Below are 56,928 nucleotides of genomic sequence, written 5' to 3'. Positions count from 1 at the left end.
TGCCCGCTCGCAACGAGAGCGAGGCCAACGGGCTCACCCTCGTCTCCGAGACGCCTGTCGTCGACCAGTACGACTCGAGCTACTTCTACGGCCTCCCGGTGGACGTCTACGTCACGAAGAGCCACGCGTATGTCGTGTCCCTCGAGAGCTCGTACCAGGGCTGGGGCGGCCTGTCCGTCTATGACGTGAGCGACCCCGCGCACCCGCGGCTCGTCAATCAGATCTCCGCCGAGAACGGCTACTGGAACGGCGTCTGGGCCAAGGGGGACGCGCTGTACGTCGCCAGCGGCAAGCACGGCGTCATCACCTTCGACATCTCCAACCCCGCCAACCCCGTCCTCACCCCCGTGCAGGTCCAGGAGAACGTGGACGCCCACACCGTCTTCGTCGAGGGCAACCAGCTCTACGCCATGGGCGATCCGACGCGCATCTATGACATCTCCAACCCGCGCGCCCCCAGGCTCCTCGGCCGCTACGTGCCGCCCGGCGCCGAGTCCTACCCGTACGCCTACGTGCACGATGCCTTCGTCTACCAGGGCCGCATGTACAGCTACTACTGGTCCTACGGCATGCAGATCAGCGACGTCTCCCGGCTGAGCGACACGCAGGGGCCCACGCCGCTCGGCGCCTACCGCTACGCCGTCAACGCCGATGGCAGCCCGATGCTCAGCCATGCCAGCAGCCACGCGGGCGCCGTGGGCACCTACGTGGACCGGCTCATCGCCTTCGAGGGCGGCGAGGGCTGGGGCGCCCACCTGCGCGTGCTCGATGTCACCGACCCCACCCAGGTGAAGCTGATCTCCCGCTACCGGCTGCGCGAGGAGGCCTCCATCCACAACATGATCCTCGATGAGGCCCGCAAGCGGCTCTACATCGCCTACTACCAGGAAGGCGTCCGCGTCCTCGATGTCGCCAACCCCGCCCAGCCCCGGGAGATCGGCTACTTCAACACCTTCCGCTCCGAGGACCCGATGCGCGGCCTGGGCTTCTACGACGGCGCCATCGGCATCCGCGTCCCCAGGACGCCGGATGTCTCCTCCGCCAACGCGGGCCTCCTCTACGTCGTCGATACCTCCCGCGGATTGCTCATCCTGCGCGAGACGAAGTGAGGTCCGTCAGGGGGCCTGGAAGCTCGAGACCCCCTCGATGACGCAGCGGCCGCTCCAGCGCAGCGTCACGCTCTTCCCAGCGGACAACTGCTTCAGCACCTGCGTGGGGATCTCCGTCCGGAAGGCGGGGGCCTCCACGCGTTGCGACCAGGAGCCGTACTCGAGCTCGACGGTCTCGGGCGGACAGTCCCCATGCATCCGGATCCGAAGGACCGGCTGGGCGTCACCCGGTCCTGGCCAATCGGCTTCCGGATGGGACGGGTCGGACTCGTTTTGCCGGGGCTGGTATTCGACGACGACGGGCAGCGGCGACTCGAAGCTGCCCGCCGCACGCACGAAGTTCCGGACCCACGCCTCGGCGTGTGAATACGGGCCACAGTCACAGTCCTCCGAGTCCGCGGAAACCCGCAGGAAGCCCTCGGTCACGCTGCCCTCCGGCCCGGCGTAACGGCCTTCACCCGGTTCGAACCGGAACGTGGCCGCGACCCGCGCGAGCGCTCCATCCGCCGAGCGAGGGCCGAGCTCCACGAGGGGCGGCGCGCCCGAGGGCTGCTCACGAAGGCGCCAGGTCCACGCGTAATGCTTGTCCGCGGACATGAAGCCGATGAACGGTGGACCCACCACCACGCTCAAGATGGAGCGCTGCCCGGGCGTGACGGGAACGATGTGGAGCATCTGGACACTCCAGGGCGAGCCCGAGGGTCCGTACCTGATGTGGTGGGCCACGGCCAGGCGCCCATCACCCGTATGGGAAAAGAGCCTCGTTTCCGAGCCGATGACATTCGCGGACGAGAAGATGGGGACGAAGCGCCCTTCTCCATCCACCAGGGTGAACGGACCCCGCGCAACTCCCGGCCCGCTCTCCGGGAAGACCTCGGCATCCACCGCCCGGAAGACGATGTACATGGGCTCGCCCTCGGCCTGAGGGGCCCGCAGCACGTGGTTGATGCGGCAATCCGGCTCCTCCTGGTAGCGGGGCGTGCCCAGGTAGCGGCCCTGGCTCAGCAGCGCGCAGAACGCCGCTTCACGCCGCTCCAGGTCCAGGAGCTGCTCGCTGAGCGAGAGCGGCCGGGTGGGAACCGGCGGTGGGCGGCAAGCCCCCAGTGCTCCGCACAGCAGGGCACTCAGGAGAACGCGGAACCAGGCCCATCGGCGGGCGCATCGGAACGAAGGCATCGGGTAGCGCATGCGGTGTGGACCCCAGCCTACGCCCTCTCGCGGAGCTGGGGAGCGAGCAGGCGTCGGGCGATTCGATGGGTGCGGCAGAGTTGAATGATTCCGTGCCCGCGGGCTTCCTCCTAGAGTGAAGCCGTTCCCATGAACCTGCTCCTCGTCGCCGTCGGATTGTCCAAGGTGGTCTTCGGTGGGCTGGTCGCCGCGCTCGGCATCTGGCTCGCGTTCCGCGGTCTCAACCGGCTGCTCGGCACGAATCCCACCGTCGACCTGCAACAGGGCAATGTCGCCGCCGGAGTCGTCCACGCCGCCAGCCTGCTCGCGCTCGGGCTGCTGGTGCACAACGCCGTGAACGCCACCTTCGACGCCGTGGACCTCACCTTCCGCGGCCCCTCCATCGAGCCCTCGGCCCTGGTGCGGCTCACCTTCTTCGCCCTCACGCACGTGGGCGTCGCCCTCCTCGTGGGTACGGGCGTGCTCGCCCTCGGCGTGCTCCTCTTCGACAGAATCACCCCCGGCATCGACGAGCTCGCCGAGGTGCGCCGCGGCAACGTGGCGCTCGCGCTCGTCCTGGCCGCCATCCTCATCGTGCTCGCCCTGCTCACCGCGCCGGGCCTCCAGGCCACCCTCAACGGCCTCATCCCCTTCCCCGAGCTCCCTCCCTCCACCTTCCAGTCCCCGTCCTGACTCCGTGGCCGCCCCGCCGTCCAGCCCGCGGAAGACGCTCCTCCAGCTCTTCCTCGTCCTCTTCATCGCCTCGAGCTGCTGCGGCTTCCTCGGGCTGCGCTGGCTCGTCACGCGAGGCGTGCGCTCACACTCCCCGCTCCCGGCCACGGCCCCGCCTCCCGAGCTTCCCGGCGCCCGGGGCACCCACCTCGGCCTGGCCCTCGTCCCCGCCTCCACCCCGCTGGGCCAGGCCCGCACCTATGAGTGGCGCGCCGAGTCGCTCCTCCCTCCCGAGTACCGGCTGGGCTACGGCCTCGGGGAATCCCTCGCGGCCTCGCTGGACCGTGCGCACCGGGCCTACGGCCGGAAGATGCGTTTCCGCTCGCTGGGCCGTGCCCGCTTCACCTACCAGGCGCCGCCCGGATGCCAGCAGGACATGCGCTGCATCTACGCCGAGCTCATGCGCAGCAACGCCGAGCCCGTGCACGTGCTGGGCACCCGCTTCGTCGAGCACATCCGCGAGCGGCGGCTGGACCCATTGGAAGCCGCCGAGCTCATCATCACCTTCGTCCAGCGCATCCACTACGTGGAGCCCGAGGGCCAGCCCTTCGGCGTCCTGCCTCCCGCGCTCGTCGCCGCGCGGGACGAGGGCGACTGCGACTCCAAGGCCGTGCTCGCGGTGATGCTGCTGCGCCAGGCGGGCATCGACGCGGCCATCCTCTACTCGGACCCTCTCGCCCACGCCGCCGTGGGCGTGGCCCTGCCCGTGCGCGGCCCTGCCTTCCGGCTCGGCAACCGCGTGTACCGCTACGCGGAAGCTCACCACCGAGGGCTGGCCCCTCGGGATGATTCCGCCCCAGCACGACAAGCCGCATTTGTGGAAGGTTCTGCCCGTGCCGGAACCACCCGGCGAGACGGGCTCCCCTGTTGAGACGGTGGACACTCCCGTGTCCGGAGACGTGGAGTAGTCGAAGCGGCATCTGGCCCGAAGGGTGGGTTCCCCGATCGCCCGGGGTGACGAAGCTTCACCACCCAACCCCGAGGCGCCCCCCACGCCGAGCTCCTCTTCCACCGCTGTCCTTCTTCCAACGCTCTGGCTCTCTCCTGTGCGCACCCGTCCGACAATCGGGCCGCACCGGAGTGCGTGGGTGGCACCCCCAACCGGAGGTCGCCATGCCGTCCCTCTCCCGCTGGCTCGTCCTACCCTTGCTCGGCTTGTTGACCCTACCCGCCTGCCTCGCCCCACCGGACGAGCAGGACTCCGCGGACGCCGTCGAGGCGCCCGCTCCCGAGGAGCAGCAGTACGTGGGCCAGGCGCTCACGGGCGGCGATGCCCTCGCCACCACGAGCTGCCTCGCCCAGCCGTTGTTGTCCTCCCTCGGCAAGAGCCGCGTGCTCGTCGGTGGGAAGATGAGCGATGACGTCGCGTCGCAGGCGCCGTTCGATGTCCGCTACATGTATCTCGCTGGTGGGCTGTTCGACTCGGCGGAGCCCTGCGGCTCGTGCCTGAGCTGCACCGCCCAGACGCGCTCCTGCTCCAACGCGAGCGGAGGGTGCGGCTGGTGGGGCTGTTGGCAATGGGACCAGCAGGCCCCGGGACAGTACCTGCGCGACTTCCTCCAGGCCGCCGCCGTCCGCAAGCAGATCCCGATGATCACCTACTACGAGCTCCTCCACACCAGCGGCGTGGCCGATGGGACCGCCGAGGTGCTGCGGGTGGTGGATGTCTCCCTCATGCGGCGCTACTTCAATGACTGGCGCTTCGTGCTGAAGCAGATTGGCAATTCCACCGCCCTCCTCCACCTCGAGCCGGACTTCTGGGCCTACGCGCAGTTCCTCGCCTTGGATCCCCGCCTGCTGCCCGCGGCCGTCGCCTCGGCCAATCCCACCGATTGCGCGAATCAGCCGAACTCGGTGGCCGGCATGGGCCGCTGCCTCATCTCCATGGCGCGCAAGTACGCCCCCAACGCCAAGGTGGGCCTGCACGCCTCCGCGTGGGCCACGAAGCTCGATGCCCACCTCAACACCAACCCGCTGTTCGACGTCACCATCGAGGCGCGCAAGGTGGCCGACTTCCTCCGGCTGTGCGGCGCCGCCGACGGGGACTTCGTCGTCGTGGAGACCAGCGACCGCGATGCCCAGTGGTACCAGGTGACGACGGGCTCCTGGCGCTGGTGGGACCGGAACAACTTCAACTACCCCAACTTCCGCCAGGCCTTCACGTGGTCCAAGGCCCTCTCGGAGCGGCTCGGAAAGCCCCACCTCTGGTGGCAGCTCCCCGTGGGCAACATGACCCTGCCCGGCACCTGGGAGAAGTGGCGCGACAACCGGCTGGATTACTTCTTCGACCACCCGGACCAGGTCGCCGCCTCGCATGGGCTCGGCATGGTCTTCGGCGCCGGTGCCGAGGGGCAGACCAATCCCTCCACCGATGGCGGCCACTTCGTGCGCCGCGCGAAGGCGTATTTCTCCACGGGCGGACAGCCCGCGTGCCCCTCTGGGCTGAGCGCGGCACAGTAGGGGGACACGGGTTCAAGTCCCGTACTGCTCGCCAACAAGAAGGGCCCGGAATCGCAAGGTTCCGGGCCCTTCGCCTTTTCTCACCTACCTGTCTTCCCCTGCGTCGCGGAGCCCGTCTCCAGCATGTCTCCAGAAAGCTGGGCGCCCACCGCGTCCAGCAGGCTGATGGCCGCGTCCTTCGCCGCCGGGGTGAGGTGCATGTACCGCTGGGTGGTGGTGAAGCTCTCGTGGCCCGCCAGCTCCTGGATGGCCTTGGCAGGAGCCCCACGCATCGCCAGCCGCGAGCAGAAGGTGTGCCGCATGATGTGCAGAGCCCCAGTGACCGGCAGCCCAGCCCGTGTCTGAGCCTTCTTCATCCAGCGGGAGACGGTGGCCCTGGCCACGGGCTCGCCGTCGTCCCGGTAGAGCACCCGGGCCCCTCGCAGGTGACGGTTGGCCGCCAACAACGCCGCCAGGCGCTTCGTCATCGGCACCCGGCGATCTCGTCCGCCCTTGGGCACGGTGACGTGACCTCGCCACTCTGCGGCCGCGAGGCTCAACTGCTGGCTCGCCGCCACCACATGTACCAGCGCGCTCGCCACCATCATCCCACGCGCTGGCGCGGCAACACCCGCGACTGGACACCGGCCGACCCTGTCCGTCTCAACCCCTCTCCGCATTCCACCCCTGCACTGCCTTCTTTTCGGCTGACTGCCTGAGTCAGCTTCTCGCGACAACTATGTTGACACTCACCGCCTGCGTCCGGAACTGTTGGCCCTGCTCAACTCGGGCGACACCGCTGTGGGCGGAACGAAGTGGTGGGTACGAGGCGTTCGCCGTCTACTCGCCGGGTGGAGTGGTGGCGCGAAGGTATGAGGCTTGTCCGCTAGATGCGCGCTCCCGCTGAGCTACACTGCATGGTGGAGAGCCACCGTTGAAGACACCACGCACCTGGACCATCGAGATCGTCCGCGCCAAGGAGGCTGGCAACGCGTACGCCTTCAACTACGAGCGGCAGGACTATGTGTTCGTCGGCAACCACGCCTATGGGAATGCGGAGTTCCCATGGGATGAAGAGGTAGTGTCAGCACTGGTGCAGCTTCAGCAGCCGCGGGCACAATCCGAGGTGGTACGTCGCCTCGGTAAGAAACTCCTTCGCTTCCTGCAGGATGGCATGCCCACGCCCGAAGGATGGGGCGCTCTTGAAGTAGCCATCCGCCAAGCGAAGGAGGAAGGTCAACCTCTCCATCTCGTCTTTCGATTCGGCGCCGCCGAACTCTATAGCCTGCCATGGGAGTTGGTCGCTCTCCCGTCCACAGGAGAGTACCTGGGTGAGGCGCCTTGGTGCATCATCCACTATGAGTGGCCAGGGGTCTCAGTCGCGCCCGCCGCTACCGTTCCCCGGTCGAAGCCGGGTCGGCTTCTGTTCGGCTGGTCCAACGCGGGTGGTGAGACTCCGACCATCGATCACCTGCACGCGCTCGAAGAAGCGGCGCTCCGCGGCACATTCGAGTTCGATGCGAAGCATGACACCATCCCTCTACTCTCGGCTTCTGCACTGCGAGACGCGCTCCAGCGGGCAGTCGGGGAAGGGCGGCCCTTCACGGCGCTCCACCTCCTGTGCCACGGAGTCCGGGATGCAAGCGGTAACTATGGGTTGGTCTGGGATGAGGCGTCCACGATAAGCGGGGTGGCGCACATCGACTCGGAAAAGTTCAGCAGGTTGCTGCGCCCCTACACGGACTCGATACGGCTGGTGGTTCTGTGCGCCTGCCACAGCGGCCACCCGGGCTCGCCTGGCAACGTTCTCGGAAGCGTGGCGCAAGCAACCCATCGCATCGGCGTGCGAGCAGTTCTTGCCTCCCGCCTGCCACTGTCCGTGAAGGGCTCGATCCAGTTTACCGAGTCCTTCTATAGAGCATGGGACGGTAGTGACTCCGTGCAGCCGGCGCTGGCTGCCGTAAGAAACGCACTGCTCCATATAGGCGAGCATGCTTGGGCCTCACTTCAGCTCTTCGCTGCACAAGTAGAGCCTGACAAAGCAGCACCGGCAGTTGGTGTAACTCTGGAGGTGCCGCACGCTTCGCCCGTTCCGTCAATCCTCCCCGGTGTGTCCCTGCCAAAGCCCGTTCTTGAGGCCTACCGCTCCAACACGCTGGCCCTGTTCATCGGCTCCGGCCTCTCACTGGGCCACGACGTGAAGGGGGGCTTGCCAACGTGGACGCAGATTCCCGAGCGGCTACTCGATGTCTGTGAGCATCTTGGCACTCTCGACGAGCAGACGATCCAGCACTGGCGCAAGCTGTTCAAGAGACGCATGCGGCTCGAACTCATGCTCGCACAGCTCGGCGCCCTGCGTACTGCCCTGGGAAGCGACTACCCGAAGGCCATCGACGCCATTTTCCGTCCCTCGGACATTGCCCCGGGCTCAGCACATCAGGCCGTTACCGGAATGGGCGTCCGCGCAATCCTGACTACGAATTACGACTCCCTCATTGAAGATGCAGGAGGGATACCTCGCAGGTACGTCTATACCTGGAAGGATTCCGACAAGGCGCTCAGGGATCTGGAGTCTAAGCGCAACGTTCTGCTCAAGGTCCACGGAACGGCGGAGCATTACGACAGCGTGGTCATGACCGAACGCGAGTACCACGAAGCCCATTCCAACCCTTCGTACCAGAAGGTGCTGGACCATCTGCTTCAGCGCTACACGTTCCTCTTCATTGGCTATGGGTTGAATGATCCATTGGACCTCGATCTGGCACTCAAGGGGAATGCTGACGCCTTCAAATCCGCATCTCGTCGCCACTATGCGGTGATGAAGGACCCAAGTGACAATGACCAAGACCGTTACGAGCGCGAGTACAATGTCCGAGTCATTCCCTATAGGGACCACGCGCAGATTCCGGTCATCCTGGAGCAACTCCGGCGCACTGCCGGGAGCTGAAGCTCCCGCCAGAACTCGGGTCCTAGGCTCCACCTGGCCTTCCTTGGCCACACCTCGCCAGGGCACACGCTACCGTTGGGCCCCACGAACCTCCCTGGAGCACCATGCACCCCTGGCTCTGTTATGTCTCCAAAACTGGAGGGGACTCGGGGCGACAGGCGGGACTGGCGAGGACTGCCCCGTGGACTCGAAGTGCCCGGATTCACTCACGATTCAGCGAAAGGCGTGTGCCGTCGCAGGTTTGGGGCTCCCCTCGTCCACGGGTTCAAGTCCCGTACTCCTCGCCAATAGAAGAGCCCGGAATCGCAAGGTTCCGGGCCCTTCGCCTTTTCTCACCCACCTGTCTTTCCCTGCGTCGCGGAGCCCGTCTCCAGCATGTCTCCAGAATGCAGGGCGCCCGCCGTGTCCGGCAGGCTGATGGCCGCGTCCTTCGCCGCCGGGGTCAGGTGCATGTACCGCTGCGTGGTGGTGAGGCTCTCGTGGCCCGCCAGCTCCTGGATGGCCTTGGCAGGAGCCCCACGCACCGAGAACGGCGCGTCCTGGGAGTTGTCAGCCCCGTTAGGGTATCTCCTCCGGTTGGCAACCCGTCGGGGGGCCATCACGGGGATTTCCATGAAGCTGGCTGGAGCAGTGATGCTGTGGGTGTTCCTCACCGGATGCGCGACAACGCAGAGAACTGACGGCCCCGGAACGGGAGGCTCTGGTCCTTCACCCTCACCGGGGGCCAAACCCGCAGTGAAGAAGGAACTGCCCTGGTTGAACGTGCCAGGCGGACGGATGAAGACGACCCTCTTCTACGGCCCGTGGCAGTGTCGCCGGGAGTTCATGAACGGGTGCCAGAGGGAGTGCGCCAGCGAGGGCCGCACCCTCAAGGGATGCATGTGGCTGGCCGACTTCAAGTTCGATTGGGAGGGAAGCCTCGTCGTCATCCCCGTTCCCGTGAAGGCCGGAAGCCGCTACGGCATCTATCACTGCTGCTGCAACTACACCGAGCTGTCGAAGGAGGACACACGCGCCGCTCGCAAGAAGTGGGAGGGAAAGAGGGAGTCCTTCCGGCGGGGTTGGAGCGAGAAGTTCGGAACGTGGCCGGAGAAAGGTGACGTGTCCTGGCCAGGGCACCACGTCAGGGATCTCAAGCACGGGGGGAATCCGGTTGACCCCAACAACATCATCCCCGCCGAGCCTGATGTTCACGAGGTACTCAACGAGCAGTACCCCGCTTGCTACGACGGCAAATCCCCCTGGAATACAGTGGGCCCCGACCTGCCCTACACGGACAACTGACGATGGCCACGCCCCTGAACAGCTTGCTCGAAGAGGTCTCCCGCGAGCACTTCCCCCATCCCCCCGCCACACCCGAGGAGATCGAGGAGTTCGAGCAGCGGGTGGGCTGGCGGCTGGACCCGGACCTCCGGGCCTTCTACCTGCACTGCAACGGAGCGGAGCTGATCAAGCGGTTGCCGGATTCCCCCTATCGCATCCTTCCCCTGTCGAAGATCGTCCGGGCGCGAGTCGCCATTTTCGGAAAGAAGAACGATGACGACGCGCACGGCCCCGCCTCGATGTGGGCCATCTGCGACGTGCAGGATGGCAACTACCTGTTGGTGGATGTGGCCCGGCAGGAGAATGGCCGCTATCCCGTCATCGACGGCTGGCACGAGGCGTGGCCGGACCCGAAGTATTGCGATCAGATCGCCACCTCCTTCTCGGACTTCTTGGAGCGGGCGCTGCGTGATGGCCAAGCCTACTGGCTGAACGAATGAGACGATGTCCTCGCCCATGAGCCTCCTGCTCGAAGAGGTCTCCCGCGACCACTTCCCGTATCCACCCGCTACGCCCGAGGAGATCAAAGAGTCCGAGCACCCGGGGGGCTGCCGCCTGACAACCGGGAAACGGTGGCCTGGATGCTCCTACACCGGGGGCAGGCGAACACGTCCAGAGCGAACGCACGGCGCAGCAGCCCCGCTCAGTCCAAGCGGGGCGTGCGCTCCTTCTGCGGGTTCTCCACCGTCGCGGCCACGCGCTCCTCCGGCCCCGGTTCCGCCCCCGCTTGAGGGAGCGAAGCCGAATTCTTGGCCCTCGCGGTACTCGGCGCCCGGGAAGCGCTGGCGTGGTGGAGGCCCACACTGCGAACTCCTACGAGGTGACGGTGGCGTAGGGGCTACTTCGTCCGAGTCTGCCCCGGTGCCCGTGCGTAGTCCTCCTTAGGGATTCGCCGGACGTGAATCCACGTCTTGTCGAGCGGCACCGCCTCGTCGCCACTCTCCTTGTCGGCGGAGCGCATGTAGAGGTGCTCAATGTCAACCACGCGGAATGGCGCCGCCGACCCGAAGTAATACGCCTGCTCTGCGGTGTCTTGCGTTTCCTCCCTCGGCAGAATGATGATGTCACCAATGTTGGGCAGGGGGTCATCAGACGACAGCACTGCAATGCACCCGGGCTTGTAGCTGAAGCCCGGTCTGCCTTGCCCGTCCTCCACTTCGTAAACCTCTACGTCATCCATCACGAAGCCCTCCTCTGGGTATGCCGGATTCTACCGGCTTCACAGCTGCCTCTTTCACAGCGTCCGAGGTTGCGCGACAGGTTCCGTGCCCCGGCTGCTGGCATTCGTCCTACTTGCCGTCTCCGGCGAGCGCTACTTCTGCTCTAAGCAGCGCTCTGCCTAGTTCCTACGAGGTGACCGTAACGAGGCCCTACTGCACCTTCAACGCATCCAGCCGCTGAGAATCAAAGCCAAGGCGTTCCAGGAACTCGCGTGGCGACCATGTGCCGGAGAACCGGCTAATGGAGAGGGACTTCGTGAGCGCATCACTGGAGAGGTACGTCTCAAGCGCATTGCGGATGGCCTTGTCGTTCACGGCGAAGTAAGCCCCTGTGTCGGAGGTCCCGTGTACCGCCCCATGACCAAGCAACTTGATGAAGTCCGGCACCAATTTTCGGGGGACGTGCACGTAGCTCATGGCCGACGCGCTACGTCCCCGGCCTGAAGCCTGTCATCGGGCTCACCATGCGCCCCCCCTCTTGGCCCTGGGGCCTCGTCTCACTCACGACGTCCTCCATTCCATGGCTACTCGTCCGCCTCCGAGGAGAGCTGCTTCCGCTCCCAGCAGCACTCCTTCTAGATCCTACAGGGTTGCGGTGGCGGCCTAACCCCCAGTCGGTCCAGGCGTATCCCGCTCCAGCAGAGTGAACGGCCAACGCTGTCCCTCCACTTCAACCTGGGTCGTCTTCACCAGGGCGTACTCAATCTTGGCCAAGTCTGCATCCCCCGCCGCCCGCCCAGCCGCTTGGCCCAGGATGTCGTAGAGGCGCTCGGAAATCGCTGCCCACGAGGCCACTTCGTCCCTCCTTGCCTCCTGCGTCAGGCGGACGCCAGCGGCGGCAGCGAGGCGCTGCACATCTACGGAGTACTTGGCGTTGACGTACGACACCACGCCCTTTCGCGACCTGATGCCTTCCACAAACAGCTGCGCTTGCAGATTGGCCACTTCCTCGCGCAGGGCTGCATTCTCTGCGGCCAACTCCTCCGCCGACGAGATGACGCCCTCCACCATCATTCGCACGCCGGGGTTGTTCGGCTCCTCACGAAGAAACGGGGCCAGCAGGTCTCGAATCTTCTGCACCTTCTCGCTCACGGTTCCCTCCAGACGCTGGTGTTGGGGCGGTCACCTTGCCGACGGGCAGGTCGCACCCGCCGTCGTTCTCATACGCCTCCGCTGGGCACGACGCATCCTGTTCCAACCCACCGCACCCGGTGCGGAAAGAGCAGCGTCCACTGCCGGTAGGGCATATGCGGCAGCACCCGCTCCACCGGGTGCGCCGCCGTCATCTGCGCCCGCTTCGCGCTACAGAAGGGGCACACTCCTCGCCCCTTGCAAGAAAAGGTGACGAGCAGTTCGCTCTCGCAGCGCACCCGCGCGAACCCGTGCGCCAGCCCCCCGCACTCAAGGTAGCGGGCGAAACCCCGCTCGATGTACCGGGGCACGCCACGTCCCACCTCGCTCACCTTCACCACCAGCAGCGTGGCGAGGTGGTCCCTCACCGCCTCGTACAGCACCGTCCCCTCCGGCTGCCTCCGCCGGTACTCCCACCCGTGCTCCCCCACCTGCCCCTCCCCACAACCACACCTCGCCATGGCACACGCTACCGTTGGGCTCCCACGAACCTCCCTGAAGCACCGTGCGCCCCTGGTTCCGTCTCCAAAATGCCTCCAGGGCTCGGAGGGGACTCCGGGGGACAGGTGGGACAGCCGGGGACTGGCCCATGGACTCGAAGTGCCCGGATTCACTCGCGATTCCGCGAAAGGCGTGTGCCGTCGCGGGTTTAGGGCACCCCTCGTCCACGGGTTCAAGTCCCGTACTCCTCGCAAAGAGAAGCCCAAATTCAGGGGGCCTTCATCCGCTCCCGCACGTAGGCGTCGTACTCCTCCTTCATCGGGAGGGACTCGTCCACGCGCAGCCTCCGGCGCAGGGTGCTCACCTTCTGGCCACTGCGTGGGTCCTCGCCCTCCTTCTCGTACTGCTCCCACGAGATGCCCGAGCCACGCCTCTGCCAGAGCGGCAGCTCGTTGAAGTTGATGCCTCTCTGGAAGAGGAGCTCGTTCTTGAAGCCCACCGGCTTGCCGTGCAGCTCCCGCGAGGCCTGCGCCACGCTCAGGCCTTCCTTGCGCAGCGTCCAATAGCACCAGCCGTGCAACGCGCAGCGGGCCGCGTCCGACTGTCTCCAGCGGAAGTAGTCCACCACCGCGCTCTCGTTCACGCCCATCCACACCCGGCTGTCGAACACCGCCGGCACTCCCGCCACGTGCGTGAAGGCCGCGCTCGCCACACCCGCGGAGATGGACACCAGCTTCTCCACCTCCCGGTCGAAGAGCGACCAGTCCGGCCGGAAGAGCACAGAAATCTCATCGCTCTCCGTGTACGCGTAGATGCCCTGCAGCTCCTCCAGCAGCGCCGAGGCCGTGCGCACCATCTGCTGGTGCAACACCGCATCGAAGGGCTTCTCGTAGCGCGCCTCCGTGAAGCGCGAGAAGCCCCGCCCGTCCACCCGCAGCACGCACCACGCCCCGCTCAGCAGCCGCAGTGAGTGGAAGAACTCGCCCTCCCGCATCCGCGCTTCAAAATCGTTTGGACTCATCTTCCTCCCTCCATTCCCTCACGTCGAAGCCGCCCTCCGGGCCTGCCTGGACGTGGAACAACGCATCGAATCCCTCGGCGGACGAGGGCCACCGCAATTTCCGATACGTGATGTGAATCGCCTTGTCCGGCACCCGCGCCCGTCCCACCCGCCCCGCGTTGCGCGCCAGGCACGTCTCCAGGTCCGACACGAAGACGTAGCCCACCACCCGCGCACCGCGCTCGCGGCCCAGCGCGATGAGCGGCTCCCGGTCCTCCACGAGCGGGTGGGTGTTGTCCACCACCACCGACTCCCCCCGGTCCAGCGCCTCGGCGATAAGCCTCCGCTGCCGGGCCTCCCGCTTGCGCGCGTTGGGCCACAGGTCCTTGCTCACGAGCACGTGCGTGCCCGCGAAGCGCTCCCGGTAGAAGCTGCTCTTTCCCGAGCCCTGCAGGCCAATGAAGAGGACCAGTTCCATGGCGGCGACTCTCAGACGGTGTGCACGCCCCGGCTCTGACGCCGGGGACGGCCCCCGGCCTCACGCCGAGGGAACCATGCTCCTCAATCGCACCGCCTCCTCCAACTCCCCCGCGGCTTCCAGGATGGAAGCGGCGCGCGCGTAGTTCGTGGCCGCTTCCGTCCGGCGCAGGTGGGACTCGTCCACCTGGGCGGCCTCGAGCAGGAAGGGCACCGCGCGCCGGGTCTCCCCCCCCTCCAGCCAGTGCTGGGCGATGACGGCCGGGGCCGCCCGCCTCGACTCCAGCCGCTGGGCCAGGCGCCGGTGCAGCAGTGCTCCCAGCGCGGAGGGAATCGAGCCCATCACCGCCTCGAACACCAGGTCATGCGTGAAGCGCTCGCCCCTGAGGATCTGCGCCGCCTCCAGCTCGCGCAGCGGCCCGGCGAAGGACAGGGGGCTCACCTCCAGCACCTCCCCCGCCAGCTCCAGGCTGAACTCCATGAGGGCCAGCGCCGCCACCTGCGCCAGTTGCAAGGCCAGCGGGGACAGCCGCTCCAGGCGCTGTTGAATGAGCTGGCGCACCCGCCCCGGCGGAGGCAGCCGCTCCGGCCACCCCTGCTCCAGGCTCCCCGACTCCATCAGGTGCTTGAGGGTCTCGGTGATGAAGAGCGGGTTGCCCCCCGTGTAGCGCGTCATCTCCCCGGTGAGGGACCCGGCCCCCGGCAGCGACAGGCTCTCCAACAGCTCGCCCACCGCCTCGGGCCGCAGCGGCTCCAGCTCCAGGAGCATCGCCAGCCCCGCGGCCTCCAGCCGCTTCGTGATGGCGAGCGCCTCGCCTCCGAGATCGCCGCGGCGGCAGCAGTCGATGATGATGGGAAAGGTGCCGGCCGAGTGGAAGCGGGCGTGAGCATAGGCTCCCACCTGCAGGCTGGCGGAGTCGGCGAACTGCAGGTCGTCGGTGATGAAGCTCGCCAGGCCCTCGGTGCAGCGGCGGAGCACCTCGCTGTAGGCGTCCAGGCAGCGCACCCGCTCTCCCTCGTCACGCATGGGGGGAGTCGGCTCCCCGGGCGGAGCGAGCTCCGGCATCACGCGCGCCAGCTCCCGGCGAATCCAGGGCTCCAGGCCCCGCTCGAGCTCGGGCCGCTCGGCGAAGAGCTCCCGGATGTGCCGCACATACAAGGAATAGGGCACCTCCGCGTCCCCGGGCCGGGCGGCGAAGACCACATACCGCCCCTTGGAGGCCGCGAAGTCCTGCGCCAGCCGCGTCTTGCCCACGCCCGGCTCGGCCAGCAGCAGCATGAGCTGCCTCGACTGCCACGCCGCCTCCATCCGCGCCCATTCCGGCGCACGGCCCACCAGCACCGGCGGACGCAGGACGGAGAGCGGCAGCGTCCGCTCCGGCCTCTTCCCAGCCGCACGAGGCCGCACCTGCCCGCGCTCCACGTCCCGCGCCAGTGCCAGCGTGTCCGGGTGCGGCGCCGCGTCGTACTCCTCGAAGAGCATCTTCCGGCAACGGTCGAAGAGGTGGAGCGCCGCCATCCGGTCTCCCAGCAGGTAGTGCAGCCGCATCAACCGCCGGTAGGCCTCCTCCGAGAGAGGATCCAACGCCAGCAGCCGCTCGGCGAAGTGCAGCGCCCCGGCCAGGTCCCCCTGCTGCTCGCGGGCCTCCACCTCGGCGATGGCGGCGCGGCACCGCAGGGCCTCGAGCTGCCCCCGGGCCCGGAGCACCCAGGCCTCGAAGTCCGGGCAGTCATCGAAGTCCAGGGTGCCCAGCAGCGAGCCCGACAGCGACAGCGCTTGCGTGTGCCGGCTGGCGAAGACGTGCGCCTCCAGCTCCACCGCGTCGGTGGTCACCCGCTCGGAGAGGGAGACCACGTCCCCGCCAAGCACCAGGTCCGTCCCGGTGGCCACCCGCAGCCGGCGCAGGAGCTGGCGCATGTTGTTGCGGGCCGTGTCCTCGCCCGAGCCGGGCCACAGCATGCCCGCCAGCCTGTACTTGGGCGTGGGCCCCTCCAGCGCCAGCCACGCCAGCACCGCCGCCACCCGCCGCTGCAACGCCAGGGGCTCGGCCAGCCCCAGGAGCCGCGCACCCCCGAGCACTTCCAACCGCCAGTCCGTCACGTCTTCCCCCCACCGCCACTCCATGGAGCAGCCGAGGGCCCCCGGGCGCCCGCGTGGGAGCGTCCTCAGGTCCAGAATCCCGTCGGCTGCCCGAGGAGGGAGGCTCCGGCCTGGCCAAACCACCCCTCAGCGGCAGCCGCATGCTGCCTGAAGGTGTAGATGTCACGGAAGCGCCTCTGCAACGACGAGCCCTCTTTGAGCGAGTGGGCCCCTCCCGCGCGATAGCAGGTTTCCACTACACCCGAGGCGGTCTCCGTCACCCAGGCCAGGGCGGCCGACAGGCGCGGTGCCAGCAGGACAGCGGAGGCGGGCTCGTTCACGCACGCGGCCCAGAACTCCTCCGCCGTGGCGTACAGGAGCGCCCGGGAAGCCCGCACGCTCGTGTCCACGCGGCCGAGCTCGAGCTGGAAGACGGGAGACTCGATGAGAGGGGCGCGGGCGTACAGGCGCCGCTTGCCCGTGGTGACGAGCTTCACCACGTCATCCACCGCGCCCTGGGCGATGCCCAGCGACACCGCCGCCATGTGCAGCACGAAGTGCAGCAGCGGCGCGACGAAGCCCGGCCCCGGCACGGTGGACGTCCCGGCGAAGAGATCGAAGGTGCTCTCCTCGGGGCAGAAGGCGCCCTCCAGCGCCACGTCATGGCTGCCCGTGCCCTTCAGGCCGAGCGCGTTCCACGTGTCGATGATGCGCACCTCGCGGGCCGGGAAGAGCATGGAGCGCGTCCGGGGTACGCCTGGCATGGGGCCGGGGCGAGGCTGGCCGTCCTGGAGGACGACGCAGTTGGCGAACAGCCAGTCACAATGCTCGCAGCCGCTGGCGAAGCCCCAACGCCCGGTGACGCGGTAGCCGCCCTTCTCCACCGCGGCCTGCCCCTGCGCGTTGAAGGCCCCACCCATGATGACGTCCGGCCCGGCCGAGTAGATGGCGTCGAAGCGCTCGCGCGGCAGGAGCGCGAAGAGGTGCGGGCTCTCCATGCCGATCATCGTCGTCCAGCCGGCCGCCCCATCCGCGCGGGCGAGCGTCTCCAGGATCTCGCAGCCGGTGCGCAGGTCCACCTCGGAGCCGCCGTGACTCCGGGGGACGAAGGCCCGGAAGAACCCCGCCTGCTTGAACTGGCCGAGCAGGTCCACCGGCAACCGCCGTCCCGACTCGATGTCCGCGGCCCGGGCGGCAATCACCGGAGCCAGGTCCCGCGCGGCCTCCACCACCTTCGTCGTCTCAGCGCTCTTCATGCGTCACTCCTCGTCGCGGGCACGGGAGCCCCCCATGCGCCCATTCCGACGTGGAATGACGATTACCTGCGGGGGTGTGACGGAGCCGTGACCGGCTCCACGGGACTCCGTCACACGGGCCTACTCCGCGCGCAGGGAGACGGCCGGATCCACGCGCATGGCCCGCCGCGCCGGCACGAGGCACGCCACCAGCGCCACCCCCAGCAGCAGCACCGCCGCCGCGCCGAAGGCGAGCGGATCATGCGGTGCCACACCATAGAGGATGCTGCCCATGACCTGGGACAGGGCGAGCGCACCGGCCACTCCCAGCGCCACCCCCAGGCCCGCGAGCCGCATCCCGCTGCGCAACACCATGCTCAGCACTTCCGCCGGCCGGGCCCCGAGCGCCAACCGCACGCCGATCTCCCGCTGCCGCTGACCCACCGTGTAGGCCAGCACGCCGTAGATGCCCACCGCGCCGAGCACCAGCGCCAGCACGGCGAAGAGGCCGAGCAGCGACGCGATGAGCCGGGGACGGGCCACGGAGCCGCCCACCACCTCCTCGAGCGTGGTGATGCGGGTGATGGTCTGATCCGGGTTCACCGACCAGATGGCCTGGCGGACCGCGGAGGCGAGCTGCAGGGGAGCGCCCTGGCCACGCACCACCAGGTTCACGCTGCTGCGGGTGTTCTGCAGCACGTGCACGTAGACGAGGGGCGGGGCGGGCTCGGAGAGGCTCTCCTGGCGCACGTCCCCCACCACGCCCACGATGGGGGCCACGACGGCGCCATCCCAGTGGATGCCCTTGCCCACCGCGTCCTCGCCCGGGAAGAAGCGGCGGACGAAGGCCTCGTTGACCATCAACACCGTGGGCGCGTCCCCCGAGTCCTGGGAGGTGAAGGCGCGGCCGCGCAGCAGGGGAATCCCCATGGCGCGGAAGTAGTCGTTGCTCACGTGCAGGTACCGCACGCGAGGGGCGTCCGCGGCGCTCTCCGCGGGCTGGCCCGCCAGGACCAGCGGCGCCGGTTCGCCCGAGCCCTCCAGCGGGAGGTTCTTCGCCGTGCCGGCCACCTGCACCCCGGGGACCTCGCGCACGCGCTCGAGCACCTCGGCCAGGTACTGGGCCTTCGGGCGCGCCCCCGGCGAGGAGGAGAAGCTCACCACCACCGCGCCTTCGGGACGGAAGCCCGGCTCCACCGAGAGCAGCGACATCAGACTGCGGACGGCCAGTCCCGCCCCGGCCATCAGCACCACGGCGAGCGCCACCTCGGCGACCACCAGCGCGCCGCGCAGCCGCGCCCCACCCGTCCCCGTCATGCCCCGGCCCGCCGCCTTGAGCACCGGCGCCAACTGGGGCGAGCGCGCGCGCCACGCCGGCAGCAACCCGAACAGCACCCCGGTGAAGAGCGTGGCGCCCATGGCGAAGGCCATCACCGCTCCGTCCACCCTCACCTCCCGCAGGCGGGGCAACTGCTTCACGGAGAAGGCCACCAGCAGCTCGGTGCCCCACACCGCCAGCAGGACACCGAACACGCCGCCCAGCAGCGCGAGCACGAGGCTCTCGGTGAGGAGCTGCCCCACCAGCCGTCCCGGCCCGGCCCCCAGCGCGGCCCGCACCGCCAGCTCGCGCTCGCGCGCGGTGGCCCGCGTCAGCATCAGGTTGGCCACGTTGACGCACGCGATGAGCAGCAGGAAGCCCACCGCGCCGAACAGCACCATCAACCCCACCCGCACATCCCCGGTGACGGCCTCGTGCAGCGGCAGCACCGTGACGCCGGTGCTCTGCACGTTGGTGGCCGGGTACTCCTCCGCGAGCTGCCGGGCCACGCCATTCATCTCCGAGCGCGCCGTCTCCAGGGACACCCCGGGCTTCAGGCGCGCCACCACGGACTGCCAGCGCACCTGGCGCAGGCGCGGAATGCCGCTCTCGCTGATGCGGGAGTCGGAGAGCCACAGGTCCACGCGTTCGGAGGGGAAGTCGAAGCCCGCGGGCATCACGCCCACCACCGTGGTGGGCACCTCATCGATCGTCAGGGTCCGGCCGAGGATGCCGCGGTCTCCGCCGAAGCGCCGCTGCCACAGGCCATGGCTGATCACCGCCACCGCGTTGTGCCCCGGCTGGTGCTCCCCGGGGAGCAGCGCGCGCCCCAGCAGCGGCGCCACGCCGAGGGTGGAGAAGAAGCCGTCGCTCACGAAGGCCGCCGGCAACCGCTGGGGCTCCCCGTCACCGCTCAGGTTGCTCCCCGACATCCCCTCCACGTACCACCACGTGCCCAGGTCCTCGAAGGAGCGCTGGCGCGCCTTCCAGTCCGCGAAGTCCAGCGGGGACACCTCGCCCCGGGCCTGGTTCTGGGACGGGCTCGCCTGCCACAGGCGCACCAGCCGCTCGGGCGCGGCGAAAGGCAGCGGCCGCAGCAGCACCCCGCGCACCACGCTGAAGATGGAGGTGGTGGCGCCGATGCCCAACGCCAGGGTGAGCACGGCCACCAGCGCGAAGCCGGGCGCCTGCCGCAGCATCCTCAGCGCGTACCGCACGTCCTGCACCAGCGCTTCCCACAGCAGGAACCGCTTCATCTTCCGCTCCCTCTCGTGCCCGATGCGCACGCACTCCTCGCGCACACGGCCCACGTCTCCGAACTCGCGCTCGGCGGCCGCACGCGCCTCGGCGGGGGACAGGCCCTCCCGCTCGTACCGGGCGGTGCGCATCTCCAGGTGGAACCGCAGCTCCTCGTCCACGTCCTGCTCCACCGCGCGAGGCCGCACGGCGAGCTTCAACAACCGCTTGATACCGGGGTAGCGCATGGGGGGCTCAGGCCGCCTCCAGCACCCGGGACACGGCCGCCACGTAGCGCTGCCACGCCTGTGTCTCGGCCCTCAGGTGCGCCCGGCCCGCCGAGGTGAGCCGGTAGAACTTCGCCCGCCGGTTGTTCTCCGACAGGCCCCACTCCGCCTCCAGCAGGCCCCGCTTCTCCAGCCGGTGCAGCGCCGGGTAGAGCGCCCCCTCCTCCACCTTCAACTCCTCCCCGCTCCGCTCCCGCACCAGCTCCGCCACCGCGTACCCGTGCAACGGGCCCCACGACAGGCTCTTGAGAATCAGCACGTCCAGCGTGCCCTGCATCAACTCCAGCGAGTTGCCCGCCATGTCACTCTTCCCCTCAGATGCTCAGGGGAACGACGCGCACGCTCCCCTCAGATGATGAGGGAACTGTCGCCCATGCTCCCCTAAGGCGTCAAGGGGAGCACTCCCGGAGGCGGGGCACTTCACCCGGTGTGCGGTTCCTCCGTGAAAGGCAGCCGCCAGTCCACCCGGTGGAGCGCCAGCGGCGGCATTCCCTGACGGAAGGCCGGGGGCAGCGGCGTCACGGGCCAGGAGCGCTCCCGCCAGCGCTCGAGGGTGGCGTCGGTGAGGAGGATTTCCCCGGGCCTCGCGGTGGAGCACACGCTGCTGGCGTTGATGGCGGCCTCTCCGATGGTGGCGTATTGCAGATACTGCTCGGAGCCGATGTTGCCGGCCGCCACCCGGCCCGTGTCGAGCCCCACGTGGATGCGAATCTCCGTCCAGCCCTTGGCGCGCCAGCGCGCATTCAACCGCTCCAGCGCCTGTTGCATCTCCACCGCGGCGCGCACGGCCCGGTCCACGTCATCCAGGTGCGCGAAGGGCGCGCCCCACACCGCCATCAGCGCGTCGCCGATGTACTTCTCCAGCGTCCCCTCGTGCCGGAAGACGATGTCCGCCATCACCGGGAAGTACTCGTTGAGCAGGTCCACCACCTGCCGGGGCTGGAGCGTGGAGGACAGCTCGGTGAACTGGCTGATGTCCGAGAAGAGGATGGTCACCTCCGTCTCGATGACGCCGAGCTGGGCGCTGCGCGCGAACTGCAGCTTCTTGAGGGTGGCCGGGGGGAAGAAGCGCAGGTACGTGGTGCGCAGCACGGCCTCCTCCTCCAACTGCTGACGCAGCAGCGAGTTGTCGAGCGCGATGGCCGCCTGGTTGGCGAAGGCGGCGAGGAACTCCAGGTCCTCCTGGGTGAAGCCATGGGCCCGCGAGAGGTTGTCCACGTAGAGCACCCCCAGCACGGACTCCCGGGGCATGAGCGGCACACACATGGAGGCGCAGATGGACTGCTGCAACACCGAGTCGGCGGAGCCCAGGCGGGGATCCCTCCGGGCATCGGAGAAGAGCGCCGCCACACTGTGCGTGCGCACGTAGTCGACGATGTGCTGGCTGTAGAAGGGGCCGGCGGGCAGCTCGCCCGAGGCCCGGGCCACCCGGGGACGCAACTGCCCGCTGGTGGGCTCCACCAGCAGGATGGCCGCCCGGTCCACCTCCACTATCTGGAAGACGAGTTGCAGGACGCGATCCAACAACTCGTCGATGGAGCCTGGAGAGGAGAGGAGCTGGCTCACCTTGAGAAGGATTTGCAGCTTGTTGTTCGCCCGCACCTCCCCGCTCACGGGCTTCATCTTCAGGGCGGTGTTCGCCCCGGGCTCGGCATGCGGCCGCAGCAGCTCGCCCATGGTGGTGGGGGAGAACTGGGTCTGCAGCGAGTGCACCTGCGTGGGCAACGGCTCCGCGGACATCAGGCTGGAGGACCTGGCGAGCAGGAAGCGCACCTGGCCGCACAGGAAGGTGTCGCCCTCGCGCAGCTCGCGGCGCTGGATTTGAACCCCGCCGACGAACGTCCCGTTCTTGCTGTCCAGGTCGGTGAGGAAGATGCGCCCGCCCTCATGCTCGAGCCGCGCATGCCGCCGCGACAGGCTCTTGTGCATGACACAGATGGTGCAGTCCTCCGTCCGGCCGATCGTGACGGGGCCCTCGGGCAACGAGAACACCTGCTCATCCAGGGCGCCCGGGTTCATGACGAGCTGCATGGAGCCGGACCTTACCATCCCACGGGTGGACAGTCCGGGTTGTCAGCCCCCCTGCCCCGTGGAAACCTGCTCGCGGGAGCCACGGGAGGTGTGGGCATGGACATCATCACCATCGACAAGCAGGGCGAGAAGGTCAGCCTCGACGGCATCTCCGCATCCCCTCCGAAGAAGACGGACCGGGACGCGGCGAAGCGGGAGCTGGAGGCGCTGGGCGAGGAGCTCTTCGATCTGCAGGATCTCCTGTGGGGCGCGCGGATGAACTCGGTCCTCATCGTCCTCCAGGGCCGGGATACCGCCGGGAAGGATGGGACCATCAAGCACGTGGCGGGCTACCTCAACCCGCGGGGCGTCCACGTCAGCTCCTTCGGCGTCCCCACCGAGGAGGAGCGGGAGCACGACTTCCTCTGGCGCATCCACCGCCACACCCCGCGCAAGGGCGAGCTCGCCATCTTCAACCGCTCGCACTACGAGGACGTGCTCGTCGTGCGTGTGCACGGGTTGGCGCCCGAGTCCCTCTGGAAGGAGCGCTACGGGCACATCCGCGACTTCGAGGAGATGCTCGCCGAGCACGGCACCATCATCCTCAAGTACTTCCTCCACATCAGCCTCGAGGAGCAGGAGCAGCGCCTGGTGGCCCGCGAGCAGGCGCCGCGCAAGGCCTGGAAGATCAACGCCGGAGACTGGGAGGACCGCGAGCACTGGGACGACTACACCCGGGCGTACGAGGAGGCCCTCTCGCGCACCTCGACGAAGAAGGCCCCGTGGACGATCGTCCCCTCGGACTCCAAGTGGTACCGGAACCTCGTGGTGGCGCGCTCCCTCGTCGAGGCGCTGCGGCCCTACCGCCAGGCCTGGCAGGACAGGCTCGACGAGGTGGGCGTGAGCAAGAAGGCGGAGCTCGCGGCCTGGCGCAAGAGCCGGTAGCCCATGCCCGTCCAAGAGCTGTGGATCGAGAACTACCGCTCGGTGCAGGCGCTGCGCTTCCCGCTCGCGCCCGTGACGGTGGTGGTGGGCCCCAACGGGAGCGGCAAGACGAACGTCTACCGCGCCTTGCAATTGCTGCTCGCCGGCGCCGAGGGGACGCTGGCGCGCACGCTCGCCGAAGAAGGGGGAATGCCCTCCGTCCTGTGGGCGGGCCCGAAACCGAAGAGCGCTCCGAAGTCCGCCCCGGTGCGGCTCACCGTGGGCGTGCGGCTGGAAGACCTCGCCTATGAGCTGTGCTGCGGCGTCGTCCCGCCTCCACAGGGTCCCTTCTCGCTGGACCCGGACGTGAAGGAGGAGACGGTCTGGGTGCACGAGGGCAAGCGCCGGCACGTGGTGGCCGAGCGCAAGTCCCTGAGTGTCTTCGCGCGCGACGCGGAAGGACATCGCGCCACCTTCGCGGTCCAGCTTTGGGGCAGCGAGTCCGTGCTGGCGCAGATCTCCGAGCCGCACCGCTTCCCCCTGTTGAGCGCACTGCGCGCGGAGCTGCTCCGCTGGCGCTTCTACCACCACTTCCGGACCGACCCGGACTCGCCCCTCCGCCACGCGCAGGTGGGCGTGCGCACCCCCGCGCTCGCGCACGATGGGAGGGATCTGGCCGCGGCGCTGATGACCATCGACAACATCGGCGATGACCGCGCGCTGCACGCGGCCGTGGACAGCGCCTTTCCCGGCTCACGGCTGGAGCTCGACAGCGAAGACGGGCGATTCTCCTTCCGCATGCGCATGCCCGGGCTGGTGCGCCCGCTGGAGGCCACGGAGCTGTCGGACGGGACGCTGCGCTACCTCTGCCTGCTCGCCGCCCTGCTGTCTCCCCGCCCCCCGCCCTTCCTCGCGCTCAACGAGCCCGAGACGAGCCTGCACCCCTCGCTCCTGGAGCCGCTGGGACGCCTCATCGCCACCGCGAGCCGGCAGGGCCAGGTGTTCGTCACCACGCACGCCCACGAGCTCGCCACCGCGCTGGAGAAGCACGCCGGAGCGTCCATCCTCCCGCTGCGCAAGGACTCGGGCGCCACGGAGCTCGCGGAGTGACGTGAGGAAAAAATTGGCAGGCCGCCGGGGAGTTGAACCCCACACGCCCGGATTTGGAGTTCGGGCTGCTCCCGGGGCCCGGGAATCCTGACGCGGGATTCCCCGGCTTCAGGGGCGGAGGGCCGGCTGTCGCAACGCAGGACAATGCTGTCCGAAATCAGGGCACCCCCTCTGCCAGTGCCATAAGCTATTGAAATCCGGTATTTTTTCTGGTTGCTTGTAAACCCGGGATACACCCGGGAGGGGTCCGAGCGTGACATTCTTGCTCCACAAACCTCTTGCAAGGAGTCGCAACCTTCGGAGTTCCAAGCATTTACGGGGTTGGCGCGTTTCCTGCTCAAGGGAGAGCCGTCCGAGGGCACCCCGCCATCGGTCAGGAGATACCCCCGTGATTCGCACCCGCTTCCTTGCCGCCGCGCTGCTCGCGCTTCCTCTCGCTGCTTGCGAGGTCGACAACTCGCAGCTGCCCGAGGGCGCCCAGAAGTTCGACGAGGCCGCCGACTCGCTCGGTGACGTGCAGGCCGCGCTCGCCGCGCTGCCGTCCGCCCAGGTCGCCGGTTCGCATGATGACGGCGTCCCCTTCATGCTCAAGGGCAGCCTGGACAACGCCAGCGGCCTGCAGGGCATCGCCGCCGCCTTCCGCCTTCAGGCCACCGACCTGGTGATGAAGCGCACCACCGTGGACGAGGAGGGCAACTCCCACATCCGCTACGGCCAGACCAAGAACGGCCTGCCCGTGGTGGGCGGTGAGCTCATCCTCCACAAGGACGCCAGCGGCAAGATCTTCGCGGCCAACGGCTCGGCCCGTGACGGTGAGCTCGTGCCCGCCGTGGCGCGCATCTCCAGCGAGGCCGCCCGCGCCGCCGCCCTGGACAGCACCGTGGGCCGTCACATCGCCTCCGAGGGCGATGCCCGCCTGGTGTACATCCGCTCCGAGAAGGACAACCGTCTGAAGCTGGCCTACCACGTGGTCGTGACGGGTGAGGGCGCGGACATGCCCATCCGTGACAACGTGTACGTCAACGCGCTGAGCGGCGCCATCGAGGCCACGCACTCGGATATCCACTCCGCGCAGAACCGCGCGGTGTACTCGGCCAACAACGGCACCTCGCTGCCCGGCACCCTCAAGCGCTCCGAGACGGGCGCGGCCACCGGTGACTCCCACGTGGACGAGAACCACGCGCACCTGGGCACCACCTACCAGTGCTTCTTCCAGAACTTCGGCCGTGACTCGTACAACGGGGCCGGCGCGCAGATGCGCAGCACGGTGCACTACAGCACCAACTACACCAACGCCTTCTGGAACGGCACCCAGATGGTGTACGGCGACAGCAACGGCACGCAGTCCGCGCCGCTGGGCAAGTCGCTGGACGTGACGGTGCACGAGCTGACGCACGCGGTGACGGATACCGACTCGGACCTCATCTACTCCAACGAGTCCGGCGCGCTCAACGAGGGCCTGAGCGACATCTTCTCGGCCTACTGCGAGTCGTGGAAGCTGGGCTGGACCACGCCCGCCTCGGTGTGGATGATCGGCGACGACGTGTGGACGCCGAACACTGCGGGTGACGCGCTCCGCTACATGGCCAACCCCACGCAGGATGGCTCGTCGACGGACTACTACCCCACGCGCTACACGGGCACCTCCGACAACGGCGGCGTGCACTGGAACTCGGGCATCGCCAACCTGGCGTTCAAGCTGCTGTCCACGGGCGGCACGCACCCGCGCGGCGTGACCACCACCAACGTGGTGGGCATCGGCGTGCAGAAGGCCGGCGCCATCTTCTACCGCGCCAACCGTGACCTCTTCACGGCCTCCACCACCTTCGCCCAGGCGAAGGCGTACACGGAGACGGCCGCCGAGCAGCTCTACGGCGCCGGCGCCGCGGAGAAGACCTCGGTGACGCAGGCCTGGACGGCCGTGGGCGTGGGTGTGGCGACGCCTCCTGCCACCTCCACCGCGCTGAGCAACGGCGTGACGCTCACCGGCATCTCGGGCGCCTCGGCCTCGCTGAAGTACTACCACCTGGACGTGCCGGCCAGCCGCGCGGTGACCTTCACGATGAGCGGCGGCACGGGTGACGCGGACATGTACGTGAAGTTCGGCTCGCAGCCGAGCACCACCTCGTACGACTGCCGTCCGTACAAGGCCGGCAACTCCGAGACGTGCTCCTTCACCGCGAAGACCAGCTCCGGCCGCTACCACGTGATGCTGCGCGGCTACAGCTCGTACTCCGGCACCACGCTCAAGGGTCAGTACTAGTCCCGAGCACACGAAGCTGGACGTGAGCTGAATGGCCCCTGGGAGGCATGCCTCCCGGGGGCCTTCCGCGTTTGGAGGACCCTCGGTGCGGGCTCACTTCACGGGCTTCGGCTCGGGGGTGAGCGAGAGGCTCTCTCCCGCCTTGATGACCACCTCTGCCCGGTAGTCCTTGTAGTTGGGGTTCCCGCGCAACTCGATGACATGCCTGCCCGCGGGCAAGGAGAAGGGCGGAATGGGTGCACGCCCCCTCCGCTTGCCGTCAACGTACACGTCGGCCCAATACTTCACCCGGAGCCTGAGGGTTCCCTCGCCCCCCTCCTTGGACTTCCCCGGCGCGGAGGCTCGCGGCGGCGTGGGCTCGTTCCCGCGCGGCTCCACGGACTCGCGCCCACTCGGCTTCACGGGTGCGGAGTCCTCGGGGCTGTCCGGGTCGACGCGGAGCTCCGTGGTCTCACCCGGGCGGATGACGACCTCGCGCCGGTAGTGTTTGACCTTGGTGTTGCCGAGCAGACTGACGACGTGCCGGCCCGCGGGCAGCGACAGGGCCTTCATGGGTGCACGTCCCATCCGCTTGCCGTCCACGTACACGTCGGCCCAGTAGTTCGTCACGATCTGGAGCGTTCCTCGCCCGCTCCCCTCGGGCTCCCCGGCGTGAGCGTCAGGAAGAGCGGCAAGGAACAACAGGACCAGGACCAGGGGACGCGAGAACATGACGGCGGCACTCCTCTCCAGACGGGCGAAGTGATCGATGGGAACGGTCATTGGGGCGGGGGCTGCCCTCCCTGCCCCGCGCAGAAGGAGCGCTGCGCCTCTCGCCCGTTGATGTCCACGACCACCTCGGCGGAGGGCCTGCAACCCCGGAGCTGCTGGTCGCATTGATAGGGATGAAGGCGCCCACAATCCTCGGACGTCGAACAGGCCGGGATCCAATAGGCCCGCGTGTCCGACGCGGAGCCCCGCAGCAGGACCGAGCCCCGCTGACGGCAGCCGTTCGGCGGAGGCTCCGGAATGAGGCAGGCCCCCCCGTTCCACTCTCCGATGAAGTTGAGGACACACACCCCTCCGCCGCAGTCCGAGTCCCGCTTGCACCCGGCGCCGAGCGGTACCCCGCACTCCCCATCCGCCACGGGAGCGGTGGGGTCAGGGGCGGGCTGAGGTCCCGTGGCGGGAGGACACGCGAGCGGGGTCGAGACGATGTGCCACCCCGCGCTCAAGGGGGTCCCGGTGGGCGAGTCCCTGGCGGACAATGCCTCGGGCGCGCGAAGCACGGCCTGCGGCGAGAAGCCTCCAAACGGCTCCGAGGCATCCCTGCGCCCGTTGCCATTCTCATCCTGGAAGCCCGCGAGCCGTCCGATGGCATACCGTGCGCCGGAGGGCGTGGTGAAGAAGTGCTCGCTCCCGGGCTCGTCGAACAGGTGCAGCACGTAGGAGCGGAAGAACGCCGTGCGGTGCACGGTCCCCGGCTGCTCCACCAGCCTGTCCCCCTTCTCCGCGTCCCCCCGGCTCCACAACAACGCGAGGAACACCTCGGCGTCTTCCTCATCGACGTAATCCGCGGGGGCCACCACCTTGCCCCGCACCGTGAACAGCGGCGTCCCCGAGTACGTCTCGTCGACGAGCGTCTCCCCACATGCGAGTGCCGCGCCCGCGAGCACGCAGACGAGCCCGCCGAGAAGAGGAGAAACGGCCCTGCCCTCGGTGCTCACCGGCGCCATACGAGTCCTCCCGCGCCCCACCAGGTGAGTGGAGTCGCCAGTTCACGGCCTCCCGCATCCACGCCGTTGTTGATCACGGCCCGCTGGAAGAGGCCGGTCACCGGCCCGCCCTCGAGGCGCAGCGCGAGCCCCGCGCCCAGGTGCCGCTCCACCGACAGGATTCCACCGAAGGCCGCGCCCAGGGCCCGCCGGTCCGGAGACACCCGCTCCGTGTCGAAGCGCTGCCGGTGGTACACGCCCTCGGCGAAGAGCCCGAACGCGAGGCTCACGTGCTGGAGGTCGACGAAACGCTGGAGGGTCAGTGCCAGGCCGAGCTCATCGTGGGTGCGAGGCAGCAGCCCATCCCGCCCGGAGCTCTGGCTCCTCATGCCGCGCAGCCGCACGCCGACGGAGCCCCAATCGAAGTCGAGCCCGTAGCCCACGCGGAGCTGCGGCGCGGTGCCGTCTCCCGCGAGCATCTGGCCCTGGGCGCCTCCGAGCACGGTGACATGGTGCGTGTAGCGCTTCTCCCCGCCGCGGCGGCGCACGAGCCGGTCGTAGCGGACGGTCTCGTAGGGCAGCGTGGCCACATCCGCCAGGGAGCCCGCGGCCAGGGTCACCTGGTACTCGCGGTACTCATCGGCGTTGCGCTGCTGCACGAAGTAGTGGCCCGCGGGCAGGGACAGCTCCCGGCGGTTGCCCTGCGGCGACACTTCCGCCACCACGGGCCCACCCCGCCGCCCCTCCAGGATGAGGTAGAGGGACGAGGAGCCGAGCCGCAGCCGCCCCATGCGCCCCTGCGAATCGGCCGAAGTCGACAGCACCAGCTCGCCGCGCCCCTTCACCTCCCAGGAGTAGGTCGGGTGCTGCAGCGCCACCGTCTGGCCGCTCGAGCGCAACGTCTGGGTGTACGCATAGCCATACGCCTCGGTCAGCGTGACCTTGCCGTCGTCGTCATGGTCGGCCGCGCCGCGCAGCGCGTTCACCAGGTGGTGGGTGAAGAACGAGCCGCGAAGCGCATCGGACTCCTGGCTCGACTCGCCCGCGGCGCTCGAGGTGAGGATGGCGAGGCCCTCGGTGGCGATGTTGTCGCGCAGGGTGATGTCGAAGCTCTCGGCGGCGTTGACGCCCTTCACGCGCGTCACCGCTCCGGAGCGGCAGGCATCGAGCACGAGCAGGCGCACGCCCGCGGGAGAGCCCGCCACCAGCGTCTTGAGCTCCTCGAGCGGGAAGCTCGTCCCGCCGAGGTGGAGCGCGGTCGCGTCGGCATGGCCCGAGTAGAAGACCACGAGCCCGGTGGGGTGCCCCGCCCCCGCCTGGGCGCGGATGGCGGCGTTCACGTCCTGGAGCGCCCGCCGCACCGAGGCCGCGTCATCACCGAGCAGCAGCATCGTCCGCCGGGACGAGACGCCCCCGTGCTGGCGCAGCACGTCCGAGAAGGTCCGGGCATCCTGCTCCGCGAAGAGCAGGCCCACTTCATTGCGAGCACCCTGGTTATGACCGATGGCCACCACCCAGGTGTGCTCGGGGAGCGCCCGGGCCGTGAAGGGCGCGAGCGCCGCGAGCACGAGGCCCAGGAGAAGCACGGTGCTCCGGCTCATCCGCCCTTCTCCAGGATGAACGGCGTCATCACGCACCCCTCGGGACACACGGGCTTCTCACCCGCGCCCGCCGAGGTGCACTCCGGCGGGCCCACCTCGAGCGGGCAGTGCACCAGGTGGAGCAGCTCGCGGCCCGGCTGCGCGTCGAGCGACACCGCGCCAGGCAGCTCGATGCCGTTGCCCTCCTCGAACCGCGTCTGGACTCCGGGCTCCAGCGGCCATGCGGTGTAGAGCGTCCCGGATGCCTCGACACCGAGGACCGTCACGTGTCCCTCCGCCGGCACGTCCACCACGAAGCGGAGCCGGTCGCCCGGCGCGAAGGTGTCACCGCTCACCACTTCCTCGGCATGGTCGCCCGTGAGCCGGAACACGTGCAGCGCGAGCGCCCCTTTCATCCGCGTCCCCTGCTGCTGACCGGGGACCACCACCAACAGGACAACGGCCGCGGTGGCCACCATCGCCATCGGGGCGATCAGGCGGCGCATCCAGCCACTCAGCCGCGCCGGGAGCGGAGCCTGGGCGGGTGCGTCGAGACCGGTCCGGATGCGTGCCAGCATCGCGCGCGGGTCCACCCCGTCGATGGCACCGAAGCCGGCCTGGCGCTCGGCCAGACGCGCGCCGCACTCCGCGCAGCCCGCCACATGGCGCTCGGTCTCCCGAGCCTCCGCCGGGGGCTGCGCCCGAGTGGAGGCGATCCAACGTGAAATCGGACGGACACCCGGGCCGCCCCTCGCGCAGGTTGTCGAAATCAGGAGGGCTCATGAGCGCTTCCTTCCGAATCCCAGGAAACCAGACGGCTTGCGTTCCGGCGGCGGGGTGGGGACTTCCGCGCCCCCCGCCGTCCGCGCGTTCGCCCACTCCTGGAACCGCTCCAGGAGGTTGCCCACCGTACGCTTGGACACGCCGAGCACCGAGGCGGCCTCATCGTGCGACATGCCATCGAGGAAGACGTACACGGCGGCGGCGGCCTGGCGCTCATCCGCGTCCGCGAGCAGCCGGCGCAGCAGCACGACATCATCGGGACGCACCTGCTCGGACCGGGAGGCGTCGTCCGCCAGAGGAGCCACGTGCTCGTCGTGCAGCGCGGTGCGGCGCGAGCGGTCACGGATGAGGTTCAGGCAGTAGTTCGTGGCGATCTGATACAGCCACGTCGTCATCTGGCTCTGCTGCCGGAAGCTCCCGGCGGAGCGGAAGGCGCGGATGAAGATCTCCTGCGTCGCCTCCTCCGCGTCAGCGGGATTGCCCAACAACCGCAGAGCCCGGCGGTACACCCGGGGTCCATGCTGGTTGAAGAGCAGGGAGATCTGCTGCGAGTCGGCTCGGCTCAATGAGTCATGAGGGGATGGGGGAGAGCGCACTCTACCAGAGCCGATCACATCGGGCAGGGAGCCGCCGCCTCCGGATTGTAACTGCAATAGGATGGTCATCGTCGGCGGGCCTCCTCGTGAGGCTTCCGAAGGCTTGGACCCGTGAGACGAAAATCCGGGCAACCCCCACGGCGAAAAGCGTCCGGCGGGCTGGCACCCCCCTGATCGCCCGGCCCCTGCGCCCCGAGCTACCAGGGCTCTGGCACCTGCTCGACGCGGATCTCCGGTGGCGTGCCCTGGGCCCCCTGCCGCCCCGGAGGCCCCTTCCGTCCCGGCGGTCCCTCCGCTCCACGCTTGCCCGGCGGCACTCCCGCGTCGCGAACCTCACCACCCGTCCCTCCCTCCCCGCCCGTTCCGCCCTGGCCACCGGCCCCGCCCTGGGTGTCGAAATACAGCAGGGAGTAGTGCTCGACGAACGGCACCGTCTCGGGCGACAGGCGCACCACGATCTGTCCGCCCTCCCCACCGTCGCCTCCGGGCCCGCCGTTGCCGCCCGCGCCCCCCGCGCCAGGAGGCAGCCCCAAACCCCCCGGCAGGCCCGCCCCGCCCTGGCCTCCCTGTCCTCCGCGTCCCCCCGCACCTCCCACGACCCGCACCGCCAACGAGCCGCCTCCCAGCTCCACCAGGGAGCCCTGCGTTCGCGATGAATCCAGGTCACGCACGAGGGCCTTGAACAAGACTCGTCCGTCGGGAGCCGGAAGCACCTGCTTGAAGACCACCTCCACCCGCTTGCCTCGCTGCCCCCTCCCCCCCGCGCCACCGATCCCTCCCGCGCCCCCGGAACGGCCCTGTCCTTCAGGACGGGTGTAGCCTGGAACGAACGGCGCGTTCTCTCCCGGTGTGCCCGCCACTCCGTCGGACCCCGGAGCCCCCGGCTCGCCAGGCTCGCCCCTGAAGTCCGCCTCCTGGCTGCATCGGAAACCGACCGTCAGGGGAACCTCCACGGGAGGAATGTCCGGCCGCTCCTTCAGCGCCACGCTCACCCGGGGCGGCCCCTCCAGGAGCCGCCGCACATCCGCATCGAGCTTGATCCACCCGGGCTTCGCGAGCACCCGGACGGGCCCGGTGGTCCGCAGCTCGACCTTGTCCCAATTCAAGTCCTGGGGCGCCTCGCTGACCACCAGGCGTCTGCCATTCGCGAGGACGACATGCGCCGACACATACGCGCTCTGCCCGGGGCACAGAGGGGGATACAGCAGCTTCACGGAGGCATTGAAGGAACGGATGTCCTCGTATCGGAGGGGGAGAAAGCCCTTCCTGGAGAGGGACGTCTTGACGGCACCGCAGCCCGGGAGCACCAGCAGCACCAGGAGCAGGAGAGGACGCACCCTCCACGACGCAGAACAGCCAGAGACCATGAAGACACGGTAGCCCCCACCGGCACGCCTGTCCGTTCTCGAAAAGGCTCGTCCCAGAAGTGGGAATGCCGCATGCCCCCATCCGAGCGCGGGCCACCTCGCGCTTCCCGCGTGGCGTGTGGGTCCGGGTGCCCCGAAAGGCTGGCCCGGGCCTTGCCTTGACCCCTGCCTCATGGCCTCCACCCCAGCCGCCAACGCCCGTCCCGTTGATGAAGGCGAACGCCTCGTCCTGCTCGACACGCTGCGCGGCTTCGCGCTGTGCGGCGTCTTCATGGCCAACGTCTACCTGTGGTTCAGCGGGCGCATGTTCCTCCCGCGTGCCCAGATGCAGGCGTCCCTCGAGAACGCATCCTGGCTGGACACCGCCGTCAACCAGTCCTTCGGCCCGCTGATCGGCGGCCGGTTCATCACCCTCTTCTCGTTCCTGTTCGGCCTGGGCTTCGCGGTGCAGCTCGGGCGCGCCGAGGGCCGCGGCACCTCCGTCGTCCCCGTCTACGCGCGGCGGCTGCTCGTGATGCTGGGCATCGGCCTCGCGCACCTCTTCCTCCTCTTCCAGGGCGACATCGTCAGCACGTACGCCCTGCTGGGCTTCACGCTCCTGCTGTTCCACCAGCGCGCGGACCGCACCCTCCTCCTCTGGGCCGCCGCGCTCATCTTCCTCGGCCCCGCGCTGTGGAACCTGGGGCTGCGGCTGCCGCAACTGCTCGGCTCACCGGGTGCCGAGGAGGCCGCGAAGGCCGCCCAGGAGCACTCCATGGCCCTCAGGGCCCAGGTGCTGGAGGCCTTCTCTCACGGCTCCTGGCTCGACACGGTGCGAGTGGGCGCGGCGTATTACCTCGGGGACCTGTTCTGGAATCTCAGCAGCTTCCTGCCCGTCATCGTCGGCCGCTTCCTGCTGGGCCTGTGGGCGGGGCGCCGCCGCCTCTTCCACGACGCGCCCCAGCACCTGCGCTTCTTCCGCCGGCTGCTCGGGTGGGGCCTGGTGCTGGGCCTCTTCGCCAGCGGCGTGGGCATCCTCGTCGGGCAGCTCTTCTCCCGGAAGATCATCGTCCCCGGGTCGCTCCCGTGGCTGCCGTATGTCATGGGACCGATGCGCCATCTCGGGGAGCTGGGCATGGCGTCGTTCTACGTGTCGGCCATCACCCTGCTCTTCCAGCGTGACACGTGGCGGCGGTGGCTGGCCGTGCTCGCGCCCGTGGGCCGTATGGGGCTGACGAACTACCTCCTGACGTCGGTGCTGGGCGTGCTCCTCTTCTACGGCTACGGGCTGGGACTCATGGGCAAGACAGGCTCGGCGGTGCAGATCGCGCTGACCCTGGCGCTCTTCGCCCTGCAGATCGTCTTCAGCCATCTCTGGATGGCGCGCTTCCGCTTCGGCCCCGCCGAGTGGCTGACGCGCTCGCTGACGTACGGCAAGGCGCAGCCCATGCGCCGCACCTCCGTGACGCAGGACAAGGAGATGGTGAACGCCTGAACCGGCGCCGCCACCCACCGGAGTGGACACGCTCGGCGTGCAAGCCGGGATAGTCTTCCCGGACTCGCCCCCCCGGAGGTACACCCTGCTCGCCGCGCTGGCCCTGCTCCTCGAAGCCGCCTTCGCTCTCTTCGTCATCGTGGCCGGTGCCGTGATGTTCGGCTTCTCCGGCGAAGGTCATCGCCGCCCGAATGCCTTCGGGACCTTCCTCCAGTTCCTGGCGCTCGCGCTGGCGTTCGTGCCGCTCGGGGTGACCGTCTGGGTCGCCGTGCGGAGGTTCTCCGCGTCACGGCCCTGGCCCAGCGTGCCACTCGGGTTGTGGCTGCCCGCGGTGGCGGGGCTCGCGGGCCTCGTCTCGACCTGGTTCCTCCTCATCCTCTCCGAGCTCTTCTGACGAGAGGACCCGCGAGAGGCTCCGGCTCGCCCGCCTCGTGACGGAGGCGGGCGAGACCTGGAGAGGTGCTGTCAACGCGCGTCCGGAACACGCTCGACCGACAGCTCGTTGAAGTGCACGTCGAGCAGACTCGGTTGGTCGAACGCGAAGCCCTTGAGCTTCCCCTTCGCGTCCAGGGAGAACGTCAGGAAGCCCTTCGGCCAGTTCATGGGATCCCTCCAATGGAGGCGGAAGGTGTCGTACTGCCAGTGCTCCAGGTCCGCCGTGAAGGAGGGGCTGTGGCTGAAGCGCAGCACCAGCTTCCCGTTCTCCTGGGTGATGGAGAGGTCCCCGTACATCCGGTCCCGGTAGCTCCCGGCATAGCGTCCCAGCTCGAGCGCGGGCTTCGTTCCCTGGACACGAGCGGCCACCAACGCGGCCTCGGCGTCCTTCGCCTTCTTCTCGCCCTCCCCACGGAACTTCAGCATGACCCCGGCCCAGTCGGTCGGAGGAGCGCCGAGGTACGCATCGAGCATCCGGAGAGCCAGGGGATGGAAGATGCCGCCATCGTTGTGCGAGAGGACCGTGATGCCGAGCTTCTCTTCCGGCACGAGCACCACCATGGCGGACATCCCATCCATGCCCCCTGTATGGAAGACCAGCTTGCGCCCGCGGTACTCGCGCAGGAACCACCCGAACCCATAGGCGCTGAACCAGGAGTTGAGAGCCTTGAGCTCGGGCCGTGACGAAGGCCGGCTGGGCACGAGCATCTGCGGGGTGAAGAGCTCCTGGGCCACCTTCTCGCCGTAGAACTTCTTGCCATCGAGGCTCCCCTCCGCCAGCAGCAACCGCATGTACCTGGCCATGTCATGGGCGCTGGACACGATGGCTCCGCCGGGGCCGAGCGCATCGGAGTCGCGATACGCGATGGCCACCGGCTTCCCGTCGATGCGGACGTGCGGCAGGGCGAGGTTCTTCGACTTCTTCAGGTCGCGAAAGAGCGAGTTGCTCTCGTTCATCCCGAGCGGAGTGAAGATGCGCTCGCGAGTGAAGTCGTCCCAGGACTTCCCGGTGATGGCGCGAATGACCTCTCCCACCGCCATGTACGTCACGCTCTGATAGGCGAAGGTGCTGCGGAAGCTGGAGACCGGCTTGAGGTAGCGAAGCCGCTTGAGCACTTCCTCGCGGCTGTAATCGGAGCCGTACCAGAGGATGCCGCCGCACACCTCGGGCAGCCCGCTGCGATGGACGAGCAGATCCCGGAGGGTGAGCTCGCGCGTGACGTAGGGGTCATGGAGCTGGAAGTACGGGAGGTACTGGCTGACGGGGTCGTCCCAGGAGACCTTGCCCTCCTCCACCAGCATGCCCAGGCCCATGGCCGCGAAGGACTTCGAGATGGAGCCGATCGAGAACTGGGTGTGCTCGTCGATGGGAGCGGGCTCGCCCACCTTGCGCACGCCATACCCCTTGGAGAACACCACCTTGCCGTCCTTCACGACGGAGACGGACACCCCCGGTACGTTCCAGTCGCGGATGGCGGTGTTGGCGTAGTCGTCGAAGCCCGAGAGGGGAGCTGGCTGCCCGGCGGCGGGGGAACCGCCGAGCACCAGCAAGAGCACGAAGAGAATGGGGAGGACGGCGGCACGTCGAGTCATGGGTGAGACTCCTGGGTGGGGACGAGGCGTCCGCTGAGTATCTGCAAATCGGAGACCGTCTCGCGGTGGACGTGCCGTGACCCTCCGGGCCGCCCCGGGCCAATGCCTGCTCAGGATTGACAATCGGCGCTGATGTCTTAAATATGTTCCCGTCATGAGGCCCGTCTCCACCATCCCGGGTGTGCCGTCCGTGCGCGATTTCGCGCCGATGGCGGACGTGCGTCTCGGCTCCCGCAACAAGGTTTTGCTCGACATTTGATCAGGCGGACCGGGTTCCCTGGTACGCGGGTTGGCTGGTTCCCGTGTGCCGCAGGGGCCTGGTTCCGCCACTGATCATCCCGGGCCTTCGTGTGTCCTCGCGCCGTCCTGAGCGTCCCTGAGGGGCCGCTCCCGGGCATGCGTGTGCGCGCCCGAGGACCCCCGGACGTCATTCCCTCTCAACCAGTGTCTGTCTTCAACCCGCGGGTGCGTGCACCCGGCGGGAACGGGAGTCTTTTATGTCTCGCACCACTCGAATCGAGCGCTACCGCAACATCGGCATCATGGCCCACATCGATGCGGGCAAGACCACGCTCACCGAGCGCATCCTCTTCTTCACCGGCCGCATCCACACCGTGGGCGAGGTGCACGACGGCGCCACCGAGATGGACTGGATGGAGCAGGAGAAGAAGCGCGGCATCACCATCACCTCGGCGGCCACCACCGCCTCCTGGAAGCCCATGCGGGGGCCCTTCGCGGGGCACCCGCACCGCATCAACATCCTGGACACGCCGGGACATGTGGACTTCACCATCGAGGTGGAGCGGTCCCTGCGCGTCCTGGATGGAGCGGTGGCGGTGTTCGATGCCAGCCAGGGCGTGGAGCCGCAGTCCGAGACGGTGTGGCACCAGGCCAACCGGCATGGGGTGCCGCGCATCGCCTTCCTCAACAAGATGGACAAGGTGGGCGCGGACTTCGCCATGTGCGTGCGCTCCATCCGCCAGCGGTTGGAGGCCCATCCGGTGCCGGTGCAGCTCCCCATCGGAGCGGGCCCCGAGTTCACCGGGCTCATCGACCTGCCGCGCATGCGGGCCTTCCTCTTCGACGGGGAGCGCGGCGAGCCCGCCGAGGGACAGGAGATTCCGGCGCACCTGCGCGCGGAAGCGGAAGCGCTGCGCCTGCGGCTCATCGAGGCCTGCGCCGAGGTGGATGGCACCGTCCTCCAGAAGTACGTGGAGGGACGGCTGGCGGACATCACCGCCGAGGAACTGGAGCACGCGCTCCGCACGGGCACCCTCCAGCGGCAACTGGTGCCGGTGCTCTGCGGAGCGGCTTTCAAGAACAAGGGGGTGCGCATGCTGCTGGATGGAATCATCAACTACCTGCCCGCTCCGTCGGACCTCCCGGCGGCCCGGGGCGAGGCTCCCGGAACGGGGGAGCACGTCACCCGTGCGTCCAGCGACGAGGAGCCGCTGAGCGCGCTCGTCTTCAAGCTCATGCACGACAAGGCGGTGGGGAGCATCGTGTTCCTGCGCGTCTACTCGGGCACGCTGCGCACGGGCATGGCCGTGCTCAACACCCGCCAGCAGCGCCGCGAGCGCGTGGGACGGCTCATGTTCATGCATGCCAACAAGCGCGAGGAGGTGGACGAGGTGCATGCCGGCGACATCTGCGCGGCGCTCAACCTGCGCGGCGTGCGCACGGGCGACACGCTGTGCGCTCCGGAGGCTCCCGTGTTGTTGGAGACGCTCCGCTTCCCCGAGCCGGTCGTCCAGCTCGCCATCGAGGCGCGCTCCCGGGCGGAGCAACAGAAGATGGAGGACGGTCTGACGCGGCTCGCCGCCGAGGACCCCTCCTTGCGTGTGGAGGTGGACCCCGAAACCGGTCAGCAACTGCTGTCCGGCATGGGAGAGCTGCACCTGGAGATCGTCGTGGACCGATTGAGGACCGAGTACGGCGTGGAGGCGAGCGTGGGCCAGCCGCGGGTGGCCTACCGCGAGACGCTGCGCCAGAAGGTACGCCAGGAGTACCGGCACGTCCGGCAGACCGGAGGGCCCGGACAGTTCGCCCATGTGGTGCTGGAGGTGGCTCCCGCGCCGCGAGGCACGGGGCTCGTCTTCGTGGACGAGACGCATGGCGGGGTCATCCCGAAGGAGTTCATCCCGGCCATCGAGAAGGGCGTGGCCGGCGCCATGGAGCGGGGCGTGCTCGCGGGCTACCCGCTGGTGGACGTGGAGGTGCATCTGGTGGATGGGAGCACGCACGTGCGGGACTCCACGCCGCAGGCGTTCACGATGGCCGGCTCGCTGGCCTTCCAGGAGGCGGCGCGGAGCGCGGGCGTGCAGTTGCTGGAGCCCATGATGGACGTGGAGGTCACCACGCCGGAGGAGTTCCTGGGCGACGTGCTCGGGGACCTGTCCGCCCGGCGCGGGCGTGTGCGGGGGATGGAGGGCCATGGCGCGGTGCGGAACGTCTCCGCGCTGGTGCCCATGTCCAGCCTCTTCGGCTACGTGAACAGCCTCCGCGGCCGCACGCAGGGACGCGCCACCGCCTCCCTGCGCCTGGCGACGTATGAGCCCGTGCCCGACGCACTCCAGGCGCCGGTGCTCGCGGCTCGCAAGTAGAGGGAGCAGGCAGGAATGACGCGGTGCGAGGACGTCGCGCACCGCGTCACACCGGGGCCCTCGCGGGAAATTCGCGGGGCCGTGGCAGAGCGATGACGTGGCGCGGGTAGACAGTCCGCATGTTCCTCCACGCGCTCGGACACTTCCACCCGGAGAACCTCATCACCAACGCGTTCCTCCAGGACATCGGCCTGGAGACGGACGACACGTGGATCGTCGAGCGGGTGGGCATCCGCACCCGGCACACGGTGCTGCCGCTCGACTACATCCGCGAGACACACAACCGTGACGTGCGTGGCGCCCTGGAGGCCGCGCTGTACTCCAACGCGGAGACGGGCAAGCGCGCGGCGCTGATGGCCCTCCAGCGCGCGGGGCTCGGCGTGAAGGACGTGGGGATGGTGGTGGCCGGTGGCTGCTCGCCCGACGAGTGCATTCCCGCCGAGGCCTGCCGCATCGCCGAGGCGCTGGGCATCGACGCCCCCGCGTTGGACCTCAACGCCGCCTGCTCTTCCTTCTGCGCCCAGCTCCACTTCCTCGCCGGAATGCGGCCGGAGCGCCTGCCGGACTTCATCCTCGTGGTGAACCCGGAGAACTCCACCCGCGTGGTGGACTACTCGGACCGCTCCAGCTGCGTGCTGTGGGGCGATGGCACCAGCGCCGCGCTGCTCAGCCCGCGCATCCCCGGCCCCTGGCGCATCACGCAGACACTGCTCGGCGGGAGTCCCTCGGGCGCGGACAAGGTGAAGGTGCCGCGCGCCGGCCACTTCACCCAACAGGGCGCCGCGGTGCAGACCTTCGCCATCAAGCGCGCCAGCGAGACCTTCCTCGCGCTGCGCACGCACTACCTCGCGGCGGCCCCGGGACGCACCCCGGACGGACTGAGCCTCATCGGGCACCAGGCCAACCTGCGCATGCTGGAGTCGGTGCAACGGCGCACCGAGGTGTCCGGCTCACGCCACTTCCACAACGTGGTGCACCGAGGCAACTGTGGGGCCTCGGGCGCGCCGACCGTGCTGTCGGAGCATTGGGACGACCCTCAGGTGGGGGACGCGGTGGCGCTCGCGGTGGTGGGCAGCGGCCTCACCTGGGCGGGTACCCTGCTGGAGCGCTGCCGCACGTAGAGCCCCGGCGCCCGGAGACGCCGGAGCCCGTTGCTCTCGCGGCGGACTACTGCTGGAGCGTGAACGTGTAGATGGGCCAGGAGCTCGGGTCGTAGGCGACGCAGCTCCCACGGTCCCAGTTCTTGAACCGCATCTCGAGGGTGCGGGCCCCCACCGGCGCCGTGACGGTGACCGGCACCGGCTCGCGCCTGTACGTGTGCTGGGTGGTCACGTAGGCGCTCTGGAAGGCGCCGTAGTCGAAGCGGTACTCGACGGTGATGAACCACGTGTCCATGCTGCTGTACGTCGCGCGGCACGTCTTCAGCCGGTCGAGCGCGTACTGGATGGTGAGGGGCTGGCCGGCGCGCAGCGTGCCGGTGACCGTAGAGGGGCCGCTCACCGGAAAGGAGATGACCGGGGTCTGCGCCGCGGCGGAGGTGGCGATCAGCAGGGGGAGGACGAACGCACAGAGTCTGGACGACAAGACATGCTCCTGGGGGGAAGGACTGCCCGGGCACTATCCAGGATGCAGCGGGGTCATTTCCATGGATTTCATACTTTCTCGTGTTTACCCACTGACATCAGAGATACCCTGTCGAGCGGATGAACGAGCTGAAGTGTGTGAGTGCGGCTCCGAGCGGCTGGGCTTGCAGACTCCCTGGAAGCACTCACTGCCCGTGAGTTTTCCCCGGCTCCGGACGTGTCTATCCTCCGGCGCATGGACTGGCCGTGGAAGAACCTGGAGCGATTGAGCAATACCGTCCCGCCCTCCACGGAGTTCTCCACATGGTGAAGGCGTACGCCCTGGCCCTGTTGCTGCCCACGCTGTTGCTGGGTGCCGTGCCCACCATCACCCGGCCCGTCACCGACCCACGAGGCCTGCTGTCCGCCGTGGACACGGAGCGCGTGTCACAGGAGCTGGTGCGCCTGCGAAACGACACGGGGGTGCAGATGGCGGTGCTGGTGGTGGGCACCACCGGGGGCGAACCCATCGAGGACTACGCCATGCGGGCCGCCCAGGCGTGGAGGGGAGGCCAGGCCGGGGAGGACAACGGCCTGCTCTTCGTGCTCGCGGTGGACGACCGGCGCATGCGCCTGGACGTGGGCTACGGGCTGGAGGAGCACCTGCCGGATGGCGCCGTGCGCCGGCTGCTCGATGCGCAATTGCCGCTCATGCGCCAGCGGGCCTACGCCGGTGCCATCCTCCACATCATCCAGGGCATTCGCGGGCGTCTGCCCGGAGCGGCCTCCGCCGCGCCCCCGTCCGACGTGGCCGCCGCCGAGCAGCCGTCCGGCATGGCCGCCGCCGAGCAGCCGTCCGAAGCGGTCTTCGTCCCTCCGGCCCAGCCCAGGAACGACTATCAGCGGATTCAGGCCTTCTACCTGATGCTGTGGGCGGCAGCCCTCCTGTTCGTATGGGTCTGCGTCGCTCATCATCCCGGCTTGCGCCTCTGGTGGGGGGAGCGGACGCCCCTGGTGCTCTCGCGGGGTGGTGCACTCCTGGCCCTGGGCTACGCCGTCTACGCCGCGTGGGGCATGGGGGAGACGACCGTGGTCCTCCTGTTCTCGTTCTGTCTGGTCTGCGGGTCGCTCATCGCCGGCAGGCACCTGCTCTTCCAGGGAGGATATGCACGCGTGGGCATCGCGTTGATCATCGGTCCTCTCATGGGGAGCAGGTACGCGGCGAGCCAGGGTTACGCGCACGACACGTTCGCGTTCACCGATGCCTTCCTCGCGTCCCTGGCCGCGGGTGGCGTCGTGATGCTCGGCTCTTTCGAGAACTTCTTCAACATGCTCCTCGGATGGGCCGTCTACCTGGTGGGTGGAAGCGCGGCGAGCAAGTCCTTTGGGAGCTCACCCTCTCAACGGTACACGTTCACGTTGCGCGGCTCGTCCTCCACCTTGAGGTCCTCGTCGTCTTCGTCGGGCGGTTCGTCCAGCTCCAGCTCGAGCTGGGGTGGAGGAGGCGGTGGCTTCGGCGGCGGCGGCGCCAGTTCCTCCTGGTAGAGGATTCGTCAAGTTACCTGCTCCGGGGTGACCGCTCCGGTTGAGCAGTCCTTGTCCGCGCAGGCGGGAGCCTCTACGGTGCGAGCCTCTCCCCGGAGGCCCCTTGCGCCCTCGCCCCTGGACCGCTCTGCCCTGGCTCCTTCTCGTCACCACCACCGCCGCGATACCAGCGCGGGCCACCGGGCGCGAGTCGCGGCGCGGCACGGTGCTCGTCGCGGGGCGGCCGGAGGCGCCTCCGGTGCTGTACGTGGACGCGGGCACGGTCACCCGGGTGCGCTTCGTGGACCTCGTGGAGCCACGCGCGCCGCCGGGGCCCGAGTGGCAGGGGCGCGTCGAGGTGGCTCCGTTCGGAGAGCGCTCCCTGGTGGTCTCCCCCGTGAAGGACCTGCCGGAGGGGGAACGCCTGCTGCTGCCGGTGACGGGACACACGGAGGCCGGCGAGCCCGTCACACTGACGCTGGCGCTCGTCACCCGGAAGGAGGTGGTGGACGCGGAAGCGTGGGTGTCCCGTGCGCGCGTGCATCCCGAGCCGGTGGCGGACGGGGACGAGGTGGACGCGGTCGCCCGCAAGCTGCTCGCGAGCCATGCACCGGGAGGCGATAATCCCAGGCTGTCGCTCCGTATTCCGGGCACGGAAGGAGCCACGCTGCAGGCCGGCAACCTCCGGGCCTGGGTTGAGTCCGCCCTCCAGGTAGAGGGGCATCTCTTCGTGACGCTCACCCTCCAGGCCGACCGCCGTCACGCCAGGCCCTGGCGGCTCGTTCGGGTCCGGCTGGAGGCCGGGTGCCCCCAGGGTGAGGGGCTCCCCGTACGCATCACCTCGGGTGCTTTCGGGCGGTATCAGGTCCACACCTTCACTACGCCACTGCCAGAGGGGGCCGGATGCGTGGGGCTGACCCTGGAGGAGGACGGCCCCCGGACGTTGCGCCTCGAGGGTCTGAAGGTGTCTCCATGAAGCGCCCCCTCCACCCGGACCAGCTCCGGCCGGGCCATCGCGTGCGTCACTACCGGGTGGTCCGCCGTCTGGGCTCCGGCGGCTTCTCCACCGTCCTCCTGGTGGAGCACGCAGGCCGCCCCTTCTCGATGAAGCTGGCGGCGCGGCCGCCGAGTGCCGAGGACGAGGCGCGCGTGGACGAGCGGGCCGTCCGCGAAGCGGTGGCGCTGGGACACTTCCAGCATCCCCATCTGCCAAAGGTATACGAGACGGGACGCTGGCCGGACGTGGACTCGGGCTACTTCTTCGTTGTCACCGAGTACATCCCCGGGTGCACCTTCAACCCATGGCGCTGGAAGACACAGGCCCCACTGCGCCGCTTGGCGGAAGAGGCGGCCGAGGCGGCACGGGTGCTCGCGGAGCTGCACGAGCGCGGCGTGGTGCACCGGGACCTCAAGGCAGACAACCTCCTCATCCGGGAGGGGGACGAGAAGCTCTTCCTCACCGACTTCGGCTCGGCCTTCCTACCCGGGGCCTACACGCTGACGCAGGTGTTGCCGCCGACCACGTTCCACAACCTGCCTCCCGAGTGCGCCACCTTTCTCATCAACGGCGAGTGGGAGCAGGGAGTGCGTCTCCCCGCGGCCCCCGCGATGGACCTCTACGGCCTGGGGGCCCTGCTCTACGAGGCACTCACCGACTGTCATCCCTTCAGCCCCCGGCTGCCGCAGGCGCAGCTGCTGCTCGCCATCGAGGAGGTTGTTCCGAAGGAGCCCATTCTGATCGACCCGCGTGTACCGCGAGGTCTCAATGACCTGACGATGCGGCTGCTGGCGAAGAAGCCGGAGCAGCGCCCCGCGAGTGCCTGGGCCGTCCACGAGGAGCTGACGCGGATGCTGGAGGCGGAGGGCGACTCGGAGCACTGGAAGTGCCCGTATGCCTTTGCTGCCCGGGAAGAGGAGCCTCCCGTCCCTTCAGCGGAGGAAGTGGCCCCGGAGGCGTCCTCTCCGCCCCGGCAGGCGGAGGACGCACGGAAGGAGCCGGGGCGCCGGTGGGGGCCGCTCCTGGTGCTCGCCGTCACCGCGGGGGTGCTCGGAGTAGGGTGGAGCCTGGTCCGCGTGGGGTGCATGTCTGCCTTCGAGCTGGCGTGCTCTGGCGCGGGCTCCACCGAGAAAGGAAGCCATCTCTTGTCCCGCCCCAGCAACGCCGACGACACCTCCTCGAAGCCCAACCCCGCAAGCGGCCTGTGCACGTGGCTGGGTGCCTGTGCCGCCGCGAACCTGCTGGCATGCGCGAGCGCGCCCATCCGCCCCGAGATGGAACCCCTCCTCGCGCAGTGCCCGCCCGAGGCCCGCCAGACAGCCAGCCGGCTGGGCCTCAAGTCCATCATGGAAGTCAATCTGGTGAACGTGACGTGCGCGGGGCCAGGGGACTTCTGCAATACGGTCAACGTCAAGAGCGGGCCGGTGGAGGGCGAGCTCATCTTGAACGATGAGGACTTCTTCAAGGTGACGGGTGAGGCGAAGGTTTTCCCGGATCGGGTCTACATCTACTTCGACCGGCTCCATCCCACGCCCGAGGGCCCGCCCGTGCCCTTCTGCGGCGCGGCCCTGAACGACAGCAGGAACCGCTTCGGGGTGTCGACGTGGGCGGCCATTCCGCAAAAGGGCGCCCTGGTGGACCCCGCCAAGGTGGACCGGAGTCCCCATGCCGCCGTGCTCAACTTCCCCATCGTGTTCACCTACATCCAGGGCCCCGACAACAAGTTCCGGCCCCGGGTCATCACCGAGTAGGCGCAGCAGTTCGACGTGCCGCCGTCGGCAAGAGGAGCCAGTGGGGCGCCTTCCGGCCGCGCGTCGTGCCGGCTGGTCCAACAATCGGACCAGTTGCTCTCGATCGCGGCCAGGACCTCCCCCCTTGAGCTGAAGTCAGGTGCTGGCAGGTTCCAGGACGGACTGCCGCGGTTGCCGAGGCTGGAACTATGTCGTGTTGGCTGTGGTGAGCAGAGGCAGCAGGTCGAGCACCATGCGGCAGGGGTACTCGTCGGCCAGGCGCGTGAAGCCGAACTGCTCGTAAAAGCAAGCCGCCTGCTCCTCGGTGGCATCGGTGAAGAAGAGGCGGAACGCAACGGGACCCGATTGTGCGAGCTGGAGGGTCAGGCCCAATGCTTCCTCGAAAAGGAAGCGCCCCAGTCCCTGACCTTGGACCCGTTGATCCACGGCGAGCCGCGCGAGCAGCACCCCGGGAATGGGGAATCCTGCGCCCCGCTCCACGCTCACTGTCGAGAGACTGAAGTAGCCCGCGAGACGCAGCCCCTCCTGGCCCTCATCAATGGCCACATAGGTTCTCGCCAACAGGTCCTTCTCCAGGTGCCGGAGCGCATCGCGCTGCAGGTACTCGACGAGGGAGGCGTGCTGATTCTGGAAGCCCTTGAGCAGCGTGCGGTGCCGGCGCCCGAGAGGCTCGACGCGGAGGCCCATCGGTCACGCCGTCTTCTTCCAACGAAGCTTCGGTGGACGGCGCTTCGGGTTGGCGAGGCGTTGGAGCACGGCTCGCAGTGCGGGCGTCGGCGAGAACCCGCGGTCGAGGAGATGAGCCAGCCGCTCCACTTCGGCGCCGGACAGGGTGAGGTGAGGAACCACCGGCGTCTCATGGCTCGCGCGCAGCCGCTCGATGACGGGATGGGAGAGGATCTCGACCTCGGTGCCTCGCCGGGCCTCCACGCTGCGCCCCGCTTCCGCCTGCCGGACGACCCATGCGGCCAGAGAGGCCACTTCGCGCAGGAGATCCGCCTTCTGGCTCGGAGCGAGCCCAAGCCGCTGCCGGAGTTCTTCGAGTTCCTGATCGAGGACCGAGTTGGTCTGGGCCTGGAAGCGGGACATGGCACACCTTTGTCCAAGTGAGTAGAAATCTACTCACGCTCTGATGTTGTGGACAAGCGGCACTTCCCGTCCGGTGGAGCACGCTTGCCCTGCTGAGCGCCCTGGTTTCGTGGACTCCCATGCAGGCACCCCGCGCGTGGCATAAACCTTCCCCCATGGCTCGCGACGCCTCCTTCTTCGACTCCCTTGGCCGCCTCCTCGCCCTCGAGCGCGAGGCCGAGCGCGCCCGTATGGAAGCCCTCGCCGAGGGCATGTCCCTCCAGCAGCGCGCCGAGCAGGGCCTCTCCTTCCTCGACCTGGAGAGCATCGAGGAAGAGGTCGGCCTCGGTGGCCGCGTCCTCGTCACCCTCGCCCGCAAGGATAGGGCCCGCTTCCCCGCACGCCTCGACAACGGTGACCAGGTCGCCGTCTTCCCCCGCCGCTCCGAAATCAAGGAGCCCGCTCGCGCCCTCGTCTCCCGCGCCACCGCCACCCGCGTCACCCTCGCCTTCGACCGCGAGCCCCCTCCCTTCGTCCACGAGGGCCTCCTCCGCCTCGACCGCGTCCCCAACGACGTCACCTACGAGCGTGTCCGCGCCGGCCTCCAGCGCGTCAAGGCGCTCGACAAGGGCGCCGCCCGCCGCAAGCGCGAGGTGCTCCTGGGCAACGAGCCTCCCCGCTTCGACAACCTCCGCGAATTCACCCCCACCCGCCCCCTCAACCCCGAGCAGCACGAGGCCGTCTCCCGGGCCCTCGCCGCCGAGGACTTCTTCCTCGTCCACGGCCCTCCCGGCACCGGCAAGAGCACCGTGCTCGCCGAGGTCGCCGCCCAGGCCGTCGCCCAGGGCCAACGTCTGCTGTGCACCGCCGCCAGCAACGCCGCCGTCGACCACCTCACCGACCTCTGTCTCGACAAGGGCCTGCGCACCATCCGCGTCGGCCACCCCGCCCGCGTCACGCCCCGCCTCCAGGAGCACACCCTCGACATCGTGGTGGAGGAGCACCCCGACCGCGTCCTCTCCCGCGAGCTCTTCGACGAGGCCTTCTCCCTGCTCGGCTATGCCCGCCGCCAGCGCAATCAGGGCCGCAGCAGCGCGCGCTTCGCCAACGCCCGCGCCTCCACCACCGAGGCCAAGAGCCTCCTCAGCGAGGCCCGCGCCCTCGAGCGCAAGGCCCTGCGCGCCGTCCTCGAGCGTGCCCAGGTCGTCTGCGTCACGCTCGCCAGCCTCGAGTCCGGCATCCTCTCCCACGAGGAGTTCGACCTCGCCCTGCTCGACGAGGCCACCCAGGCCACCGAGCCCCTCACCCTGCTCGGCTTCCTCCGCGCCCCCAAGGTCGTGCTCGCCGGAGACCCCCAGCAGCTCCCGCCCACCGTCCTCTCCCAGGAAGCCGCGAAACAGGGGCTCGCCGTCAGCCTCTTCGAGCGCCTGCTCTCCGACCACGGCGAGGGCGTCAAGCGCATGCTCCGCGAGCAGTACCGGATGAACACCGCCATCATGTCCTTCCCCTCGAAGGAGATGTACGGCGGCGAGCTGCGCGCCCACCCCAGCGTGGCGGACCGCACCCTCGCGGACGTGCTGCCCCCGGAGGCCGGCAACCTGGATGCCCCGCCCGTCCTCTTCCTCGACACCGCCGGCAAGGGCTTCGACGAGGAGCAGGAGAAGGACACCGGCAGCCTCTTCAACCGCGGCGAGGCGGACCTCCTCATCGCCCGCGTGAAGGAGCTGCTCGGCGCCGGCCTGGAGCCCCGCGAGCTCGCCGTCATCACCCCCTACCGCGCCCAGGCCCACGCCCTGCGCGAGCGCGTGGAGCCCCTCTCCCCCGACATCGAGGTGGACACCGTCGACGCCTTCCAGGGCCGCGAGAAGGACGCCATCCTCGTCTCCCTCACCCGCTCCAACTCCGAGGGCCAGCTCGGCTTCCTCACCGATCTGCGCCGCATCAACGTCGCCATCACCCGCGCCCGCAGGCACCTCTTCGTGGTGGGAGATTCGGCCACCCTCAGCGCCCACCCCTTCTACGCCCGCCTCATCGAGTCCACCCAGGAGGGCTCCGGCTACCGCTCCGCCTGGGAGTGGCCAGACCCCGCCGACTCCCTCTGAAAAGTGAGAAAACGAGAACCTCGACAGGCACTCCCGGGCACTACGCAAAAGGTGCAGTCCTACACGCACGTTTTGTCGCAACCCCCCGCAAGATTTGTCACTCCCGTAGGGGCAGGCAGGCGCTAAATCCCCGGATTCCTTGTGGTCCCCCGAAAGCAGGGGGTCGGCATGCCGCATGCTTGGGAAGAGAGCGGGGGAAGGCAGCCCTCAAGGAGGCAGCCATGTCGCAGGTTCGTTCCGTCGTGTCGAAAGAAGCCGATGTCTGGATCCTCCGCCTGGAGAAGGCGAACGGGAAGGTCCAGGAGTACCGCTGCACTTCCGAGGGCCAGGCCAAGCAGCTCGCCCTGCTGCTCGCCGCCTCGGCGCCCATGGAGGCCGTCCAGCTCCAGGCCTGAGCCGTCCTCGCAGTCGCCAACGGCGGCCGGATGCGTCATGCGGCACCGGCCGGAGTAGTCTTCCCGGCCCGCAAGGAGCCGCCGTTGCCTTCATCCTTCGAGTCGTTGACAGCCGATGCCCACGGCCTCGCCCTCCACGCGCGTCAGCGCAATCCCGGGGGCGCTCCCGCAGTGGTGTTCCTCCACGGCTGGCTGGACCATTCCCACAGCTTCGACCTCGTCGCCGAGCACCTGCCGGACTCCTGGCGACTGGTGCTGCTCGACTTCCGCGGCATGGGCCGCAGCGCGCACCAGCCGGGCCACGCCCACTACCAGTTCGCCGAGCACCTGGTGGACGTGGAGGCGGTGCTGCGCGCCACGGGACTGGAATCGGCCCACTTCGTCGGCCACTCGCTCGGCGGCATCGTCGCCACCGCCTACGCCGCCGCCCGCCCCCGGCGCGTCCTCAGCCTCAGCCTGATCGAAAGCCTCGGCCCCACCGGAGGCCCTCCGGAAAACGCGCTCCCCCGGCTGCGCGGCTTCCTCGATGACCTGGAGCGCCCACCCAACCGCAAGCGCTACCCCGGCGTGGAGGCCGCCGCCGCCCGCCTGCGCGAGTACACCCCCTCCCTGCCCGAGAGCGTCGCGCTCCACCTGGCCCGCCATGGCACCACGCCCGTGGACGGCGGCCTCGTCTTCACCTTTGATCCCGCGCACCGCCGCCGCTTCGCCTTCGGCTACGACGATGCCCAGTGGCTCGCCGTCTCCTCCGCCGTCACCTGCCCCGTGCAGTTGATCCTCGGCCGCGAGGGCTTCCTCTTGGAGGAGGAGCGCGCCCTGCCGAGGATGGCCGCCCTGCGGCTGGGGCCCCCGTCCATCATCCCCGGCGGGCACCACGTCCACCTGGAGCAGCCCGCGGCCGTGGCGCGCGCCCTGGTGCAGTTCATCTCCCCCGCCCGCTAGTCCCTCCGGCGCTCCCCGGCAAGCCGGGAAAACTCCTTCCACCCTTCAGGGTAAGCCGCTTCCCTCCGTTCGTATCCCACATCCACACCCCTGGCCAACCCACTGTTTTCACTGGCTTCCCAGTCGACATCGGGTTGGTCGCCCGTTTGCATTGAGGCCCAGCCGGATGGGCGCGAGGCGAGAACAGGCGATGAAGACGGGGCTGAGGGGTGGGCGGATCATCGGGCTGTCGCTGCTGGCGGCGCTTCTGGCCGCATGCCACGAGCCGGGGAACACCCGCTCGGTGCTGGCCACGGCGGCAGTGGACGCGGACGCACTCGACTTCGGCGAGGTGCCGGTCGGGCAATGGCGCGAGAAGGTCGTGCGCCTGCGCAACGTGGGCTACGTGCCCTTCCATGCGTTGGAGGCGCTGGGGCTCGAGAAGAACCCCTCCTACGAGGTCTCCTTCGAGGGCGAGGGCCGGGTCCTGCCCGGCGAGGAGAAGTTGGTGCGGGTGCGCTTCCACCCGCTCGCCGAGGGTCCCGTGGAGGAGCGCGTCCACGTCACCACGGACGCCAACTCGGGCGGTGAGCACACGGTGCGGGTGACGGGCCAGGGCGTGCCCCTGCCCATCGACATCCATCCGCCCGTGCTGGACTTCGAGACGCTGGAGGTGGACAGCGAGCGCACGCTGCGCCTCACCATCACCAACCCGGTGGATCTGCCGCTCACCGTGACGGTGAAGGGCGCGGCGGCCGACGCCTTCCGCACCGACACCATCACCGTGCCGCCCCACAGCACGCACCAGGTGGAGACGCGCTACCTGCCGACGGAGCTCGGGGACATGCGCGCGCTGGTGGAGGTGAAGCCGTGCGCCACCTGTACTCCGTCGACGGCGGAGCTGGCGGGCCGCTCGGTGGCGAGCGCCTTCGTGTTCGATCCCTCGCCGATGCCCTTCGATTTGATTCCCGTGCACGAGCGCACGAAGTCCTTCACGCGGGCGCGCAACATCACCTGGCGGCCGGTCACCCTCCAGGGGCTGACCACCAATGACCGGGCCTTCACGCCGCTGAAGGAAGTGCGCGCCACGGAGGTGAAGCCGGGCGAGGTGGTGGAGCTGCCCATGGAGTTCGCGGCGCGCACCTCCGGGCCCACCAAGGCCATGCTGACGGTGGGCTACGAGTCGGACAAGCCGCGCCAGACGCAGGTGATTCTCGATGCGAACGGCGGCCGGCCCCGGCTGGCGGTGGCCCCGCTGGCGCTGGACTTCGGCGAGCTGCCCGTGGGCGGCAAGGTGGGCAGGACGATCCGCCTGTCCAACGGCGGCACCACCGGCAACCTGTACTTCCGGGGCGTGCGGGGTGCCGGTGCCGCGGAGCACTTCTCGGTGGACGTGCCCCTGCGCGGCAAGGTGCCCCAGCCCTGGATGGCGGGGACGGCCTGGCCGGCGCTGGGCGCGGACAACATCCCCATCGCCCCCGGCGCGGATGGGCTGGACCTGACGGTGTACTTCGAGCCCACGGGCGAGGGGCCCTGGACGGCCACGCTGGTGCTCGTCTCGGATGACCTGTTCAACCCCGAGCGGGAGATCATCCTCACCGGCCGCGCGCGGGCCACGGGCCCCTGCGTCTTCGAGCTGCAGCCCCAGCCGCTGCTGGACTTCGGCAACGTGGAGCCGGGCCGTGGCGCCGTGCTGGGCTTCTACTTCCGCAACCCCGGCCGCGAGGAGTGCGCGGTGAAGGACATCCACCTGTCCAATGACGGCGGAGGCGCCTTCTTCATGCCGGGTGGCAAGCTGGCGGGCGGCGTGGTGCCGTACGACTCGGCCTTCAGCGCGATGATCGCCTTCCGGCCCCAGGCGCCGGGCGAGTTCCAGGGCGAGCTGAAGCTGACGGTGAACAACCCGGCGACGCCCACGGTGACGCTGCCCATCCGCGGCGTGTCGCAGGCGAGCTGCCTGGTGGCCGCGCCGTCCTTCGTGGACTTCGGGCCCATCCGTTACGACTGCCCGGCCATGCCCCGGCGCACGCTCATCTCCAACCAGTGCGCCGCGCCCGTCGTCATGGACGACGCGCGCCTCGGCGCGGGCACCAGCGGCCAGTTCTCCCTGGTGACGCCCCTGGCCCTGCCGCGCATGCTGGCGCCCGGCGAGGGCGTGGAGGTGGAGTTCTCCTACGCGCGCAACGTGCATGGCCAGCACTACACGCCCTTCTTCGCGTCCGCCGAGAACGAGACGGCGCCGCTGCTCGTCCCGCTGCTGGCGGAGACGAACCACGAGGGCCTGCAACTGGACCGCTTCACCCAGGGCACGGACAGCCAACTGGACGTCCTCTTCGTGGTGTCCAACACCACCACCATGGAGACCTTCCAGAATCGGCTGAAGGCGGCCCTGCCCGGGTGGGTGGAGCGCGCGCGCAAGGAGGGAGTGGACCTGCGCCTGGGCGTCACCAGCACGGGCCTGGGTGCCCGGGCCGGGGTGTGCGGCGGCCCGGCGGCGGGCGGTGAGGCCGGACGGCTCGCTCCGGTGGATGGCCGGCGCTCCCGCGCCATCTCCAGCACCGCGGCCACGGCGGCGGCGACGGTGCAGGCCAACATCGACGAGGTGGGGCTGTGCCACAACCTGGTGCAGGGCCTGGAGACGATGCGCCAGGCGCTCTCCTCGCCCCTGGCCACCAGCGCGGATGATCCGCGCACCCCGCTGCCCAACGACGGCAACCAGGGCTTCCTGCGCTCCACGGCCCGGCTCGCGGTGGTGGTGGTGTCCGACGAGGACGACCACTCGGGCTTCGACCCGGAGAGCTACGTGCAGTTCCTCCAGGCCGTGAAGGGCACCGGCATGGGGCACCGCACCCAGCTCTACGCGCTGGTGCCCACCGACACGCGCTGCAGCACCGCGGGCGGGCCCGGGCCGCGCTTCTCCAGCGTGGCCCAGCGCACCGGCGGCGCGGTGGGCTCCATCTGCTCCGGCGACTACGGCCCCTTCCTGGACAAGCTGCTGCAGCGCGCCGGCGAGCCCCAGGCGGACTTCTCCCTGAGCGCCACGCCCAACGGCATGGAGGAGATGTCCGTGCGCGTCCAGGGCCGGCGGCTGGCCGATGACCAGTGGACCTATGATCCGGCGCGCAACGCCATCGTCTTCCGGTCCGCCGCGGTGCCCACCACGGGCCAGACCATCGAGGTCCGCTACCGCAGCGCCTGCGTGGTGACCCCCGCGGCCCCCTGAGGTCCGGAGGGGATTCCGGGGCCCCGTCAAGAGGACGGGGTCCCTTCCGCTCGTGACCCCGGGGGGGCTATGGTGGGGTCCCCCGTGGAAACCTTCGGCCGTTACGAGCTGCTCCGAAAACTGGCGACTGGCGGAATGGGTCAGGTCTTCCTGGCCCGGCAGAAGGGGCCCGTGGGGTTCCAGAAGCTGCTCGTGGTCAAGCGGCTGCTGCCCCACCTCTCCGAGGACACGGACTTCATCAAGATGTTCCTGGATGAGGCCCGCATCGCCGGCATCCTCAACCACCCCAACATCGCTCAAATCTACGAGCTGGGGGACGTGGACGGGGTGCTCTACATCGCCATGGAGTACGTCCAGGGCGAGGCCGTCAGCCAGGTGAACGCCCGCGCCAACCAACGCAAGGGCGGGCTGCCGCTGGGGCTCAAGTGCCGCATCATCGCGGACGCCGCCGCGGGGTTGGACCATGCGCACCAGGCGCGCTCACCCTCGGGCCGCAAGCTGGGCCTCATCCACCGGGACGTGTCGCCGCAGAACGTGCTGGTGGGCTTCAACGGCAACGTGAAGCTCATCGACTTCGGCGTGGCCAAGGTGTCCAACAAGCTGAGCCACACGGTGGTGGGCACCATCAAGGGCAAGCACGCGTACATGTCCCCGGAGCAGGCCCGCGACGAGGAGCTCGACGCCCGCTCGGACGTGTACGGCCTGGGCATCGTCTTCTACGAGCTGCTCACCAGCCAGCGGCTCTTCAAGCGTGAGTCGGACATGGCCACCCTCAAGGCCGTGGTCGGCGCCAAGGTGATTCCGCCCTCCGAGGCCGTGCCCGGCATCCCCAGGTCGCTGGACGCCGTGGTGATGAAGGCGCTGGCCCGCAGGCGCGAGGAGCGCTTCCAGAGCGCCGGAGAAGCTCCAGCTCGCGCTCGAGGACTTCCTGCTCGCCGAGCGGCTCCCGGGCACCCCGGCCCACCTCACCGCCTTCATGAAGGAGCTGTTCTCCTCGGAGCTGGAGGAGGAGCGCTTCGCCAGCGAGCCCACCGTCATCCAGTACGATCCACGGCTGGCGCGGGAGACGAGCTCGCCCTCCTCGACGAAGGTGGCGCCCGCGCAGGCCCCGGCGCCGCAGGCGAAGCAGGCACGGGCTCCCGCTGGCGCCACGCCTCCGAAGGGCCGCGCCGCCGCTCCGGCTCCCGCGGCCCGCCGTCCCACCGCGACTCGCGGAAGTGGCGAGGACACCGAGGAGTCGTAGACCGTCGTCCCAGCGCGCTCGCGGGCGGGCAGACAGGCGGCTCGCGTGAGGACCCGTGGGAATTCCGGCGGCTGGCCCCGGGTAGCCGCTTGCGGCGGGCTGCTTCCGGAGGCAACTTCTCAGGGAAGATGGCTCCGGGTGACGTGACACGTCAGACCGGGGTGCTAGACCGGCTCCATGGAAACGGAGACGGGCGTCGAGGGACCGAGGGAATCCATGGGACGTGAACGAGCCACCTACGCCGACCTGGAGGCCCTCCCGGAGCACGTGGTGGGGGAGCTCATCGACGGGGAGCTGTACGCCAGTCCCCGGCCAGCGAGTCCTCACGCGATGGCGGCCTCCGTGCTGCATATGGAGCTGGGAGGAGCATTCCACCGGGGACGGGGAGGCCCCGGCGGATGGATCCTCCTGTATGAACCGGAGCTGCACCTGGGGCAGGACGTACTGGTGCCGGACCTTGCGGGCTGGCGCAGGGATCGGATGCCGCAGATGCCGCACATCGTGGGCTTCACGCTCGCGCCGGACTGGGTGTGTGAGGTGCTCTCCCCCTCCACAGCCAGGCTGGACCGAACGGCCAAGCTCCCCGTGTACGCGCGTGAGGGCGTCCGGCACGTGTGGTTCGTGGATCCGAAGGCGCGCACGTTGGAGGTGTTCCGGCTGGAGGGGGCGCACTATTCGCCGCTGGCCACCCACACCGGCACGGCCCGGGTGCGCGCCGAGCCCTTCGAGGCACTGGAGCTGGAGCTCGCCGCCCTCTGGGACGAGGCGTAGCCACGCGCCAGCCATGGCGTGACGCAGTGAACAGGAACACCGGGGGCGGATTTGCCCGCTCCTCCACATCCAGCATCCTGGGGGCTCTGGCACGTCTGTCCGGGCGGGTAGGAGCGCGAGGATGAACAGCAAGGCCTTCACGGTGGAGGAGAGCGACTTCGGCTCGCGGCAGGAGCCTCGAGCGCAGGCTGGCCCTGGCGGTGCCGGGGCACACCATGCGCGGCTTCTTCTTCAATGGCGCGCTGGCGGCCGTGCGGGGCCTCGGAGACGACGCGGTGAGGCGCTGCCTCGAGGCGGGTGGAGAGACGAGCTTCACGAGCTTCTTCAACTACCCCGTCACCGCGTATCTCCGGGTCATCTACACGGCGGCGTGGCTGCTGCAGGAGCAGCAGGGAAGCTTCGAGGCCGCGATGCGCCGGGTCGGGTACATGGCGGCCCCGCCCTTCCTGTCCTCGGCGATGGGCAAGGCGCTGCTCTCGGTGACGCAGGGCAATCCGCGGATCCTCCTCAACAGCCTGCCCACGGCCTACCGGGCGGCGGTGAGCTACGGAGAGTGCGCGGTGAGGTGGACGGGGCTCCGGAGCGGGCTGCTCGTCACGAAGCACGACTTCATGCTCCCCCTCATCCATGAGGGCGCACTGCTCGCCCTCTTCGAGGTGCTGGGCACGCCGGGCGTGCGGGTGAGCGGGAGGCAGGTGGGGACGCTCGACAATGAAATCACCTTCTCCTGGCAGGGCCTTCAATAGAGGTGACAGGCCCGGTCCGGAGGAGCACCCTTCCCCCCATGGCGAACACCCATCCCGGGACGAGCAGATCCGAGCACCCCGTCGCCTACCTCACGGACGTGGAGGGCATCTGGGAGAAGCTGGCCAGCTTCTGTCAGGACAACCCGCACGTGTACCTCGAGGCCGAGGGGCGGCTCGTGGTGCGTCCGGGCGCCACCTTCATCTACGGGGGAGACGCCGTGGACCGAGGGCCGGATGGGCTCCGGGTGGTGCGCACGCTCCTGGAGGCCCGGCAGCGGCAGCCCTCCCAGGTGGTGCTGCTGGCGGGCAACCGGGACATCAACAAGCTGCGCCTGCTGCGCGAGCTGAACGGCCACCCCCTCCCGAGAACCCCCGCCGACATGCGGGCCGCCGCCCGGCCGGTGCTCCTGCGGTGGATCTTCGAGAACACCATGGGCGCACGCGGCGCCTTCGAGTTCCGCCGGGCCGAGCTGGAGCGCACCAGCGGGCCCGTGAGCGAGGAGGACGTGGTGGACAGCTTCCTCGCGGATGTCCGCCCCGGGGGGCCACTGCGCGACTACCTCTCCGTCTGCCAGCTCGCCTACCGGACCGGCAACACCCTCTTCGTCCACGGCGGAGTGCACGAACGCAGCCTCGGGGCGGTGCCCACGGGCGAGCACCCGGAGGGCGTGGATGCCTGGGTGGAGGCCCTGAACCGCTGGTACAGCGAGCAGCTCGCGGCCTTCCGAGAGGAGCGGCTCGAACCCAATGGCACCCCGGCCTGGGAGCCCCTCATCGCCTATCAGGCCCCCACTCCCGGCGAGCGCGTCAACCTCGGCAGCGTGGTGTACGGGCGCATGGCCGACGCACGCAACCACCCCGGGCTGCCCTCCCCCACCCTCATCGCGACCCTCGCCCGCTCGGGCATCCACCGGGTAGTGGTGGGCCATACGCCGAGCGGGGACTGTCCCTCGGTGCTGCGCGAGGAGTCCTTCGAGCTCATCCTCGCGGACAACTCCTACGGCCGCGTCGAGGGCGCCTCACGGCTCTTCCTCCGCGACGACAGCGTCTACGTGGAGGGCCGGGTGAAGCTGGATGACGGACGGCTGGAGCGGCTCCGCTTCCAGCTCGCGCTCGGTGACACCTCCGTGCCCATCGGCCGGCAGTTGCTCGATACCGGGCAGCTCGTGAAGGGGCCGCTCGAGAGCGGGGATTGGCTGCTGTTCCGCGCGCTGCCGCAGTTCCGCGTGGAACAGCTCCCGGTGGCCCCGAGCGCACTCGAGAGCCGGGCGATGGGCTCCCCGCGGACGGCGGCCCACTGAGTCCCGGCCGTCAGTCGACGAGGGCCTGGTAGACGAGCTGGCGCAACTGGGAGCGGAGCGGATAGGTGCTCGACGGAAGGAGCTGGGTCATGAAGACGACGGCCAGCTCCTCGGCCGGGTCCACCCAGAAGGAGGTGCTCGCCATGCCGCCCCAGTGGTACTCGCCCACGGTCGTCAGCGTGCGGTAGGCCACCGGATCCACGACCACCGCGAAGCCGAGCCCGAACCCGACGCCGTCGAAGCGCGTCTCGGCGAACAGCGGCCGGCCGAAGGCGGTGAGGTCCGCGCCCCCGGGCAGGTGGTTGCGGGTCATGTAGCTCACGGTCCTCGGAGAGAGCAGCCGCGCGCCGTCGAGCTCGCCACCGTTCAGGAGCATCCACGTGAAACGCGTGTAGTCGCGCGTCGTCGACACCAGCCCGCCGCCGCCGGACAGCCAGGGGGGAGGCTTCAGGATGCCCTTGCCGAGCGAGTCGAAGCGGATCGCCCGGGTGCGCGCGGGGTCCGCCGTGTACAGCGCGGCCAGCCGGCCCTGCCGCTCCTCGGGACACCAGAACGTGGTGTCGCGCATCCCGAGCGGTCCGAGGATGCGCTCGGCGAAGAAGGCCTCCAACGTCTGCCCGGAGAGGACTTCGACGAGCCGGCCGAGCACGTCCGTGGCCACCGAGTAGTTCCACTCGGCCCCGGGCTGGAAAGCGAGCGGGAGCTCCGCCCACCCTCGGACGCATGCCGCGAGGTCCATGCCTTCCGTGG

General features: G+C 69.2%; 50 protein-coding genes (2 of these 50 running past the window's edge). 25 read left to right on the top strand and 25 right to left on the bottom strand.

What is annotated here, in order from left to right:
- Positions 1–1,109: the 3' portion of an LVIVD repeat-containing protein gene (locus ACN28I_RS39490; protein ID WP_420947046.1), read on the top strand. Its footprint begins 625 nt before the window's first position; the window shows 1,109 of its 1,734 coding nt (coding positions 626–1,734); its start codon lies beyond the left edge, outside the window; the stop codon is at positions 1,107–1,109.
- A gap of 6 nt (positions 1,110–1,115) precedes the next feature.
- Here the strand turns inward: ACN28I_RS39490 and ACN28I_RS39485 are convergent, their stop codons facing one another.
- Positions 1,116–2,297, bottom strand: a complete 1,182-nt coding sequence (locus tag ACN28I_RS39485; RefSeq protein WP_420947045.1) for a hypothetical protein — start codon at positions 2,295–2,297, stop codon at positions 1,116–1,118.
- A 129-nt stretch (positions 2,298–2,426) separates the two neighbouring features.
- On the opposite strand from ACN28I_RS39485, the gene ACN28I_RS39480 reads away from it, so the two are divergent.
- The 3 genes from ACN28I_RS39480 to ACN28I_RS39470 all read left to right on the top strand — a co-directional run bounded on the left by ACN28I_RS39480 (position 2,427) and on the right by ACN28I_RS39470 (position 5,468).
- Positions 2,427–2,969: a DUF350 domain-containing protein gene (locus ACN28I_RS39480; protein ID WP_420947044.1), complete on the top strand. Its 543-nt coding sequence runs from the start codon at positions 2,427–2,429 to the stop codon at positions 2,967–2,969.
- Between the two features lie 4 nt (positions 2,970–2,973).
- Positions 2,974–3,879, top strand: coding sequence for a transglutaminase domain-containing protein (locus tag ACN28I_RS39475; RefSeq protein WP_420947043.1), 906 nt, complete (start codon positions 2,974–2,976; stop codon positions 3,877–3,879).
- 242 nt (positions 3,880–4,121) lie between these two features.
- Positions 4,122–5,468, top strand: a complete 1,347-nt coding sequence (locus tag ACN28I_RS39470; RefSeq protein ID WP_420947042.1) for a hypothetical protein — start codon at positions 4,122–4,124, stop codon at positions 5,466–5,468.
- Positions 5,469–5,548: 80 nt separating this feature from the next.
- Here the strand turns inward: ACN28I_RS39470 and ACN28I_RS39465 are convergent, their stop codons facing one another.
- Entirely contained in the window at positions 5,549–6,055 is a 507-nt protein-coding gene (locus tag ACN28I_RS39465; protein ID WP_420947041.1) for a tyrosine-type recombinase/integrase, read from the bottom strand.
- 326 nt (positions 6,056–6,381) lie between these two features.
- On the opposite strand from ACN28I_RS39465, the gene ACN28I_RS39460 reads away from it, so the two are divergent.
- Positions 6,382–8,394 carry an SIR2 family protein gene (locus ACN28I_RS39460; RefSeq protein WP_420947040.1) on the top strand — a complete coding sequence of 671 codons (2,013 nt, stop codon included), beginning with the start codon at positions 6,382–6,384 and terminating at the stop codon, positions 8,392–8,394.
- Between the two features lie 332 nt (positions 8,395–8,726).
- Here the strand turns inward: ACN28I_RS39460 and ACN28I_RS39455 are convergent, their stop codons facing one another.
- Entirely contained in the window at positions 8,727–8,918 is a 192-nt protein-coding gene (locus ACN28I_RS39455) for a hypothetical protein (RefSeq protein WP_420947039.1), read from the bottom strand.
- A gap of 253 nt (positions 8,919–9,171) precedes the next feature.
- Here ACN28I_RS39455 and ACN28I_RS39450 point away from each other — a divergent pair, with 253 nt between their 5' ends.
- Positions 9,172–9,678, top strand: coding sequence for a hypothetical protein (locus ACN28I_RS39450; protein ID WP_420947038.1), 507 nt, complete (start codon positions 9,172–9,174; stop codon positions 9,676–9,678).
- 2 nt (positions 9,679–9,680) lie between these two features.
- A complete protein-coding gene (locus tag ACN28I_RS39445; RefSeq protein WP_420947037.1) occupies positions 9,681–10,157 on the top strand; it encodes an SMI1/KNR4 family protein in 477 nt (158 codons plus the stop codon).
- A gap of 398 nt (positions 10,158–10,555) precedes the next feature.
- On the opposite strand, the gene ACN28I_RS39440 is transcribed toward ACN28I_RS39445, so the two are convergent.
- The 11 genes from ACN28I_RS39440 to ACN28I_RS39390 all read right to left on the bottom strand — a co-directional run bounded on the left by ACN28I_RS39440 (position 10,556) and on the right by ACN28I_RS39390 (position 22,173).
- Complete coding sequence (locus tag ACN28I_RS39440) at positions 10,556–10,897, bottom strand: hypothetical protein (RefSeq protein ID WP_420947036.1); 342 nt, start codon at positions 10,895–10,897, stop codon at positions 10,556–10,558.
- Between the two features lie 190 nt (positions 10,898–11,087).
- Positions 11,088–11,354 (bottom strand): hypothetical protein, encoded by a 267-nt coding sequence (locus ACN28I_RS39435; protein WP_420947035.1) that lies wholly within the window; start codon positions 11,352–11,354, stop codon positions 11,088–11,090.
- A gap of 186 nt (positions 11,355–11,540) precedes the next feature.
- A complete protein-coding gene (locus ACN28I_RS39430) occupies positions 11,541–12,029 on the bottom strand; it encodes a hypothetical protein (protein ID WP_420947034.1) in 489 nt (162 codons plus the stop codon).
- A gap of 68 nt (positions 12,030–12,097) precedes the next feature.
- A complete protein-coding gene (locus tag ACN28I_RS39425) occupies positions 12,098–12,499 on the bottom strand; it encodes a transposase zinc-binding domain-containing protein (protein ID WP_420947033.1) in 402 nt (133 codons plus the stop codon).
- Between the two features lie 278 nt (positions 12,500–12,777).
- A complete protein-coding gene (locus ACN28I_RS39420) occupies positions 12,778–13,530 on the bottom strand; it encodes a tRNA(His) guanylyltransferase Thg1 family protein (RefSeq protein WP_420947032.1) in 753 nt (250 codons plus the stop codon).
- Complete coding sequence (locus ACN28I_RS39415; RefSeq protein WP_420947031.1) at positions 13,511–13,987, bottom strand: AAA family ATPase; 477 nt, start codon at positions 13,985–13,987, stop codon at positions 13,511–13,513. Before ACN28I_RS39415 ends, ACN28I_RS39420 begins: the two co-directional genes overlap by 20 nt.
- Positions 13,988–14,047: 60 nt before the next feature.
- Entirely contained in the window at positions 14,048–16,111 is a 2,064-nt protein-coding gene (locus ACN28I_RS39410) for a BTAD domain-containing putative transcriptional regulator (protein ID WP_420947030.1), read from the bottom strand.
- Positions 16,112–16,152: 41 nt separating this feature from the next.
- The gene (locus ACN28I_RS39405) at positions 16,153–17,322 is read right to left on the bottom strand and encodes an acyl-CoA dehydrogenase family protein (protein ID WP_420947029.1); all 1,170 of its coding nucleotides are present in this window, start codon (positions 17,320–17,322) and stop codon (positions 16,153–16,155) included.
- A gap of 120 nt (positions 17,323–17,442) precedes the next feature.
- Positions 17,443–20,103 (bottom strand): ADOP family duplicated permease, encoded by a 2,661-nt coding sequence (locus ACN28I_RS39400; RefSeq protein ID WP_420947028.1) that lies wholly within the window; start codon positions 20,101–20,103, stop codon positions 17,443–17,445.
- Between the two features lie 7 nt (positions 20,104–20,110).
- Complete coding sequence (locus ACN28I_RS39395; RefSeq protein WP_420947027.1) at positions 20,111–20,443, bottom strand: PadR family transcriptional regulator; 333 nt, start codon at positions 20,441–20,443, stop codon at positions 20,111–20,113.
- Between the two features lie 119 nt (positions 20,444–20,562).
- Positions 20,563–22,173: an adenylate/guanylate cyclase domain-containing protein gene (locus ACN28I_RS39390; RefSeq protein ID WP_420947026.1), complete on the bottom strand. Its 1,611-nt coding sequence runs from the start codon at positions 22,171–22,173 to the stop codon at positions 20,563–20,565.
- Between the two features lie 96 nt (positions 22,174–22,269).
- Here ACN28I_RS39390 and ACN28I_RS39385 point away from each other — a divergent pair, with 96 nt between their 5' ends.
- The 3 genes from ACN28I_RS39385 (at position 22,270) to ACN28I_RS39375 (ending at position 26,449) form a co-directional block, all read left to right on the top strand.
- Positions 22,270–23,097, top strand: a complete 828-nt coding sequence (locus tag ACN28I_RS39385; protein ID WP_420947025.1) for a polyphosphate kinase 2 family protein — start codon at positions 22,270–22,272, stop codon at positions 23,095–23,097.
- 3 nt (positions 23,098–23,100) lie between these two features.
- Positions 23,101–24,186 (top strand): AAA family ATPase, encoded by a 1,086-nt coding sequence (locus ACN28I_RS39380; protein WP_420947024.1) that lies wholly within the window; start codon positions 23,101–23,103, stop codon positions 24,184–24,186.
- A gap of 388 nt (positions 24,187–24,574) precedes the next feature.
- Positions 24,575–26,449, top strand: coding sequence for a M4 family metallopeptidase (locus ACN28I_RS39375; protein ID WP_420947023.1), 1,875 nt, complete (start codon positions 24,575–24,577; stop codon positions 26,447–26,449).
- 93 nt (positions 26,450–26,542) lie between these two features.
- On the opposite strand, the gene ACN28I_RS39370 is transcribed toward ACN28I_RS39375, so the two are convergent.
- The 6 genes from ACN28I_RS39370 to ACN28I_RS39345 form a co-directional block, all read right to left on the bottom strand.
- Complete coding sequence (locus ACN28I_RS39370) at positions 26,543–27,058, bottom strand: PEGA domain-containing protein (RefSeq protein WP_420947022.1); 516 nt, start codon at positions 27,056–27,058, stop codon at positions 26,543–26,545.
- A gap of 149 nt (positions 27,059–27,207) precedes the next feature.
- Positions 27,208–28,164 (bottom strand): hypothetical protein, encoded by a 957-nt coding sequence (locus ACN28I_RS39365; protein WP_420947021.1) that lies wholly within the window; start codon positions 28,162–28,164, stop codon positions 27,208–27,210.
- A complete protein-coding gene (locus tag ACN28I_RS39360; RefSeq protein WP_420947020.1) occupies positions 28,152–29,744 on the bottom strand; it encodes a caspase family protein in 1,593 nt (530 codons plus the stop codon). The genes ACN28I_RS39365 and ACN28I_RS39360 overlap by 13 nt, the downstream gene beginning before the upstream one ends.
- Positions 29,741–30,385 (bottom strand): hypothetical protein, encoded by a 645-nt coding sequence (locus ACN28I_RS39355; RefSeq protein WP_420947019.1) that lies wholly within the window; start codon positions 30,383–30,385, stop codon positions 29,741–29,743. Before ACN28I_RS39355 ends, ACN28I_RS39360 begins: the two co-directional genes overlap by 4 nt.
- Positions 30,386–30,502: 117 nt before the next feature.
- Positions 30,503–31,072, bottom strand: coding sequence for an RNA polymerase sigma factor (locus ACN28I_RS39350; protein ID WP_420947018.1), 570 nt, complete (start codon positions 31,070–31,072; stop codon positions 30,503–30,505).
- Positions 31,073–31,299: 227 nt separating this feature from the next.
- Entirely contained in the window at positions 31,300–32,439 is a 1,140-nt protein-coding gene (locus ACN28I_RS39345; RefSeq protein WP_420947017.1) for a hypothetical protein, read from the bottom strand.
- 202 nt (positions 32,440–32,641) lie between these two features.
- Here ACN28I_RS39345 and ACN28I_RS39340 point away from each other — a divergent pair, with 202 nt between their 5' ends.
- Together ACN28I_RS39340 and ACN28I_RS39335 are read left to right on the top strand one after the other, a co-directional pair.
- On the top strand, positions 32,642–33,943 hold the full coding sequence (locus ACN28I_RS39340; protein WP_420947016.1) for a DUF418 domain-containing protein: 1,302 nt from the start codon (positions 32,642–32,644) through the stop codon (positions 33,941–33,943).
- 37 nt (positions 33,944–33,980) lie between these two features.
- The gene (locus ACN28I_RS39335; RefSeq protein ID WP_420947015.1) at positions 33,981–34,337 is read left to right on the top strand and encodes a hypothetical protein; all 357 of its coding nucleotides are present in this window, start codon (positions 33,981–33,983) and stop codon (positions 34,335–34,337) included.
- Positions 34,338–34,408: 71 nt separating this feature from the next.
- On the opposite strand, the gene ACN28I_RS39330 is transcribed toward ACN28I_RS39335, so the two are convergent.
- Positions 34,409–35,971, bottom strand: a complete 1,563-nt coding sequence (locus ACN28I_RS39330; RefSeq protein ID WP_420947014.1) for a serine hydrolase — start codon at positions 35,969–35,971, stop codon at positions 34,409–34,411.
- Between the two features lie 497 nt (positions 35,972–36,468).
- On the opposite strand from ACN28I_RS39330, the gene fusA reads away from it, so the two are divergent.
- Together fusA and ACN28I_RS39320 are read left to right on the top strand one after the other, a co-directional pair.
- Positions 36,469–38,574, top strand: coding sequence for an elongation factor G (fusA, locus tag ACN28I_RS39325; protein ID WP_420947013.1), 2,106 nt, complete (start codon positions 36,469–36,471; stop codon positions 38,572–38,574).
- A gap of 119 nt (positions 38,575–38,693) precedes the next feature.
- A complete protein-coding gene (locus tag ACN28I_RS39320; RefSeq protein WP_420947012.1) occupies positions 38,694–39,695 on the top strand; it encodes a 3-oxoacyl-ACP synthase III family protein in 1,002 nt (333 codons plus the stop codon).
- Positions 39,696–39,741: 46 nt separating this feature from the next.
- Here the strand turns inward: ACN28I_RS39320 and ACN28I_RS39315 are convergent, their stop codons facing one another.
- Entirely contained in the window at positions 39,742–40,158 is a 417-nt protein-coding gene (locus ACN28I_RS39315; RefSeq protein ID WP_420947011.1) for a DUF6209 family protein, read from the bottom strand.
- Positions 40,159–40,460: 302 nt separating this feature from the next.
- Here ACN28I_RS39315 and ACN28I_RS39310 point away from each other — a divergent pair, with 302 nt between their 5' ends.
- From ACN28I_RS39310 to ACN28I_RS39300, 3 genes are all read left to right on the top strand, one after another.
- On the top strand, positions 40,461–41,681 hold the full coding sequence (locus ACN28I_RS39310; RefSeq protein WP_420947010.1) for a TPM domain-containing protein: 1,221 nt from the start codon (positions 40,461–40,463) through the stop codon (positions 41,679–41,681).
- 103 nt (positions 41,682–41,784) lie between these two features.
- Entirely contained in the window at positions 41,785–42,636 is an 852-nt protein-coding gene (locus ACN28I_RS39305) for a DUF2381 family protein (protein WP_420947009.1), read from the top strand.
- The gene (locus tag ACN28I_RS39300; protein ID WP_420947008.1) at positions 42,633–44,408 is read left to right on the top strand and encodes a serine/threonine protein kinase; all 1,776 of its coding nucleotides are present in this window, start codon (positions 42,633–42,635) and stop codon (positions 44,406–44,408) included. The genes ACN28I_RS39305 and ACN28I_RS39300 overlap by 4 nt, the downstream gene beginning before the upstream one ends.
- 186 nt (positions 44,409–44,594) lie before the next feature.
- Here the strand turns inward: ACN28I_RS39300 and ACN28I_RS39295 are convergent, their stop codons facing one another.
- Both ACN28I_RS39295 and ACN28I_RS39290 read right to left on the bottom strand, forming a co-directional pair.
- On the bottom strand, positions 44,595–45,095 hold the full coding sequence (locus tag ACN28I_RS39295; RefSeq protein ID WP_420947007.1) for a GNAT family N-acetyltransferase: 501 nt from the start codon (positions 45,093–45,095) through the stop codon (positions 44,595–44,597).
- A 3-nt stretch (positions 45,096–45,098) separates the two neighbouring features.
- Entirely contained in the window at positions 45,099–45,497 is a 399-nt protein-coding gene (locus tag ACN28I_RS39290) for a hypothetical protein (protein WP_420947006.1), read from the bottom strand.
- 155 nt (positions 45,498–45,652) lie between these two features.
- Between ACN28I_RS39290 and ACN28I_RS39285 the strand changes: the two genes are divergently transcribed.
- The 8 genes from ACN28I_RS39285 to ACN28I_RS39250 all read left to right on the top strand — a co-directional run bounded on the left by ACN28I_RS39285 (position 45,653) and on the right by ACN28I_RS39250 (position 56,178).
- Positions 45,653–47,578, top strand: a complete 1,926-nt coding sequence (locus tag ACN28I_RS39285; protein WP_420947005.1) for an AAA domain-containing protein — start codon at positions 45,653–45,655, stop codon at positions 47,576–47,578.
- A gap of 221 nt (positions 47,579–47,799) precedes the next feature.
- A complete protein-coding gene (locus tag ACN28I_RS39280) occupies positions 47,800–47,973 on the top strand; it encodes a hypothetical protein (protein WP_420947004.1) in 174 nt (57 codons plus the stop codon).
- An 84-nt stretch (positions 47,974–48,057) separates the two neighbouring features.
- The gene (locus ACN28I_RS39275; protein ID WP_420947003.1) at positions 48,058–48,915 is read left to right on the top strand and encodes an alpha/beta fold hydrolase; all 858 of its coding nucleotides are present in this window, start codon (positions 48,058–48,060) and stop codon (positions 48,913–48,915) included.
- A gap of 190 nt (positions 48,916–49,105) precedes the next feature.
- On the top strand, positions 49,106–52,117 hold the full coding sequence (locus tag ACN28I_RS39270) for a hypothetical protein (protein ID WP_420948802.1): 3,012 nt from the start codon (positions 49,106–49,108) through the stop codon (positions 52,115–52,117).
- Positions 52,118–52,252: 135 nt separating this feature from the next.
- Positions 52,253–53,587, top strand: a complete 1,335-nt coding sequence (locus ACN28I_RS39265) for a serine/threonine-protein kinase (RefSeq protein ID WP_420947002.1) — start codon at positions 52,253–52,255, stop codon at positions 53,585–53,587.
- Positions 53,577–54,131: a Uma2 family endonuclease gene (locus ACN28I_RS39260; RefSeq protein WP_420947001.1), complete on the top strand. Its 555-nt coding sequence runs from the start codon at positions 53,577–53,579 to the stop codon at positions 54,129–54,131. Before ACN28I_RS39265 ends, ACN28I_RS39260 begins: the two co-directional genes overlap by 11 nt.
- A gap of 200 nt (positions 54,132–54,331) precedes the next feature.
- Entirely contained in the window at positions 54,332–54,877 is a 546-nt protein-coding gene (locus tag ACN28I_RS39255; protein ID WP_420947000.1) for a TIGR02265 family protein, read from the top strand.
- A gap of 38 nt (positions 54,878–54,915) precedes the next feature.
- The gene (locus ACN28I_RS39250; RefSeq protein WP_420946999.1) at positions 54,916–56,178 is read left to right on the top strand and encodes a metallophosphoesterase; all 1,263 of its coding nucleotides are present in this window, start codon (positions 54,916–54,918) and stop codon (positions 56,176–56,178) included.
- Positions 56,179–56,188: 10 nt separating this feature from the next.
- Here ACN28I_RS39250 and ACN28I_RS39245 read toward each other — a convergent pair whose 3' ends face one another.
- Positions 56,189–56,928 carry the 3' portion of a serine hydrolase domain-containing protein gene (locus tag ACN28I_RS39245; RefSeq protein ID WP_420946998.1) on the bottom strand. It continues 562 nt past the right edge of the window, so only the last 740 of its 1,302 coding nucleotides appear in the window; its start codon lies beyond the right edge, outside the window — the gene reads right to left on this strand; its stop codon occupies positions 56,189–56,191.

It is taken from the genome of Archangium gephyra, from assembly GCF_049060025.1.
GTDB classification, from domain to species: domain Bacteria; phylum Myxococcota; class Myxococcia; order Myxococcales; family Myxococcaceae; genus Archangium; species Archangium gephyra_A.
The sequence above is the reverse complement of the archived record's forward strand: the minus strand, read 5'-3'. Positions and strand labels throughout refer to the sequence as shown.

What these genes read in the sequence shown, in the direction of transcription:
- ACN28I_RS39285 (WP_420947005.1), top strand. Translation starts at nt 45,653, where the DNA reads ATGGCTCGCGACGCCTCCTTCTTCGACTCCCTTGGCCGCCTCCTCGCC.
- ACN28I_RS39290 (WP_420947006.1), bottom strand. Translation starts at nt 45,497, where the DNA reads ATGTCCCGCTTCCAGGCCCAGACCAACTCGGTCCTCGATCAGGAACTC.
- ACN28I_RS39395 (WP_420947027.1), bottom strand. Translation starts at nt 20,443, where the DNA reads ATGGCGGGCAACTCGCTGGAGTTGATGCAGGGCACGCTGGACGTGCTG.
- ACN28I_RS39465 (WP_420947041.1), bottom strand. Translation starts at nt 6,055, where the DNA reads ATGATGGTGGCGAGCGCGCTGGTACATGTGGTGGCGGCGAGCCAGCAG.
- ACN28I_RS39420 (WP_420947032.1), bottom strand. Translation starts at nt 13,530, where the DNA reads ATGAGTCCAAACGATTTTGAAGCGCGGATGCGGGAGGGCGAGTTCTTC.
- ACN28I_RS39380 (WP_420947024.1), top strand. Translation starts at nt 23,101, where the DNA reads ATGCCCGTCCAAGAGCTGTGGATCGAGAACTACCGCTCGGTGCAGGCG.
- ACN28I_RS39250 (WP_420946999.1), top strand. Translation starts at nt 54,916, where the DNA reads ATGGCGAACACCCATCCCGGGACGAGCAGATCCGAGCACCCCGTCGCC.
- fusA (WP_420947013.1), top strand. Translation starts at nt 36,469, where the DNA reads ATGTCTCGCACCACTCGAATCGAGCGCTACCGCAACATCGGCATCATG.
- ACN28I_RS39265 (WP_420947002.1), top strand. Translation starts at nt 52,253, where the DNA reads ATGGGTCAGGTCTTCCTGGCCCGGCAGAAGGGGCCCGTGGGGTTCCAG.
- ACN28I_RS39295 (WP_420947007.1), bottom strand. Translation starts at nt 45,095, where the DNA reads ATGGGCCTCCGCGTCGAGCCTCTCGGGCGCCGGCACCGCACGCTGCTC.
- ACN28I_RS39310 (WP_420947010.1), top strand. Translation starts at nt 40,461, where the DNA reads ATGGTGAAGGCGTACGCCCTGGCCCTGTTGCTGCCCACGCTGTTGCTG.
- ACN28I_RS39365 (WP_420947021.1), bottom strand. Translation starts at nt 28,164, where the DNA reads ATGGCGCCGGTGAGCACCGAGGGCAGGGCCGTTTCTCCTCTTCTCGGC.
- ACN28I_RS39300 (WP_420947008.1), top strand. Translation starts at nt 42,633, where the DNA reads ATGAAGCGCCCCCTCCACCCGGACCAGCTCCGGCCGGGCCATCGCGTG.
- ACN28I_RS39330 (WP_420947014.1), bottom strand. Translation starts at nt 35,971, where the DNA reads ATGACTCGACGTGCCGCCGTCCTCCCCATTCTCTTCGTGCTCTTGCTG.
- ACN28I_RS39260 (WP_420947001.1), top strand. Translation starts at nt 53,577, where the DNA reads ATGGGACGTGAACGAGCCACCTACGCCGACCTGGAGGCCCTCCCGGAG.
- ACN28I_RS39435 (WP_420947035.1), bottom strand. Translation starts at nt 11,354, where the DNA reads ATGAGCTACGTGCACGTCCCCCGAAAATTGGTGCCGGACTTCATCAAG.
- ACN28I_RS39390 (WP_420947026.1), bottom strand. Translation starts at nt 22,173, where the DNA reads ATGCAGCTCGTCATGAACCCGGGCGCCCTGGATGAGCAGGTGTTCTCG.
- ACN28I_RS39320 (WP_420947012.1), top strand. Translation starts at nt 38,694, where the DNA reads ATGTTCCTCCACGCGCTCGGACACTTCCACCCGGAGAACCTCATCACC.
- ACN28I_RS39410 (WP_420947030.1), bottom strand. Translation starts at nt 16,111, where the DNA reads ATGGAGTGGCGGTGGGGGGAAGACGTGACGGACTGGCGGTTGGAAGTG.
- ACN28I_RS39340 (WP_420947016.1), top strand. Translation starts at nt 32,642, where the DNA reads ATGGCCTCCACCCCAGCCGCCAACGCCCGTCCCGTTGATGAAGGCGAA.
- ACN28I_RS39470 (WP_420947042.1), top strand. Translation starts at nt 4,122, where the DNA reads ATGCCGTCCCTCTCCCGCTGGCTCGTCCTACCCTTGCTCGGCTTGTTG.
- ACN28I_RS39480 (WP_420947044.1), top strand. Translation starts at nt 2,427, where the DNA reads ATGAACCTGCTCCTCGTCGCCGTCGGATTGTCCAAGGTGGTCTTCGGT.
- ACN28I_RS39405 (WP_420947029.1), bottom strand. Translation starts at nt 17,322, where the DNA reads ATGAAGAGCGCTGAGACGACGAAGGTGGTGGAGGCCGCGCGGGACCTG.
- ACN28I_RS39270 (WP_420948802.1), top strand. Translation starts at nt 49,106, where the DNA reads ATGAAGACGGGGCTGAGGGGTGGGCGGATCATCGGGCTGTCGCTGCTG.
- ACN28I_RS39450 (WP_420947038.1), top strand. Translation starts at nt 9,172, where the DNA reads ATGAAGACGACCCTCTTCTACGGCCCGTGGCAGTGTCGCCGGGAGTTC.
- ACN28I_RS39280 (WP_420947004.1), top strand. Translation starts at nt 47,800, where the DNA reads ATGTCGCAGGTTCGTTCCGTCGTGTCGAAAGAAGCCGATGTCTGGATC.
- ACN28I_RS39440 (WP_420947036.1), bottom strand. Translation starts at nt 10,897, where the DNA reads ATGGATGACGTAGAGGTTTACGAAGTGGAGGACGGGCAAGGCAGACCG.
- ACN28I_RS39385 (WP_420947025.1), top strand. Translation starts at nt 22,270, where the DNA reads ATGGACATCATCACCATCGACAAGCAGGGCGAGAAGGTCAGCCTCGAC.
- ACN28I_RS39400 (WP_420947028.1), bottom strand. Translation starts at nt 20,103, where the DNA reads ATGCGCTACCCCGGTATCAAGCGGTTGTTGAAGCTCGCCGTGCGGCCT.
- ACN28I_RS39485 (WP_420947045.1), bottom strand. Translation starts at nt 2,297, where the DNA reads ATGCGCTACCCGATGCCTTCGTTCCGATGCGCCCGCCGATGGGCCTGG.
- ACN28I_RS39445 (WP_420947037.1), top strand. Translation starts at nt 9,681, where the DNA reads ATGGCCACGCCCCTGAACAGCTTGCTCGAAGAGGTCTCCCGCGAGCAC.
- ACN28I_RS39360 (WP_420947020.1), bottom strand. Translation starts at nt 29,744, where the DNA reads ATGAGCCGGAGCACCGTGCTTCTCCTGGGCCTCGTGCTCGCGGCGCTC.
- ACN28I_RS39415 (WP_420947031.1), bottom strand. Translation starts at nt 13,987, where the DNA reads ATGGAACTGGTCCTCTTCATTGGCCTGCAGGGCTCGGGAAAGAGCAGC.